This is a genomic window from Lactiplantibacillus sp. 7.2.4 (genome assembly GCF_018991185.1).
GTDB lineage: Bacteria > Bacillota > Bacilli > Lactobacillales > Lactobacillaceae > Lactiplantibacillus > Lactiplantibacillus pentosus.
Genome location: NZ_JAGYGS010000006.1, coordinates 1 through 57,671, shown reverse-complemented (window position 1 = coordinate 57,671; position 57,671 = coordinate 1). Strand labels below are relative to the sequence as shown.

Annotated in this window: 45 protein-coding genes (1 of these 45 running past the window's edge); 2 read left to right on the top strand and 43 right to left on the bottom strand. The window is 47.9% G+C overall.

The window, feature by feature from the left end; genetic code table 11:
* The 4 genes from KGF70_RS03375 to KGF70_RS03360 all read right to left on the bottom strand — a co-directional run.
* Window positions 1-919, bottom strand: the 5' portion of a protein-coding gene (locus KGF70_RS03375) for a beta-ketoacyl-ACP synthase III (protein ID WP_216767923.1). 68 nt of this gene lie to the left of the window's left edge; 919 of the gene's 987 nt are visible here — the first part of the coding sequence; the start codon lies at window positions 917-919; the stop codon falls past the left edge of the window.
* Between the two features lie 71 nt (window positions 920-990).
* Complete coding sequence (gene fabZ / locus KGF70_RS03370) at window positions 991-1,434, bottom strand: 3-hydroxyacyl-ACP dehydratase FabZ (protein WP_003638655.1); 444 nt, start codon at window positions 1,432-1,434, stop codon at window positions 991-993.
* Between the two features lie 553 nt (window positions 1,435-1,987).
* Window positions 1,988-2,350: a DUF1648 domain-containing protein gene (locus KGF70_RS03365; protein ID WP_003638654.1), complete on the bottom strand. Its 363-nt coding sequence runs from the start codon at window positions 2,348-2,350 to the stop codon at window positions 1,988-1,990.
* An 807-nt stretch (window positions 2,351-3,157) separates the two neighbouring features.
* Window positions 3,158-4,201, bottom strand: a complete 1,044-nt coding sequence (locus tag KGF70_RS03360) for an alcohol dehydrogenase catalytic domain-containing protein (RefSeq protein ID WP_088769589.1) — start codon at window positions 4,199-4,201, stop codon at window positions 3,158-3,160.
* 220 nt (window positions 4,202-4,421) lie between these two features.
* Between KGF70_RS03360 and KGF70_RS03355 the strand changes: the two genes are divergently transcribed.
* Window positions 4,422-4,892: a MerR family transcriptional regulator gene (locus KGF70_RS03355; RefSeq protein ID WP_216767924.1), complete on the top strand. Its 471-nt coding sequence runs from the start codon at window positions 4,422-4,424 to the stop codon at window positions 4,890-4,892.
* A gap of 322 nt (window positions 4,893-5,214) precedes the next feature.
* Here KGF70_RS03355 and KGF70_RS03350 read toward each other — a convergent pair whose 3' ends face one another.
* From KGF70_RS03350 to KGF70_RS03210, 30 genes are all read right to left on the bottom strand, one after another.
* Window positions 5,215-5,523 carry a hypothetical protein gene (locus KGF70_RS03350; RefSeq protein ID WP_105923893.1) on the bottom strand — a complete coding sequence of 103 codons (309 nt, stop codon included), beginning with the start codon at window positions 5,521-5,523 and terminating at the stop codon, window positions 5,215-5,217.
* Window positions 5,524-5,913: 390 nt separating this feature from the next.
* On the bottom strand, window positions 5,914-7,044 hold the full coding sequence (locus tag KGF70_RS03345) for an amidohydrolase (RefSeq protein WP_216767925.1): 1,131 nt from the start codon (window positions 7,042-7,044) through the stop codon (window positions 5,914-5,916).
* Between the two features lie 12 nt (window positions 7,045-7,056).
* Window positions 7,057-8,298: a hypothetical protein gene (locus tag KGF70_RS03340; RefSeq protein ID WP_216767926.1), complete on the bottom strand. Its 1,242-nt coding sequence runs from the start codon at window positions 8,296-8,298 to the stop codon at window positions 7,057-7,059.
* Window positions 8,299-8,685: 387 nt separating this feature from the next.
* Window positions 8,686-9,486 carry a tryptophan synthase subunit alpha gene (gene trpA / locus KGF70_RS03335; protein WP_216767927.1) on the bottom strand — a complete coding sequence of 267 codons (801 nt, stop codon included), beginning with the start codon at window positions 9,484-9,486 and terminating at the stop codon, window positions 8,686-8,688.
* A complete protein-coding gene (trpB, locus tag KGF70_RS03330) occupies window positions 9,479-10,678 on the bottom strand; it encodes a tryptophan synthase subunit beta (RefSeq protein ID WP_105961810.1) in 1,200 nt (399 codons plus the stop codon). The genes trpA and trpB overlap by 8 nt, the downstream gene beginning before the upstream one ends.
* Window positions 10,679-10,760: 82 nt before the next feature.
* Window positions 10,761-11,345 carry a phosphoribosylanthranilate isomerase gene (locus KGF70_RS03325; RefSeq protein WP_105920935.1) on the bottom strand — a complete coding sequence of 195 codons (585 nt, stop codon included), beginning with the start codon at window positions 11,343-11,345 and terminating at the stop codon, window positions 10,761-10,763.
* Window positions 11,342-12,124, bottom strand: coding sequence for an indole-3-glycerol phosphate synthase TrpC (trpC, locus tag KGF70_RS03320; RefSeq protein WP_216767928.1), 783 nt, complete (start codon window positions 12,122-12,124; stop codon window positions 11,342-11,344). The genes KGF70_RS03325 and trpC overlap by 4 nt, the downstream gene beginning before the upstream one ends.
* On the bottom strand, window positions 12,121-13,140 hold the full coding sequence (gene trpD / locus KGF70_RS03315; RefSeq protein ID WP_216767929.1) for an anthranilate phosphoribosyltransferase: 1,020 nt from the start codon (window positions 13,138-13,140) through the stop codon (window positions 12,121-12,123). The genes trpC and trpD overlap by 4 nt, the downstream gene beginning before the upstream one ends.
* Window positions 13,141-13,195: 55 nt before the next feature.
* Window positions 13,196-13,771 carry an aminodeoxychorismate/anthranilate synthase component II gene (locus KGF70_RS03310; RefSeq protein WP_120768504.1) on the bottom strand — a complete coding sequence of 192 codons (576 nt, stop codon included), beginning with the start codon at window positions 13,769-13,771 and terminating at the stop codon, window positions 13,196-13,198.
* Entirely contained in the window at window positions 13,755-15,194 is a 1,440-nt protein-coding gene (locus KGF70_RS03305; RefSeq protein ID WP_216767930.1) for an anthranilate synthase component I family protein, read from the bottom strand. The genes KGF70_RS03310 and KGF70_RS03305 overlap by 17 nt, the downstream gene beginning before the upstream one ends.
* A gap of 1,532 nt (window positions 15,195-16,726) precedes the next feature.
* Window positions 16,727-17,182 carry a hypothetical protein gene (locus KGF70_RS17190; protein ID WP_253954722.1) on the bottom strand — a complete coding sequence of 152 codons (456 nt, stop codon included), beginning with the start codon at window positions 17,180-17,182 and terminating at the stop codon, window positions 16,727-16,729.
* Window positions 17,179-18,330, bottom strand: coding sequence for an ABC transporter permease (locus tag KGF70_RS03300; protein WP_253955600.1), 1,152 nt, complete (start codon window positions 18,328-18,330; stop codon window positions 17,179-17,181). The genes KGF70_RS17190 and KGF70_RS03300 overlap by 4 nt, the downstream gene beginning before the upstream one ends.
* Window positions 18,314-19,078 carry an ABC transporter ATP-binding protein gene (locus KGF70_RS03295; RefSeq protein ID WP_216779122.1) on the bottom strand — a complete coding sequence of 255 codons (765 nt, stop codon included), beginning with the start codon at window positions 19,076-19,078 and terminating at the stop codon, window positions 18,314-18,316. The genes KGF70_RS03300 and KGF70_RS03295 overlap by 17 nt, the downstream gene beginning before the upstream one ends.
* A 557-nt stretch (window positions 19,079-19,635) precedes the next feature.
* Window positions 19,636-26,523 carry a KxYKxGKxW signal peptide domain-containing protein gene (locus KGF70_RS03290; protein ID WP_216769511.1) on the bottom strand — a complete coding sequence of 2,296 codons (6,888 nt, stop codon included), beginning with the start codon at window positions 26,521-26,523 and terminating at the stop codon, window positions 19,636-19,638.
* Between the two features lie 736 nt (window positions 26,524-27,259).
* Window positions 27,260-28,579 carry an MFS transporter gene (locus KGF70_RS03285; RefSeq protein ID WP_216779120.1) on the bottom strand — a complete coding sequence of 440 codons (1,320 nt, stop codon included), beginning with the start codon at window positions 28,577-28,579 and terminating at the stop codon, window positions 27,260-27,262.
* Window positions 28,580-29,015: 436 nt separating this feature from the next.
* Complete coding sequence (rplS, locus tag KGF70_RS03280) at window positions 29,016-29,372, bottom strand: 50S ribosomal protein L19 (protein ID WP_003638637.1); 357 nt, start codon at window positions 29,370-29,372, stop codon at window positions 29,016-29,018.
* Between the two features lie 147 nt (window positions 29,373-29,519).
* On the bottom strand, window positions 29,520-30,260 hold the full coding sequence (trmD, locus tag KGF70_RS03275; RefSeq protein ID WP_088769601.1) for a tRNA (guanosine(37)-N1)-methyltransferase TrmD: 741 nt from the start codon (window positions 30,258-30,260) through the stop codon (window positions 29,520-29,522).
* Window positions 30,260-30,784: a ribosome maturation factor RimM gene (gene rimM / locus KGF70_RS03270; RefSeq protein ID WP_105921445.1), complete on the bottom strand. Its 525-nt coding sequence runs from the start codon at window positions 30,782-30,784 to the stop codon at window positions 30,260-30,262. The genes trmD and rimM overlap by 1 nt, the downstream gene beginning before the upstream one ends.
* A gap of 191 nt (window positions 30,785-30,975) precedes the next feature.
* Complete coding sequence (locus KGF70_RS03265; protein WP_003638634.1) at window positions 30,976-31,233, bottom strand: KH domain-containing protein; 258 nt, start codon at window positions 31,231-31,233, stop codon at window positions 30,976-30,978.
* A gap of 17 nt (window positions 31,234-31,250) precedes the next feature.
* The gene (gene rpsP / locus KGF70_RS03260; RefSeq protein WP_003638633.1) at window positions 31,251-31,523 is read right to left on the bottom strand and encodes a 30S ribosomal protein S16; all 273 of its coding nucleotides are present in this window, start codon (window positions 31,521-31,523) and stop codon (window positions 31,251-31,253) included.
* Window positions 31,524-31,619: 96 nt separating this feature from the next.
* Window positions 31,620-33,074, bottom strand: a complete 1,455-nt coding sequence (ffh, locus tag KGF70_RS03255) for a signal recognition particle protein (RefSeq protein WP_101873584.1) — start codon at window positions 33,072-33,074, stop codon at window positions 31,620-31,622.
* Between the two features lie 22 nt (window positions 33,075-33,096).
* Window positions 33,097-33,444 carry a putative DNA-binding protein gene (locus KGF70_RS03250; RefSeq protein WP_003638631.1) on the bottom strand — a complete coding sequence of 116 codons (348 nt, stop codon included), beginning with the start codon at window positions 33,442-33,444 and terminating at the stop codon, window positions 33,097-33,099.
* A gap of 165 nt (window positions 33,445-33,609) precedes the next feature.
* On the bottom strand, window positions 33,610-35,211 hold the full coding sequence (ftsY, locus tag KGF70_RS03245; RefSeq protein ID WP_216768777.1) for a signal recognition particle-docking protein FtsY: 1,602 nt from the start codon (window positions 35,209-35,211) through the stop codon (window positions 33,610-33,612).
* 21 nt (window positions 35,212-35,232) lie between these two features.
* Window positions 35,233-38,790 carry a chromosome segregation protein SMC gene (gene smc / locus KGF70_RS03240; protein WP_216768776.1) on the bottom strand — a complete coding sequence of 1,186 codons (3,558 nt, stop codon included), beginning with the start codon at window positions 38,788-38,790 and terminating at the stop codon, window positions 35,233-35,235.
* Window positions 38,791-39,040: 250 nt separating this feature from the next.
* Window positions 39,041-39,736 carry a ribonuclease III gene (rnc, locus tag KGF70_RS03235; protein WP_050338761.1) on the bottom strand — a complete coding sequence of 232 codons (696 nt, stop codon included), beginning with the start codon at window positions 39,734-39,736 and terminating at the stop codon, window positions 39,041-39,043.
* A 229-nt stretch (window positions 39,737-39,965) separates the two neighbouring features.
* The gene (acpP, locus tag KGF70_RS03230; RefSeq protein ID WP_003638627.1) at window positions 39,966-40,211 is read right to left on the bottom strand and encodes an acyl carrier protein; all 246 of its coding nucleotides are present in this window, start codon (window positions 40,209-40,211) and stop codon (window positions 39,966-39,968) included.
* 38 nt (window positions 40,212-40,249) lie between these two features.
* Window positions 40,250-41,296: a phosphate acyltransferase PlsX gene (gene plsX / locus KGF70_RS03225; RefSeq protein ID WP_216768775.1), complete on the bottom strand. Its 1,047-nt coding sequence runs from the start codon at window positions 41,294-41,296 to the stop codon at window positions 40,250-40,252.
* A gap of 40 nt (window positions 41,297-41,336) precedes the next feature.
* Window positions 41,337-43,376, bottom strand: a complete 2,040-nt coding sequence (gene recG / locus KGF70_RS03220) for an ATP-dependent DNA helicase RecG (RefSeq protein ID WP_216768774.1) — start codon at window positions 43,374-43,376, stop codon at window positions 41,337-41,339.
* Window positions 43,377-43,624: 248 nt separating this feature from the next.
* Window positions 43,625-45,331 (bottom strand): DAK2 domain-containing protein, encoded by a 1,707-nt coding sequence (locus KGF70_RS03215; protein ID WP_050338763.1) that lies wholly within the window; start codon window positions 45,329-45,331, stop codon window positions 43,625-43,627.
* 36 nt (window positions 45,332-45,367) lie between these two features.
* Entirely contained in the window at window positions 45,368-45,730 is a 363-nt protein-coding gene (locus KGF70_RS03210; RefSeq protein WP_003638623.1) for an Asp23/Gls24 family envelope stress response protein, read from the bottom strand.
* Between the two features lie 234 nt (window positions 45,731-45,964).
* Here KGF70_RS03210 and rpmB point away from each other — a divergent pair, with 234 nt between their 5' ends.
* Window positions 45,965-46,150 (top strand): 50S ribosomal protein L28, encoded by a 186-nt coding sequence (rpmB, locus tag KGF70_RS03205; protein WP_003638622.1) that lies wholly within the window; start codon window positions 45,965-45,967, stop codon window positions 46,148-46,150.
* Window positions 46,151-46,417: 267 nt separating this feature from the next.
* On the opposite strand, the gene KGF70_RS03200 is transcribed toward rpmB, so the two are convergent.
* The 9 genes from KGF70_RS03200 to coaBC form a co-directional block, all read right to left on the bottom strand.
* A complete protein-coding gene (locus KGF70_RS03200; RefSeq protein WP_216768773.1) occupies window positions 46,418-47,074 on the bottom strand; it encodes a thiamine diphosphokinase in 657 nt (218 codons plus the stop codon).
* A complete protein-coding gene (gene rpe, locus KGF70_RS03195; RefSeq protein WP_216768772.1) occupies window positions 47,074-47,727 on the bottom strand; it encodes a ribulose-phosphate 3-epimerase in 654 nt (217 codons plus the stop codon). The genes KGF70_RS03200 and rpe overlap by 1 nt, the downstream gene beginning before the upstream one ends.
* Before the next feature lie 46 nt (window positions 47,728-47,773).
* A complete protein-coding gene (rsgA, locus tag KGF70_RS03190; protein WP_120768480.1) occupies window positions 47,774-48,670 on the bottom strand; it encodes a ribosome small subunit-dependent GTPase A in 897 nt (298 codons plus the stop codon).
* Between the two features lie 84 nt (window positions 48,671-48,754).
* A complete protein-coding gene (pknB, locus tag KGF70_RS03185) occupies window positions 48,755-50,788 on the bottom strand; it encodes a Stk1 family PASTA domain-containing Ser/Thr kinase (protein ID WP_216768771.1) in 2,034 nt (677 codons plus the stop codon).
* Window positions 50,785-51,531 (bottom strand): Stp1/IreP family PP2C-type Ser/Thr phosphatase, encoded by a 747-nt coding sequence (locus KGF70_RS03180; RefSeq protein ID WP_216768769.1) that lies wholly within the window; start codon window positions 51,529-51,531, stop codon window positions 50,785-50,787. The genes pknB and KGF70_RS03180 overlap by 4 nt, the downstream gene beginning before the upstream one ends.
* 17 nt (window positions 51,532-51,548) lie before the next feature.
* Window positions 51,549-52,892 carry a 16S rRNA (cytosine(967)-C(5))-methyltransferase RsmB gene (gene rsmB / locus KGF70_RS03175; RefSeq protein WP_216768768.1) on the bottom strand — a complete coding sequence of 448 codons (1,344 nt, stop codon included), beginning with the start codon at window positions 52,890-52,892 and terminating at the stop codon, window positions 51,549-51,551.
* Entirely contained in the window at window positions 52,889-53,842 is a 954-nt protein-coding gene (fmt, locus tag KGF70_RS03170) for a methionyl-tRNA formyltransferase (RefSeq protein ID WP_216768766.1), read from the bottom strand. The genes rsmB and fmt overlap by 4 nt, the downstream gene beginning before the upstream one ends.
* A gap of 23 nt (window positions 53,843-53,865) precedes the next feature.
* Complete coding sequence (priA, locus tag KGF70_RS03165) at window positions 53,866-56,283, bottom strand: primosomal protein N' (protein ID WP_216768764.1); 2,418 nt, start codon at window positions 56,281-56,283, stop codon at window positions 53,866-53,868.
* 30 nt (window positions 56,284-56,313) lie between these two features.
* The gene (coaBC, locus tag KGF70_RS03160; RefSeq protein WP_050338859.1) at window positions 56,314-57,534 is read right to left on the bottom strand and encodes a bifunctional phosphopantothenoylcysteine decarboxylase/phosphopantothenate--cysteine ligase CoaBC; all 1,221 of its coding nucleotides are present in this window, start codon (window positions 57,532-57,534) and stop codon (window positions 56,314-56,316) included.
* Window positions 57,535-57,671: the final 137 nt, after the last annotated feature.

The following is a 57,671-nucleotide window of genomic DNA, read 5'->3' as shown; positions in this document are numbered from 1 at the left end:
CGCGTTGAATTTGGTGTTGTGCCACCAACTCAGCAAATAAAATCGGTTCGCTTGCGGCTGCCGTATTGCCATACTGGGCAATATTAACGGGTAATTGTTCGGTATTTAGATGCAACGTCTTGCCAACACTGGCCACGATGCGCGCATTGGCTTGATGTAGGATAAATGATTGCACCTCATTTGCCTGCAGTTTAGCAGCTGTCAGCGCTTGTTCGATAGATTGCGGCACTTGCTTAGTCGCAAAGTCATACACCCGGCGACCGTTCATTTGAAACGCCCACTGATTGGTTGGCTTGACGGCTGTGTCGGTCGACCAGGGATTCAATCGCGGCTGTTGTCCCGCAGTTAAATAGTGGCCATCCGCACCAAACGTGGCGTAGTGACTGCCCATCCAGCGACCGGTTGGGGCATCCGAATCTGCGGCAATCAACATGCCACCCGCACCATCGCCGAACAAAACGGCGGTACGACGGTCGTGCCAATCTACCAAGTGACTCAATGTCTCACTACCGATAAGCAAGGCATGCTGACTGGGCTGTAAATATTGATGAACCAGCTGCATGCCGTAGACAAAACCGGCACAAGCCACATTAATATCAAAGGCAATCGCATTGGTCGCGCCAATCGCTGCTTGCACTTGAGGTGCCGTCGCCGGTGTCAAAAAATCCGGAGACATGGTCGCCACAATAATTAAATCGATGCTCGTTGCCGCGAGCTGGCTTTGCTGCAACAACTGCTGGGCAACATCCACGGCTAGACTGGTCGTCGTTTCAGTGGTCGCAACATGGCGGGTCTTGATACCGGTCCGTTGCTGAATCCACTCATCCGAAGTTGCCATCAAAGATGTCAGGTCCTGATTGTAAATTTCAGTATGCGGTACAGCTTTGGCGGTTGCTTGAATTGAAAAATTGTTTGTCATGGTTAGTTAGATACAATCGGCATCGATCAAAATCTCCCAAACGCGCTTGCCGAATTGCAGTTACCACCTTTCTATTTTGAATCAGTGGGACTAACGATAAACGTTAAGTCTGTCGTGCAGGCGGCTTTATCGCCCACCATCGCCTGACAGCTGACGGTGCCCATGTTCGAGCGCTGCTTGACCATCTGGACGTGCAACTTCAAGACATCGCCAGGCCGTACAATTTTACGAAACTTGGCGTCTTTGATCGCCCCAAGATAGGCGGTCTTGCCCGCGAACTTCTCAGACTTCAAAATTAAAATTGAGGCTGCTTGGGCCAACGCTTCAATAATCAGCACCCCTGGCATCACCGGGTTACCTGGAAAGTGACCTTGGAAAAAGGATTCATTGATGGTGACATTCTTCGTCACCACAATTGATTCACCCGGATTTAGTTCGTCCACCCGGTCCATGAATAAAATCGGATACCGGTTAGGAATTAATTGCATAATTTCGCTTGCTTCTAACACACTCATTGCTAGTCGCTCCTTTCACGGCGTTTGGGAATGGCATTAAGTTAATCGTCCCCCAAATGATTGTCAATTGATTTCAGCAGTTTAATTCATAGTATGACGTTTTTGAGCAGAAACGAATTCCCGCCACATCAATGGATTGGCCGTTTCAAATTTTTTTGAAATTAACTCGGAAATAGCAAAAATTGCGAGTTAAAAATTGCGTGAATTTTCCAGAAAAATGATCAGGCGACTATAAACTTTATAATTTACCAGCTTTAAGATGCGTTCGTTTAGCCAATGACCATAGACTGACACGTCAGCAAGCCTCACAGTACCGTGAACGCGCCGTTTTTGGTTGGATGTCAAAAAAGCATGCAGAAGAATTCATCGCAATTCTTTCGCATGCTGTTAATACGTTTAAATTAAATTGTCCGTTTCGTACAAGAATAACAACCACATTCTCGCCAGAAGGCCTCAAATCCAATCATAATTAGTTGGCAATATCGAAACACTAAATTCGGATTGACTTAAGCGTCACCCGGCTTACCTACCAACATTATTTAAATGTTCGCATTCACAACAGGCCCACAATGCCACCTACGAGCAAACTTTGAATCTCAGATTGTAACATCACCCAGAGCATCACATTAAAACTAACCAACACGGCGATACACTGGCCCTCAAATCCGGTCAGCGTTGGGACTTGCAACATACCTTGTTTGCGTCGTTTTTGCCGGGCCTTACGAATGCAGAACTCAGCTAAGATCACCGTTAGCAATGGCAGCACGATCAGCCACCACCGTGGGCCGAACGCATCCGCGAGACCAGCACCATTGAAATGGGTCACGACTTGCTGGGGCGCTAAACTAATCATGATGAGACAAATTAAGACCATCACACCAACTATCGATCGGACAATCCAAGTAAATACACGCATGGGGTCCACCTCATTTTTGAACCAGTATATCAAGTGGTGATTTTCACGAATAGTAATATGCATTTCTTCGGATGGTGAATTATCAAAGCAGGATGTAGGCAATGTTGTAACGAAAAATGATTGGCAAGTTAGCTCCTAGTTCAATCCCCTGAATTCAGTGCATAAATACCTATGTTGGACACATTGTGTTAGTTATTCTATTAGCATTAAAGATGATTAAAACGTGACAATTGTCTGGTTTACTGTTCGTCAGCTGGCAATCTCCTTATTCCGACTTCTGGGGCCGACTGACAATTGCTGAAACGTAAGCCGACATCGATTTGAACTCACGCAGAAACCCACTGCGCAATTTCAAATACGAGTCTTATTCTAAGCCGCAAGCAGACCACTTCCAGCTAAGAATAATTTGGCTACTGAGCATTGTCAGCCGGCCCCTACAGTCGGGAAGCCGCTCGAATAGCGGATGAACAGCCACCCATCCTGGTACAATTGACCACTGAATATTAGGTAACTGGTCCTTCAGGCGAACTTTTAATTTGGAACCGATGATGCTTTAGGGGATTTGAATGCTGAGAAGATCACACGAATATCGTTCACTATTCTCAATATCACAAATTTCAACGGACACTGGTCTTGAATTTAGTCGTTGAAATAATCTTCGTTTAGAATTCCAAATTTTGTCATCTCAGCCGATTGTACAAAATCTATAAAACAAGGATAGTTTTACTCAAAAAGCGAGGCAATCAGAAGATGAGCATCTTCTGAATGTCCCGCTGGTTAGTGTAATCACAACACCTAGTTATCCAGTTAGTCGACAACCACCATTGCTTTAATCGTCTGACGATTTTGCATATCTTGGTAAGCTTGGTTGATGTCTGCTAAAGCGTATGTTTGCGTAAAGACGCGCCCTGGATTGATATTGCCATCCAAAACGGCTTTAAGTAGGAACTGCTTGTCATAGGTCGTAACGGAAGCCGAACCACCTGCAACCGCGATATTTTGGGCAAACGTCGAACCGAGTGGCCGGTTGTTATAATGCGGAACACCGACATAACCAACGCGTCCGCCATTGTGCAATACGCCTAGGGCTTGATCAATGGCTGCTTCGGTACCCACACATTCTAAGGCAGCGTCAGCGCCACCGCCCAGGATTTCACGGACTTTGGCAATGCCTTCTTCACCTCGTTCAGCGACGACCGCCGTTGCACCAGATTGAAGGGCCATTTGTTGCCGATCTTCATGCCGACTCATCAGGACGATTTGAGAAGCACCCCGCATTTTGGCAGCGATAACGGCACATTGACCGACCGCGCCATCACCAATAACGACCACTTTATCGCCTGGTTGAACATTCGCACAACGAGCTGCATGATAGCCAGTTGGCATGACATCCGCTAAAGTCAATAACGACTTCAACATGCCTTCCGTGTAATCACTTGGTTGCCCCGGAATCTTGATCAGTGCCCAGTTACCGTATGTAAAACGAATATATTCGGATTGGAATCCATTCGACCAGTTGGAAACACCGGGATGGCGATCACAAGTGCCATCAAAGCCGGCCCGACAAGCGGCACAGTCGCCACAGCCGTGCGTAAATGGTGTAATAACGAAGTCTCCGGGTTTGACCGTGGTAATTGCATCGCCAATGGCTTCAACGATACCAATCGCTTCATGCCCATCATTAATTGAATGCGCATCCTTATTATCACCATGAGCGTAAGCCCACAAGTCTGAACCACAAACACAGGTCCGAACGATACGCACGATCACATCGTCATCCGCCTGCAGTGTTGGTTTGTCAACTTCCTGAACATCAACCAGTCCCGCTTTTTCAAAAATTGTTGCTTTCATCCTAATCACCTTGAACTACCAAAGTTCGTTAGTAGTTCTTCCTTCCATTAAGATAATGATACTGTCCAATTCGCCTATATTGTAACAGGTTTCATTAACCAAATACTAATAAATACACATTCACCTGCATTCTTGACAAATATTCCGACAGCTCATATATTTAATTCTAGACTTGATAGTTAACTATCAGTCAAGAATTTTTATGAAAATAGGTGTTTCGATGACTTTAACGATTCATGATGTGGCGCAGCGAACCGGATTGACCACTTATACGTTGCGGTATTATGCCAAGGAAGGCTTATTGGACTTTGTCACTCGGAGTTCCAACAAGCTGGGGACCCGATTATTCAAGGAATCCGATTTAGAATTTATTTATCTCATTAAGTGTCTCAAAAATGCCGGCCTGAGCATCAAAGAAATCAAAACCTTTGTCGATTGGACGATGGCTGGTGATTCGACCATCGCAGAACGGCGTGACATGTTTCAAAAACGGCGGACCGCTCTGCAACAACAAATGGCTGACTTACAAGCGACCTTAGACGTTGTTAATTATAAATATTGGTACTACCAAGTTGCCGAAAATGCTGGCACTTGTGCGGTGCATGATGGCATGCCGGATGCGGAGATTCCAGAAAAATTCCGGCAGGTCAAGCACCGGTTGTCGGCGTTGGATGGCATCAAGAATGCGTAAAATTGCAGCGTAAAATCAAAACTGGTTCTATTAACAAATCCACTATAGCAAGAACTTGTGCATAGCAATCAAATTTAAAACAAATGAACGCCACCTGTTGCAACGGACGCTGCAGTCAGGTGGCGTTCATTTGGTATCGACAATTATCTGAAATAATAACGAGCACAGCTTTCAAACCTGGACGACAACTATTAGGATGGCATCCATTGGCTGTGATTGACCTTCGCCTCTTTAAATACAAAGTAGCTCCTATCGCCAGCCGCAAGACAGCGTACCAGTGTCAAAACACACGGATGCATTTCATCACACATCATCAATTCGATTACACGCCTGACACCAAATCTATATTGTCACAACTGTTCTCCCACAATTCCTTGGCGGTGTAGACATCCTTGTCAAACAAAATCACGGTTCCATCCGGCTGGATTCGGGCGTTAGAACCGAGCCATTCCCAGGTCGGCGGCAACCACAAGTTTTTACGCTTCCCCTTGCCCTTCTTCGGTGACCAAGCTAAGAGATAATCATTGATAAAATGCGTGCGCATGTAACGATACTGACCATTATCAAATTCGATTTGAATCATATTGGCCCCCATCCAAACTTTGACGGCCTTTGGCAAAGCAGTTGTCATGGTTGCTCACCTTATCCTTTTATTGGTGCATCTGTGTTATCAGCATATAAGTAAACGCTTTCTTATTTAATCTTATCACTAAGCCCAGATAAAGCAATCAGCGTTATCCAAGCGTATGGACAAGGCTGTGCTTGATAGTCATCAGAAGTGGCAGGAAATACCATTCTTTAGCAAAGTCAACCAGGCGTGATATGTTTGAAATTAAAATAAGGTGACTAACTCAAAGCGAGTTGATCACCTTATTGCACACCATCTGAATCATTGCAGAACGAGCTTAACCGAATTCGGGCAAATGGCTTGGGCCTCGTCAGCTATTCGTGGTTACACGCCATGGTTTGAAAAGTCTGGTATAGCCATTCACTATTTTACCGAGAACGATCAACAATCTTGTCACTGCGCCCACTTCAAGAGTGCCAGTGCTGCCAACTCATGGAAACGTGCCCCATATGCTAACCCAGCATCATCACATTGATAATTCGACTGATGTAAGACCCCGGTGCCTCCCGAACCTAGAAAGCCATAACAGCCTGGAACACGCTCCTGGTATAAGGCAAAGTCATCATCCGCGTTGCATAATTGCGCCGGAACCAACCTAAAATCATTTTCAAAGGCGGTCTTCAAAAGTCTCGTAATAGTCTCATCATTCGTCACACAACTTGGGCCACGATCCCATTCGATGGTTGCTGCTTGCTGATTCATTTTAGCCGTCGCGTTGACGATCTCGTAAAAGCGCTGTTTGGCCAGTGCCCGATTTGACGCGTTAAAGGTGCGAATGGTGCCTTTGAGACTCGCTGTATTGGGAATCACATTGTACGTGGTCCCGGCCTGAATCGCACCAATCGTTAGAACCAGGGCCGCATCGGGCGCAATATTGCGGCTCCGAATCGTCTGTAAATTGCCGATGAGTTCACCCAAAGTCACAATCGGGTCATGACTGGCCTCTGGCATGGCCGCGTGTGCGCCCTGGCCTTGAATCGTTACATCAAAGTTGTCATTACTAGCCATTAACGGTCCGGATTTCATCGCCACCGTCCCGACTGGCAAATTCGGCATATTATGAAAGCCCGCAATGGCCTGCACACCCGTTAAAACACCGTTATCAATCATGATGCGTGCACCCCGATGCCCTTCCTCAGCTGGTTGAAAAATTAAGCGCACGGTTCCAGTAAGATCAGCCTCGCGTGCTTTCAACAGCCGTGCCGCGCCTAATAAGGATGCGGTATGAAAGTCATGACCGCAAGCATGCATTCGTCCGGGAATCTTTGAAGCATAGGGTAAATCATTAGTTTCCTCAACTGGCAAAGCGTCAATATCTGCGCGTAAGGCAATTATTGGTGCGCCGTGGCCAATCTCAGCGACGACCCCCGTCTCACCTGGATAATCCAGCAACCGGACCCCTAAGCCACTTAAGGTCTGCGCGATGAGTTTGGTCGTTGCGACTTCGTGTAAAGCTAATTCAGGATGCGCGTGTAATTGATGCCGTAACGTGGTCATCCATGCACTTAAAGTTGTGGTCAACATTGATAACATCCCCTATAAAATTTTTAAGAAAATTGACGCGATAACGACTGAAGCGACTGAAACCGTTGCAAAGCCACCGACTAGCATTTTCGGTAGCATTTGATCCAGTAAGTATTGCTTTTCATCCGGGGTCGTCCCCATGATTTCTGTGACTTCATGGGTCACAATATAGTCTGCGGGAAACCCAAACAATGCCGTCAGGGCGCTGGCGAACGCCATTTCACGACTGAACCCCAGCGGTCGAGCCAATAAGCTAGACGCGATGAACATCCCTAACACACCCAATACGATCAAGGTCACAATTGGCACTAAGATGCCGCTCAACATACTGATCTTGACAATGTTTAGATTGGCAAAAATGTAGGCGAGTAACCCGTACATCAGCCAATGAAACACACCCGCTTTTTCTAAGACGGCATTTTCTAAAAAACCGAGTTGATGCGCAATGACGCCAAAAATCAAACAAACGATATATTGGTTCACAACACCGTGCATCAGTTGAGCGGTCCCTTCAGCTAACCCCGTAACGGCCGCGACCTTGAAGAGCATGAAGGCCGAAGTATCATAAGCAGCTGGTAGATGCCAAGCACGAATTTTGAATTTCGGCAACCGAACGCTGGCATCCGCTGTCGGCACATCTCCGGCTGGGACCTGCGCCGCTGTATTGACGGTGGCACGTGCCGTTTCAGCATCATCCGTGACCACGGTGGCGACCGCCTGCCTGTTTTTTAATAGCCGCCGACTCTCACGTTTGAGCATCCAGGCCCTCAATGGATAACCGAGCATACTGTGCATCACAAACATTGCGACCGGAAATGCAACTAAAGCGGTGATATGTTGGGCTTTTAAGCCAGCTGTCATCAAAAATGCCGCGACCAGGCCACCGGTCAGTGGCGGGACACTCGCAACAATCGTATGCCAATTGAAGAATAAGCGTCCGATTCCCATCGTGAGGATAATAGTCCCGACAACGCCGCTGAGTGCAATCACCACGGCACGCCATTGCTTAAGTAAAAGTTTCAAGTCCATCAACGTCCCCATATGCACTAACAGCACGGCTTGGGTAATTTGAATAAAGGCTGTGCCAAACGAAGCGGCGGGCACAATATTCTTCGGAACAATCGTCCAAAAGCCAATTAAAAATAAAAGTGCCGTAATAAAAACGGATGGCACGTAGGCTCGACTCCGGGTTGAGACCCATTCGCCCACCATCATGAAGCCCATGACGACCATCAAAGAAAGAATAGCTGCCATTATCATCACTCCCATTAATTTGATTTGCGATTCGCTTTTCTAATCGTATTATCATAATCTAATAGAAAACTAATTAGAATACGAGGCGCTGACGTCAATTCAATGCAAACCCACGTTTACATCGCTTTGGACAGCTGATTCCTAGTTATTAAGTGGAAATTCGCTAAGAATCTAAAGGTCACACTCGTCAAAAATCCGGTACCAATCTGACAAAAAACGGTATCCTCACCTTATCAGGTTCAGATACCGTCACAAAGGCATCATTTTAACTTTGAAGAACTAATCATCCGGCAATCCCAGAATTGTCACGGTTGCAATAAAATCTTACCCGCAACTTGGCCAGTTTCCAGTGAACAGTTGAGTTGTTGCCGTAATAGCTTGCTTGGCTTACCCCTTTTCACCATCGGGCACCGGCACCGCATCCAACGCCGCGCGCATCTGGCGTGTATAGTCGGTCAAAACCGTCGTCGCCGGTTGGTTGTTCGCGATTAAATGTACTACCGCGCTGCCGACGATCACACCATCCGCAAATTTGGCCATTGCGTGCGCCTGTGCCGGGTCATGGATGCCAAACCCAATCGCAACGGGTAAGGTCGTCGCTTGCCGAATCTTCGTGACTAATGTCGTCAGGTCGGTCGTAATGTGGTTGCGGGTCCCAGTCACTCCCAGCGAGGAGACGACGTAGATGAAGCCGCGGGCCTGTGCTGCAATGGCTGCAATCCGAGTATCGTCGCTCGTCGGCGCAATCAACGGAATCAGTGCCACGTCATATTGATCAAGCGTTGGCCGGAGTTCACCAGATTCCTCTAGGGGTAAGTCTGGGATAATCAAACCGGCAACATCCAATTCCTGGCAACGCTTGGCAAACGCCGTATAACCGAACTGATAAACGATGTTGGCATAGGTCAGAAACACCAGTGGTACTGCCGTTTGCTCCCGAATCGCAGCGACTAATTCGAAGACTCGCTGCGGCGTGATTTGTTGGTCAAAGGCGCGTAAATCTGCGGCTTGAATCTCCGGACCATCCGCAACCGGGTCCGAAAATGGAATGCCAATTTCAACTAAGTCACAACCCGACTCCGCTAGCGCAACCACCTGGTCGACAGTCGCGTCAAAAGTTGGATCCCCCGCCACAACGAATGCAATGAACGCCTTATGATTTTGAAAAACGCGGTCTAAATTAGTCATTGATTTCTACCCCCCGGTACTTTGCAATTGCGGCCACATCTTTATCGCCACGACCAGACAAGGTACAAATAATCGTTTGGTCCGGTCGCATGGTTGGTGCGAGCTGTTGAACATAAGCAACGGCATGGGCACTTTCAATCGCGCAAATAATGCCTTCGACTTTAGCAATCATTTCAAATGCTTGAACAGCTTGGTCATCCGTCACGCCGACGTATTGGGCCCGCCCCGTTTCAGCTAAGTAAGCGTGTTCTGGCCCGACACCCGGATAATCCAGCCCAGCTGAGATGGAATAGACTGGCGCAATCTGCCCCGCTTCATCTTGTAAGAAACACGACTTCATACCGTGAAAAATCCCAGTTCGTCCGCGTTCAATCGTCGCAGCCGTCAATGGCGTTTCGATGCCTTTGCCAGCGGCTTCACAGCCAATCAACTGAACGGAAGGGTCCTCCAAAAAGGCAGCAAAGCTCCCAATAGCGTTACTCCCACCACCGACGCAAGCGACAACGGCATCCGGTAAACGGCCGGTTTCTGCCAACAACTGTTTTTTAGCTTCAATACTGATGACACTTTGAAATTCATGGACCATCATTGGAAACGGATGTGGCCCAGTCGCCGAGCCCATGATGTAGGCGGTATCGTCACAGCGCCGCGTCCACTCCTGCAACGCCGCGTTGATGGCATCTTTGAGCACCATCGAGCCCGTCGTGACTGGATGAACCTTGGCACCTAACAACTGCATGCGATACACGTTCAGCGCTTGCCGGTCCGTGTCTTCCTTACCCATGAAGATCTCACATTCCATCCCAAACAAGGCAGCGATCGTCGCCGTTGCCACGCCGTGCTGACCAGCGCCCGTTTCGGCAATCAACCGTTTTTTACCCATTTTCTTAGCGAGGAGCGCCTGCCCTAAGACATTATTGATCTTATGCGCACCGGTGTGGTTCAAATCCTCACGTTTAAAATAAATCTGAGCACCACCCAATTGGTCAGAGAGCCGCTGTGCATGGTATAGCAAGGATGGGCGGTTGGCATAGTTATTTAGCAGATCGGTTAGTTCGGCTTGAAATTGGGCATCTTGATGATAGTGTTGGAAAGCTTGATCTAATCGATGCAATTCAGTCATCAGGGTCTCTGGTACGTATTGGCCGCCAAAGTCGCCGTAACGACCTGGTCGCGTTGTATTTTTAATCATATTGAATCCTCCGTTTAAGTGGGTCGTGTGATTTCATATCGAATTCGTCACGATCTTTTATTCTTCGTCTACTGATTATGTGTTAGTTAAGTTGGTGTGCGCGGGCAACAATGGCCACAATCTTCTGGACATCCTTTTGACCATTTGTTTCGACCCCGCTGGATACATCGACCATCGCTGGGTGAACTTGTTGAATGGCAGTCGTCACATTTTCTGGCGTCAAACCTCCCGCTAAGATAAATGGCCGTTTGAGCCGTGGCAAGTCCGTCCAATCCAGGACTTGACCACTCCCGGGGTGCAAATTGTCCAATAACGGATAATCCGCTTGGCATCTGATTGCATCAGCGGGAGTCACCGCTTGAATCACGGGAATGTGAGCTGCTCGTAGTTGGGGCACACGTGGATCATCCAGGGCACCATGCAGCTGAACCACTTGAATGATGTGGGCTTGCACCAACCCTAGAATTTCCGCCAGCGAGTTAGTTGTGAAAACGCCGACGCGCTGAATCTGTGGATTAAGTTGTGCCGCCATTTGCCTCGCCAGGTCTGGTGTGATCTGCCGCCGACGTCCAGGCGCAAAGATGAATCCAATCGCATCTGGCCGTGCTTGATTGACCATCGCCACATCCGCGAGCCGCATCAGGCCGCAAATTTTAATTTGGGTCACGCGACCACCCCCGCACGTAATTGTGCCACCGCTGCCGCTTTATCCGGCGCACGCATCAGCGTCTCACCCACTAAAATGGCATCGAAGCCGGCCGTGGCTAGCTGATGGACTTGGCTCGGCGTTTGAATGCCGGATTCCGCTACGGCTAAACACGTCGCTGGAATTTGTTGTCGTAGTTGCTGGCTAGTGGCAATGTCCACGCTGAAATCCTGCAAATTACGATTATTGATGCCAATGATGTCCGCACCGGCTGCGACGGCTTGCTTAATTTCTGCCGCTGTATGCGCTTCGACTAATGCGTCTAACTGCAACGCGTGTGCCAGGTCTAGTAATCGTTTCAATTGGTCCGGGTCTAAAGCGGCAACGATTAGTAATACTGCACTTGCCCCTGCCACACGGGCCGCTGCTACCTGACTTACATCAACGATGAAATCTTTGCGTAACGTGGGTACGGTGACCGTAGCTGCGATGGCTTCTAGATAGGCCAGCCGCCCCTGAAAATAATCCGGCTCGGTCAACACCGAAATCGCATCGATTTTCGCATTTTGGTAATCCTGGGCGATTTGCAGGTAATCAAAATCGGGTGCAATCAGTCCTTTAGACGGCGAGGCCCGTTTAACCTCACCAATGATGGCTAATCCGGGTTGCGCCAGTGCTCGTTTAAACGAAGGCGCTGGAGCTGTCATCTGGCGAGCGCGCTGCTCAATGGCCATCCGCTCAGCTAACGGTACGGCCTGTACGCGCCGCTGACTGCCGGCAACAAGTTGCGTTAAAATCATGATGCCATCACCGCCTGACTCTTCTGAATCAATTGCGTGAGTTCCGCGGCGGCCTGACCTGAATCGATGGTTTGTGTGGCAAGTGCCAAGGCATCGGCTAAAGTTAGCTGCGGCTTCGCAATGTGAAGTGCAGCAGCGGCATTCATGAGGACGACGTCGCGCGGTGCACCGGGTTCACCCGCTAAAATCGACCGCGTGATCGCAGCGTTTTCCTGAGCCGTCCCACCAATCAAATCGGCATGCGCACAGCGTTTCAAACCGAATTGCTCTGGTGTCATGGTGGTCGTCGTTAAGTGGCCGTCATTAATGTCAATGATATCCGTTGACGCCGCGGCTGAGATTTCATCCAAACCATCACGACTATGCACGACCATCGCGTGTTTGACACCCAATTTGATTAAAACTTGTGGCAGCGGGGCCATCAAATCTTGACGATAGACACCTAAGAGTTGCATTTCCGCATGCGCCGGATTGGCCAGTGGACCTAGGACGTTAAAAATGGTTGGAATCTTGATTTGTTGCCGTGCCGGGGCCACAAAACGCATCGCCTGATGGTATTCACGAGCGTACATAAAGGCAAAATTAGTCTGATTCAAGAGGGCTAAGCTTTGGGCAGGCGTTAAATCAATTTTGACCCCTAACGCTTCTAAGACATCGGCAGCGCCGCTCTTCGATGAAGCGGCCCGGTTACCGTGCTTGGTGACGGGTACCCCGGCGGCCGCTACCACGAGCGCGGTCGTCGTTGAGATGTTGAACGAATTAGACCGATCACCACCAGTCCCGACAATCTCTAAGGTCGGTCGCCCCGCTTTGAATGATAATGCCTGCGCCCGCATCGCAGTTGCCGCGCCGGCAATTTCATCAATGGTTGCGTGTTTGATGGCTAGTGCCGTTAAAAAGCTGCCAATCTGGGCGTCGGTCGCGTGCCCCTGCATAATTTCGGTCATCACCTGTTGGGTCGTTGCAAAGTCGAGATTATTTTGGTTAGTTAGTTGTGCAATTGCGTTTTCAATCATAATCATGCCTCCATAGTTGCATGTGTCATTTTACTGAGTTATCAAAAGCTGTTCATTAAGCGGTCAGTGCCAAAAAGTTACGAATCAGTTGTTCACCAATTGGCGCCGGTGTCATGATGGATTCCGGATGAAACTGTACGCCATACAGATGACGGCCGGCATCCTCAATTGCCATGATCTCCTGGTCGTCATTGGTCCCAATCACCCTGAAATTGCCGGGTAACTGGGACGAATCTGCCACCAGCGAATGGTAACGCGCCGCCATGAACTGCATCGGGCAATCTTGAAAAAGTGGTGAGGCTTGGACCTGCATCAGCGTCGCCTGACCATGTACCAACTGATGAGCAGCGCGGAGTCGGCCACCAAAAGCTGTCACCAACACCTCCAAGCCCATGCAAACACCCAAAATCGGCACTTTTCCAGCCAATCGTTGAACCACCTGGGGGCTGACGCCCGTATGCGCTGGTGTCCCGGGTCCGGGCGACAAAATAATGTGAGTGGGTTGTAAGGCTTCAATCGCTTCGACCGTGAGTTCATCATTTTTGATCACCCGTACGTCCGGCGTTAAGCGGCCAATCAATTGATACAGGTTATAAGTAAAACTGTCATAGTTATCAATGAGTAATTTCATGAACTTCTCGTCCTTTCGCGGATTGTACTGCATTCATCACGGCGCGTTGTTTGTTCTGGCACTCCTTAAATTCTTGAGCACCAATACTATCGGCGACGATTCCAGCACCCGCTGGCACGACTAGCCGCTCGTGTGAGCGATAAGCCAACCGAATGCCAATTGCCATATCCATGTTGCCATTACAATCCAAGTAGCCAAAGCAGCCGCCGTAAACCCCGCGTGGTTGGCGTTCATAATGATTGATCAGTGTCATCGCTTCTACTTTTGGTGCACCGGATAACGTCCCCGCTGGAAATGTTGCGGCTAAGACTTGCAGTGCCGTTGTGGTCGGTGCCACCTCCGCAGCGACTCGTGATCCTAGATGCATCACTTGCGAATACCGAATCAGGCGGCGGAGGTTGGTCACCCGCACACTTTTGAACTGCGCCACTTGGCCCAAGTCGTTGCGGCCGAGGTCCACCAGCATATTGTGCTCCGCGATTTCCTTGGGATTCGTCTGCAATTCACGTGCTAATTCGGTGTCTTCCGTGGGTGTCTTCCCTCGCCGGCGCGTCCCGGCTAACGGATAGGTTGCAATCTGGTTGCCCTGTTTGGTGACGAGGGTTTCGGGCGACGCAGCAGCTAGTTCAAAATCAGCCTGTTTAAAATAGCACTGATACGGGGCCTGCGTTGCTTGCAACTGTGCGTGAACCGCTAATAGCGACCCACTCATGGTTCCAATCCGTGGATTAGCGTAAATCATTTGAAAAATGTCGCCGGCTCGAATGTGGCGCCGAATCCGTTCCACTCGACTTGCATACGTTGGCGCATCAGCTTGCATGGTAAGTGATGCTTGTACCTGAAATGGTGGCATGACTAACGGCGTTTCTAACTGCTGGATTATTGATTCCAACTTGGCTGTCAGCTGATTTTCAGCCCTCGCGTATGCTGTGGGTAAATCGGCCGTCGGAATTAGCTGCGTCAATCCCAATTCATGGTGTTGGTGATCATAAACCAACACACTAGTCACTAGGAACAGTCCGAAGTCATCCAAGTCGGCGCTGGCCGCGGGCGTCAGCTCTAACTTGGGGATGAATTGCTGGACATATTCATAACCGAAGTACCCCATCAGGCCACCCGTAAATGGCGGTAACCCGTGAATACGGGGTGTCCGATATTGCGTCAGGATCGCCTGCAACGCGTCATTCGGATGGGTGCGGTCGTGCGATGCTAACGTCCGACTAGTTAAGCTTTGCTGTGGATTGAAACTAAAATAGCTATAGCGATGATGCCGGTCGATCGTCAGTGCAAAACCATTGCCCATCCGTTGAACGAGCTTGGCAACGGCTAGCGGGTCAAAGTCTGGTAAGGTTTGCTGGACCATAACTGGCACGTATGAATAGTGCGTTTGATAAGGCATTAATGTTTGTAATGTTGGTTTCATGTTGAACCACTCCTCATATACGAAGGTAATCGACTGACTACAGTTGAGCCATCGATTGTATTATCTGAAATTGAGTTGTGGTGAATTGCCATCGCTGTTGCATGTACCTGCCTCCAATCAAAAAATCCGCCCATGACTAATGACAGTCAAGGACGGATTTTTCCGCGGTACCACCTTGGTTGGACACCAAACTACCCCATTCAGGTTAGACTTGTGCCCCAGCTTAGCGAAATGCAAACACATTCCCGGGAATTGACGGCTCCCTATCGTCGCGAGGTACTAAAACAAAATTGTTCGTTGGTCGCGCCCTCAGTGGTCCATTTAATAACTTGCGTTCGATCGCACTCTCAGCAACGGCGACTCTCTTTACGGGCATCATTATCTTGATCTCCACTTCATCGGTTTCATGGACGAATATTAAGTTGTTATTAACATTAAAACTTAGTGAGTGATTTGTCAATAGTTTTATTTGAATTTAATGTCATATGCGTTGTGCTAGTTATTTTTAAGCATTAATGATGATTAAATCATGCCATTTGGTGAATTCCTGTTCGTCAGCCGATGCGCGCCCTAGTCCGACTTCCGGGGCCGGCTGACAACGCTGGAACAGGGCGGACATCGATTTGAACTCACGCAGAAAACCACTGCGCAATTTCAAATACGAGTCTTCTTCTAGCCCGGGAAGACCACCCGGACAAGAAGAATTTCGCCCTTGAGCATTGTCAGCCAGCCCCTACAGTCGGGAAGCCGCTCGAATGGCGGACGAACGGCCACCTATCTAGGTACAATTGACCACTGAATATTAGGTGGCTGGTCCTTCAGGCAAACTTTTTTGAATCAGTACTTATGTTGATTTATGGTATTCAAATGCTGAGAAGATTGCCTGAAGATTATGTCTAATTCAATGGCAGCCAAACTTACAATCAGACGATTATATGGCCGTTTGCACAGATTTTAAGGCTTTAACATCTAATCGCCGAGAGCAGGCTCTGCCAATATTCCGCGATGCTGATGGTTCACTGCCTGACAATTTGAACAAAGCGGCTTAATATTACCGGTAACCAGGAACTAACGACTAGTTTATTTAAAGTTGGGCAGATCCATGTCTGCCTTTCGAATATCATCTCCGGCTGGAAGGCGTTTCTGACAATGCTCAGCGATGAAATTCCACTTAGCAAGCGTTTTTGGCTTGGTTAGTGGAAGACCAGTATTTAAGACGTGGTTTGTCGGCTTAAATCTGTGTCCATCGCGTTCCAGCGTTGTCAGAAATGCCTGTAAGCCGGACTAGGACGCAGCTACCACTGAAAGTTTAACGCTAACTCGCACTGTTTCCAGCGGCTTTCAGCTGGCAGCACTTGCGCTTAGAAACTGGCATGCTTTAATCATGATTCATGACAAATCAACTGGCACAATACGCGTACTAGTTACTATTTTCAATTGATGATGATTAAAATGTACCAGTTTTTAAGTGGTTTTTCACTAACCAAGCACAACCCAACATCCAATTAATCAGATGAGTTGTGCCGATTCCTTTAATCCAACCGTCGCCAAAAAGTCCGGTGATTGTACCAAACTAGTGCGCCGGATGCTAATGCAAGGACTAGTAACACGATTACATTAATCCATGTAGCACTAGCTGCAAATGAATAAATCAGGACACTATAACTCACAATGACAATCATACCAATGACACTGCAAACCAATAAGTTGAGTAACAAGCCAAAGTTGCCGCCACCCCGATTGAAAAGCTGCGTCACATTCGTCCAGTTCGTCATGCGTAATTGGTAATCCCGTTTGAAATAGTGTTGCGCAGCTAAATACGTGCCCCAAGCGATACCCAATATCAGTGCCACGTCCAAAACTAAGAATGCGTGAACAGCGATTCCGATGACGAGCGCGATCGTTGCGTTGATTGCGACTTGGAACCAATAGCCGAGATAAAACTTTTGCCGTAAATACCGGGCTAATGGGATGGGCAGTGCGCTCACAAAGCAAAGTTCATTTTATCCAATGAAATCAGATTACCAACCAAAGATGTTTGATTGACATTGATAATGGCCCCCGCCATCCCAGCGACGAACCAGACACCGACCCAGTTAAGGGACAACTGACTCCAGTTAGCTCTCGACCCCGAAAACAGAACACTCCCCACGAGAATCATCGGTAACAGGATTGAGTTGGTAAACAATTGTAACGCCAAACTCGGCTCTTTTAGGAGCTGCCATTGATAGGAACGTAAGATTTTATTAAGGTTATGCTGCCGCGGATGCCGACGCTGCCGGTTGGCTGTTAACACGGTGTTCACTTGGGTCAACTGTTCGACCAAATGCAGCAAGACGAAGCGCCAAGTCAAGGTAAGCACTACCAGTAAAGCGACAATTAAGCCGACCCACGTCAATACGCTCTCAATCGTCAATGGCGTCATAAAGGCTTTGTAAACGGGCAAGAATGGTGTCAGCACTGTACGATCCATCCGCGTGCCTGAATCTGCCGCAGAACCCCGATTCATCAGTAAAATACCGACAAATACTAACAGCGCGTTTAGGCCTAACATAATATTCATCACCATTTTTTGATGGGTGCGAAATACCTTAAACTTGGTCAAGCCAAAAACAATCAGGGCACACCCACATAGAATCAGGCCTAAAATCAGGGCATACATCAAGATTGCCAGTACGATTCCCAGTCCCACGAAGTATCCTGCCTGCGTCATCGTCATCACAAAAATCAACGGTAACGGAATCGTAAACGGCACCGTGTTGAAGATCACAACTAAAATTTTACTCAGAAAGATTTCCTGGTTACGAAACGGCAATGGCAAGTATTCAGCGAGGTCATTACCGGCAAAAAAGACGTTATAAATCCCGGCAATGCTCTGCGAAATTCCTAACAAAATAAATAATGCGACATAAAACGTAAACATGCCGGGGAGCTTACTGAAATCAATGGCGACCATCGTCAGCCCATAGACGCCCAGAAACATTAACGCGTTCAAGTAGAACTGCCGCATTAGTTTCTTACTCAGGGCCGAGCCTGACATTCCTTTTTTGCGTAACCGTTCCGTCAGTTGCGGATTCACTAATCTGAGATTAACAGCCAATAACACGCGTAACTGCTGGTTATTCATCTGGCTCACCCTCAATCGCATCCACTAAGACCCCATTCGTCGGGCGTCCTGCCATTTGGAGATAAATGGTCTCCAACGATTGTTGCGGATGTTGCGCTAACAACGCTTCGACCGTGCCGGTATAAATGAGTTGGCCCTGCTTCAAGATTGCTAACTGGTCGCATAACTGCTGAGCGGTATCCAAATTATGCGTCGAAAAAATCACCGTTTTACCCTTGGCCGCGTGTGCCTTCATCAGATTTTTCAAATCAAATGCCGCTTGCGGATCTAATCCCTGCATTGGCTCATCCAGAATCCAGATGTCGGGATCCGGAAGCAACGCGCCAATTACGATTGCTTTTTGCCGCATCCCGTGTGAATAGCTGGCCATCGGTTCTTCAGCATGTTCAGCCATATCGAATAAGGCCATCAATCGTTGCCGGCGCTGTTGGACCTCTGCCTCAGATTTTTGATAAGCTGCAGCAATCAAATCCCAGTACTCCGTCGCTGACAATTGTAGGAAAATATCAGGCGTATCCGGCACGTAGGAAATCTTGGCTTTGACCGCCAACCGCTGCTGTGCAAGGTCTAAGCCATCAACCGTGATCGTGCCACTCGTGGGTTGGATAATACTTACTAGGTTTTTGATCGTCGTTGATTTACCAGCACCATTATGGCCTAAAAGTCCAAAAATTTGGCCTGGTGCAATGTTCAGGTTGAGCTGATTTAAAGCCGTTTTATCCCCATACCGCTTCGTTAAATCGTGAATTTCAATCATCTGGTTCGTCCCCCTCCAGGTATCAGTTAAGCTTTATTATACTATACTGAGTGCCTTTATAACTTCGCGGGTCACGCAATTAGGATTTACATCATTTGCTCGGTCTAAGTGATGAATTGTTTTCTCAACAAACTAATGCTTAGCTTTGGATTGGCCGCGGTATTAAGACCTTTGGGTGACAGTGTCCTCGGTGTTTTTTCGCAACGCCCTGTTTTGGATGTATTAACGTTTTCCACGACGAATGCGCAAAACACGCTAAATATCGGCGGAAGTTTCCCCACTCGAGCTATTCTCTTCCCACAAAAAAAGATAAGGCAGCAAAAAATAGGGCGGCAAACCAAATTGTGGTTTACTCCCCTATTCATATTGATTTAATTGCAGCCTGACCTGATAACTGCAGTGTCATTCAGCTGTTTTAATGGTCGCTGAAAATTGAGGCTGACACCAACACGTTACAGTTCATGCCCTGTCGACCATCCGACATCTTTTCAAACGAAGGCAACGGCTCACTTTTCCAAGTCTCAACAAGGCGCGTTGCTCAAGTCACACCAACTCAACTAGTTGCGCCGATTTTTGAGTAACGCCCCTAACCCGACCAACAAAGTAGCTGCCGTCAAGCCCAGAATCTCGGCCGCCACACTAGCTTGCCGGTCATCACCAGTCTGCGGTAAAGTCGCTTGCTTGTGAGTTTGAGCTTGCTGCCGAACTGGCGCTTGCGTTGTCGATGACTTGATTGACGCCGTCGACTGTACGGATTTGGCCATTGCAGCTGGACGCTTGTTTTCAGCCGTATGACGCACGCGCGTTGATTGCTTTCTTTGCAGCGTAACGACCTGGCGTTTAGCTTGAACTGACTGATTAACTCGGTCAGCTTGCTTGGTCGCACTAGTTACTCGCTTAGTTTGAGCCGTTTGATTGACCTTCTGCTGTGTACCCGTCTGCGGGGTTTTCTTCGCCGGTGTGATTTTATCCGGCGTCGTCACCGTAACAGTCTTATTAGGCGTTTTAGGCGTCTCACCAGGGTTGGGTTCATCCGCCACGTAACGAATCGTTTGGACATCGTCACCACTTGTTGGGGTCACCGTAACTGCTGGAATTCCGGCCACCGTGGCTCGATAGCCAGTAATGCTTAACGCGGGCACGCTAGCAAACGTGCTGCCAGCGTCACTTGATGACCAGGCCCCCGCCGTCACGTCACCAGTTACTTTGTCGATCACATCAGCGCGGCTAAACGTCAGCGTCCTGACCGTATCGGCATGTAGTTGTTTGCCGGTACCATCTTGATAACGCACCGTTTGCGTAATCGTCTTAGTAGTCGTTGTTGCATCCGTCCCGTGTACTAAACGAACGAGATAGTGTGTCGCAACCCCGTCATGATTAAAAATCAATCCGGAAGTTGGAAAGTCGTCACTCGTTAATTCATAGCCCCGGCTCACGTAGCTGGCAATCGTCGCAGCGGTTCTATAAGCGGATGCGGTTTGATAGTCACCGGTTAAGGTCTCCGTTGCTAAGGTTTTACCAGTCGTGGCATCCACGTACGTAATTACCGCTTGTTCCGTATTCAGCGTATACGTGACGACCACATCAGTATTCTGGTCAGCAGACGTGACTGCCTCATTGCCCGCCACACGCTGTTGATCAGCGGTATAGCCCGTTATTTGCGGCGTTGCTACCGGCGTATAACGGCCAGTGGATGCCGTACCATTCAGCCAAGTGGTGTAAACAAGGGTGCCATCAACTTCATCAATCGTCGCCTTCCGATCAAAAATTAGCGTTTGGACCTGATCAGAGCCAGCAGAACGGCCATCACTAAACTGATAGTGAATAGTTTGGCTGACAGACTTGGTCAAATCTTGTACAGCCGTGCCTCTCGGATAGGTCGGCCCAGCTGGATTATCAGGATCGATCGGTTGACCCGGCGTCCCCGGTTCATCTGGTGTGACCGTAATCAACTGATGACCCAGTTTGACCATATACGTCTGCTTGACGCCATCCTGATTAAAAATCAATCCCGAAGTTGGAAAGTCGTCGCTCACCAGTTCATAACCTGCTTGGACATAGGTCGCAATTTGGTCCGCTGTCCGGTAATCAGATTTCGATTGGTAAGCGCCGGTCACTTGTTTAGTGGCCAACGTTTTGCCTGTCTTCCCGTCAACATAGCTGACAAATGCGGTTTCCTGGTTTGGTGCGTACGTCACAGTGAGCGTCGTATTCTGATCATCACTGGTAACCGCATTATTTCCAGCAATTCGTGACTGATCAGGGGTATAACCTGTAATCGTTGGTGACGTCATTGCTTGATAGACACCGCGTGCCCCATCACCCGAGGTCCAATCCGTATAAATAATAACTAAATGATCGACTTCATCGACCGTCGCAGTGCGCGTAAACGTCACCGTTTGGACATTATCGGCCGCAGCCTGACGCCCATTTTGATATTGATAGTTGATCGTTTGAAGCACGTCTTTCGTCAAATCAGTCTTTGCAGTCCCTGCTGGATAGCTTGGCCCAGCCGGATTATCAGGATCAATCGGCTGTCCCGGCGTCCCTGGTTGATCTGGTGTGACCGTAATCAACTGATGACCAAGTTTGACCGTATAAGCTTGGGTGACGCCATCCTGATCAAAGATCTGACCGGAAGTTGGATAATCATCGCTCAGCAATTCATAGCCCTGGTTCACGTAGCTCACAATCGTCGCAGCGGTCCGATAAGCAGATGCCGTGTGATAGTCACCAGATAAGCGCTGAATCGATAACGTTTTCCCGGTCGTCTCATCAATATAGGTCACGGTAGCTTGTTCTTGGTTGGCCGTATACGTCACGACGACGTTAGTATCCGAATCCTTACTGGTGACGACATCGGTACCCGCCACACGCGACTGATCAACGGTATAACCGGTCATTACCGGCGAAGTTACCGGAGCATAGGTCCCAGTTGTGTCACTGCCGTTAGTCCAGTCGGTGTAAACGACTGTGTTAGCGACCTCATCGACCGTCGCAGTGCGAGTAAACATCACCGTTTGCACATTATCAGCCGCAGCCTGACTGCCGTCCTGATAGCGATAATTGATTGTCTGGCGAACGGCTTTGGTTAAGTCATCAATCGCCGTCCCAACTGGATAAGCCGGCCCGTCTGGATTATCAGGATCAATCGGTTCACCTGGGGTTCCAGGATCATCCGGTGTCACGGTAACCAACTTGTGCGTCAGGGTGACCGTGTAAGTTTGAGGCTTCCCGTCGTTTGCAAAAATGTTTCCGGATACTGGATAGTCATCCGTTACTAAAGCATAACCCGCTTTGCCGTATTTGGCGATTGTTGCGGCAGTGCTGTAGTCAGATGTCGTTTGATAACCACCAGTTAAGGAATCAATCGATAATGTTTTCCCGGTCGTTGCATCAATATAGGTCACGGTTGCTTGTTCTTGATTGGCCGTATACGTCACCGTGATCTGCGTATTCAGGTCAGTGTTGGCGACGCCATCGTTACCGGCCACACTTAACTTATCAGCCGTATAACCCGTCATTATTGGTGACGTCACGGCTGTGTAAGTCCCGGTCCTCGCATTGCCAGTATTCCAATCCGTATAAACGACAGTATTAGCGACTTCATCGACCGTCCCACTTCGCTTAAACGTCACCGTTTGCACATTATCAGCCGCAGCCTGACTGCCGTTCTGATAGCGATAGTTGATCGTCTGGCGAATCGATTTAGTCAAGTCAGCAGTCGTTGTCCCTACTGGATAAGTCGGACCATTTGGATTATCAGGATCGATCGGTTCACCTAGGTATCCAGGATCGTCCGGCGTCACGGTAACCAACTTGTGCGTCAAAGTGACCGTATAAGTTTGAACAACGCCATCCTCATCAAATATTTGGCCAGAGGTTGGAAAATTATCACTAGCTAATTGATAGCCCAGATCAAGGTATTTGGCAATGGTGTCAGCGGTCTGGTAATCAGATAAGGTCTGATAATCCCCAGTCAAAGTTTTTGGTTCCAAGGTCTCTCCAGTGGTCCCATCGACATATGTCACGGTCGCCGTTTCCTGATTAAGCTGGTATGTCACCACAATCGTTGTGTTATCGCTAGCTCCTGTTACTGAATCTTGACCGGCAACACTGAGCTTATCGGCAGTATACCCCGTAATCACTGGCGAAACGACCGTTTGATAAGCACCAGTGATTGCGCCACTGGTTAACCAATCCGTATAAACTACCGCTTGATTGACTTCATCAACAGTGGCGGTGCGGCTAAACGTCAGTGTTTGCACATTATCAGCCACAGCCTGACTGCCATTTTGGTAGCGATATTCAATCGTTTGGCGGACAGCTTCAGTCAGATCATCGGTCGCTGTCCCGACTGGATATTTTGGCCCATTCGGATTATCAGGTTCAATTGGTTCCCCAGGATATCCAGGGTCATCCGGCGTCACCGTAACAAACTTATGAACCAAAGTGACTTGAAAGCTTTTGACAGTTCCATCCTCATCGAAGGACACACCGTTGTTCGGATAGTTATCACTAACCAACGCATAGCCATTATTCTCATAGTTCGCAATCGTGTCAGCTGTTCGATAGTCAGAAGTTGTGCCGTAAGCACCTTCCAAGGGAGCAGCCGTTAGTGTGGCCCCCGTCGTCCCATCGACATACGTCACAGTCGCGGTTTCCGTATTCGCTAAATAAACGTAGACCACGGTGCCGCCCTCATCGCTTAACGTCCCATTCGCAGCGATGCCTGTATTATCGGATTTTAAGGTGTAGCCAGTTTTAGACTGTCCAACAGTCGTATAATTCAAGTAATTAGCAGTAGTCACATCCGTCCCGTGGGTCGCACGACCCGTGTCCGTTGCTACGACATGCGTCTGTCCATCAGCATCGATGTACTCGTAACGATAGGCAACGTTCACATCACCAAGCGTTAAAGTACCGGGCGTCACGCCAATTTGATAGTTTAGATTGACCGCACTGGCATGATCGACAGTCGCGGTAATGGTTTTGGTGCCCACCGTACTCATTCCGTCTGTTAGACGATAGCTCAGTGACTCGCCATTAACGGTCCCAGAAACGGTCGCCGTCAAATTTTTAGTCGTGCCATCAACCCAATAAACCTGACTCGGAATGGTAATCGTGGCCTTAACGGTATTGATCGTCAACGTGCCATTCACATACGTGATTTGATAATTTTGTGTTGCATCGGCAGTTGTACCGGTCATGGCATACGATCCCGCATTGGTTTCAGTTGCAGTTCCACTGCCATCTGCGGTAACGGCAGTAAAGGTCAACGCATCATAATTGGTCCCACTGGTGACACTCGCCGCCGTCCCATGCGCCTGCCCATCGTAATCAACACTCGTATTGTTCACGGTTACAATTAGGGCTGCCGGCTTAATCACGAGTGTGCCATCAATCTTGGTAACGGTATAATTTTTGGCTAACAGTGCCGCTTGGTCGGCATCAGCCAATCCCGCCGTCATGGTGTAAGAGCCGGCATTGATTTCAGTTGGCGTTGTAAAATCAAATTGATCATACGCCGTTCCACTAGTGACACTGACGCTGGTCCCATGGGTCTTACCATCGTATGTCACGGTGGCATCAGCAGCCGTCAGTGCTAGTGGCGCGGCCGTCACTTTATTACTGGTTTTGGTGAACACTGACGATGCGTCGAGAACGTAATTGGACCCCAGTGCCGCTTGAATGGCAGCTCGCCCGGCTGCATTTAAGGTCATCGTGTATGACCCAACATCGGCACCCGTTAAATTGGGTTCAGTGCCTTGGTAAGTGTCCGTGAAATCTGCTGCAGTCAAAATGGTCTGATTAGCCTGGCCAGCGATATCGTCACTTGCCGCGGTAATGACGCCATTCTTGATTTGGAGAATTATTTTACTTGAGCCATCCCTGACCGTTACTTGTGGCAACATTGTCAGTGAACCAGAATATTCCTGAGAAGTTGCCGCCATCAACAAAATATTTCCAACACCTTCGTTTGTAATGGTTGCTGGCGAAATTTTGACGGTAAAGGTATAGGCTGAAGCATCCGCTGAAAATGTTGGCACATAGTCATCTAAGTGGACATCGTCCGCAATGTCATAGTAAGTCGCATATTGCCGAATAACGTCAGCCATCGCTGATTTTCCAGCAGCACTCAATGTAAAGGCGTAAGTTCCGACTTGATCAAGCTCTGCCAAATCGGTATCGCCATTATAATTCGTGACCTGGCCGTTGACATCCTTATAAGCAATATCAAAATAATCTTTAACATTGCCTACATCCATAAATAATAAATATAATAGATTGACTTTTTGACCGTTCGTATCCGTTAAATAATTACCAGCTGCATCTTGAATATAGTAAGCGATATCATTATCCGGGTTAGCTTTATCCGGGTTAGCTATTGGTCCACTAATATGATCACCCAAATAATTCAGGGCCGCGTTATTCACATGATAGGTCATCGTGACAGTGCCCTTGGTCGCCAGTGAGACCGTCGCCTGGGTTTCATCCACGCTGGCTACCGCCGATACAGCCTGAATGGCTGATTTAGTCGTCAGTGATGTGCTGGTGGTTGTCGGCGTTAAACTTAGCGCGGCCATTGTTGCATTCGTCCGCAAACGCGTCATTGGCGTCGTGCTAGAATCTACTGAGGCATTGACTGCAACATCTGATTCTGAGGCGGTATCGCTTGCCTGTTCACTAGAGCCGCTGTCCTTCGAACTATCCGTTGTCATGTCAATCGTGGAATTACCTGCAGACGGGTTCTCTTGATTACTCGTATTTGAATCGTCCTTAGTACCTTGCGTCGTTGCCGGGGTCGTCGCACCCGAGAACACACTAGTCCCCGTTAATTTAGCCGTAGTAGCCTGATTAGTGGTCGCAACACTGGCTGAATCAGCTTTTGAAGCCACCGTCGATTGCGTGTCACTTGTTTCAGATTGGGAAGCGGCCGTGTCACTCGAAACCGCTGCGGTTGTATCCGCTTTAGTATTATCGCTGGATGCATTTACCGTACTAGTCTCATCCGTTGCAGTTGTCGCCATTTCATCCCCGGTTTTAGTCGCAGTCCTCGACGAATTAGTGGTGGCATCTGTCTTAGCCCCGGTGCTTCCTGAATCAATTTTAGTCGCTTCATCAGACTTTGCCGTCGACGTTGTCTCCGCCACAGTGCTTGCCGTGGCAGCAGTATCCGCTTTCTCAGTCGTCGACGAAGCCCCTGACTTTAAAACCACGGTCTGGCTCTTGACCGTGGTCGCACTCGCACTGACATTGCTGCTACTTTCGGCGTCATCCGCAGCCGTACTAGTTGCCGCTTTGACTTGTTCCACCTGACTAAACGTTAAACCAAGTCCAACTGAAAACACCGTGATGCCGGCAGTTACCCAACGCCGGCCAGACTTGTAAAGTTTAAAATGCGTCTTACTTGTTAAACCCATTTGATTGAATCGATTTTTCATGATACGGCCTCCAAAGTTCGAACATATGAGGATAATAAGTGAGCTAAATTAATCAATCGATATTCGCACTGATTGCGAACGTTTTGATGTGATTTAATCCCCAGTTTTAATTATAAAATAGCTACTCAATTGACCCCTTCAATCATTAGTATATGTTCAAACAGGTGGAAATAACAAGGGTAAATATTAACTTATGTGGCAATATTGTTGACCAATGGTATCGATTAACGTTATAACGCTGTTACTTTATCTACCAAACTCAGGTCTAGCCTCATTCTTCGGATGCTTCGTTCATTCAACATCGTTACCAGATAAACTGTTATTTTTCGATTTGAACCGCACCAATCACTTCTTGTATTCTGAGATTAATTCGTCGATTATCACAATTTGTACGGCCACAGAAGATGACGACTTCTCGCTAGTTGGATTCTAAAATCGGGACGAAAAATAGATCACCACAAAAAAGTGCTGATCGATTTTAGATATGAGGCACAACCAACTATTGGCGTCCTTTCCATAAGAACAGAAGTGTCTGAGGCTGGCCGAGTAAGCGGACCAGTCTCGCAGCAGTCCAATCCAAAAATTATGGCTTTTGCCTTAAATTACGGCTTGCTGATAGCATCTCGTTTCTGTTGGAATCTTTATCTGCAAGCCGGATCACAGGTGCTTCGCTGACATGGCAGTCAGTATAAAGTATAGCTTGAGTACGGCCGGACATGACAATCCCACATGAACACTAAATACGCATCTGTCTACCTTTAAACATGAATAAGACTGAAGCCACTGTCAGAACAATTAACAATAACAAAACACCTAGATTACCTCCTGTTGTTCCTTGAAATGTACTAAATAAACTGGCCACGATGGTTGTACTCATCGCACCAACAAACTGCTGGAGCGTATTCAAGATACCATTTCCATCTGTTTGTTCAGATTTTGTTAGTTGCGATAAAGCCACTGCCATCAGATTGCTCGCCGCAAAACCAACACCCATCATCAATACAACATCAAACATTAATAGCGCCATAAAACTGGCCCGAGAAAAATAAACAGTTGTCAAAAGAATCCCAATAAACGTTAGCATTAGCCCTAACAAGATTGGGCGATAAGGGCCAAATCGATCCATGATAATGCCGGACAAAGGGGCCAAAACTGCAACCAGAATTGCACCGGGAAACATAAAAAGGCCTGATAGTGCGGCAGAAACATGTAATCTAAGTTGTAAATAATTCGGGAGAATGAAGGATAAGCCCAAAACAGTTGCTTGAATCGCTAACACACCAAATAGTCCAGTAACAAATTGACTGTTTTTAAAAATAGTCAAATTGAGAATTGGTTTGTTTCTGTTGAAACGATAAAAAAATCCAAAACTGATCAAGCTGATGAGGCCCAAAAACCAGGATAAGTTTTCTATAGCTAGCAATAATGTAGATAGGCCAATTGCCAAGCAGAGAAAACTAATAAAGTTAAATGGTTCCCCTCTCTTGTGACTTTCATATCCGATGCCATCCACACCTAAAAATAGAGATAGGACTAAAAATGGAAGCAAAAATAAAAAAATACGACGCCAGTCAAATAACGAAAGCATCAAGCCACCATATGTTGGACCAATTGCGGGCGCTAAAGAAGTGGTCATCGTTGCAATCCCCATCATTAAGCCCCGTTTACTTTTTGGTGCGTAATTCAAAATGATATCAAACATTAGTGGCAGAGCTATCCCCGTTCCGACTCCTTGAATGATCCTTCCAAGCACAAGAACTAATAAACTTGGAGAAAGAAAATCCAGGAGTACGCCTAAAGCAAATAATAAATTGGCAGTGATAAATAGGCTTTGAATTGAAAAATTACGAACTAAAAAAGTTGAAATTGGAATAACGATTGCTAGTGCTAACAAGTAGCTAGTCGTTACCCATTGAATTGTTGCACTAGTGGTGTTGAACTCAGCCATTAGAGTTGGAAAAGTAACATTCATGGATGTTTCAATCAAGACTCCTGCAAAGCTCATAATCGCTGTCGCAATGATTGCTGGTACGACTCGCCATCTTTTATGATTCATAATCGACTGCCTCCAAATTATTCAATGCAAATTTTTCTTTGCAAATTCATCATAACTTGGATATTTTGAAAATAGAAGTAGGCACTTTTTTGTTCGATAGTTTCCAAAAAGTAGCAACTAACCAAAAAGTGCGTCCTTTACGAGGCTGCTAATTTAAGTGGCTGCCCGCTACAATATTAACCAGCAATCTGTTTTTGGCCTTTTTAAGATTAACGGCCAAGAAACGTTTTGGCGTGAGACGCATTACGTTAGCAGGCTTTCCATGAAACTTGATTTTAACGCCCAGGTCTTAACAAACTTAACACCACTGGCAAACAAGACGCGTCATCGCATCCCACACAAAAGCGTAAAAAAACAGGCCACTACAAAAATGTGATGACCTGTCCTCACCATTAGCCCAGCCTAAGCTGCAACCAATGATTGTTGACGTTGTGATTTAGCCACGACGACGTTCTGGGATACGAGCAGCCTTACCATGTAAGTTACGCAAGTAGTATAACTTGGCACGACGTACGCGACCTTGACGAACGACATCAATTGCGGCAACCCGTGGTGTGTGTAATGGGAATGTCCGTTCCACACCAACACCGTTACTGATCTTACGAACAGTATAGGTTTCGCTGATACCGGAACCATGGCGCTTGATAACAACACCTTCGAATAATTGGATCCGTTCGCGAGTACCTTCGACAACTCGTGCATGAACACGAACTGTATCACCGGCACGGAAATCAGGGATATCCGTACGAAGTTGTTCGCTGGTGATCTTTTCGATTAATTGATTTTGACGCATAATGTATTTCTTCCTTTCGCCGACATTCGTGACAACCTGGTCAGCGGAACATCGTTAATGGGCACAATAGCCAATAAATAGAATACCACATCCGCGACCGGACGTGCAAGTTTTTCTTAACTTTTTCATCGAACTGGTGCGCATACGCTATGCTTGTTCCGCGTCCGCTTTGATTTCAGCTAGCATCTGCCGCGCCTTGCCAGACAACGACAAACCCGCTAACATATCGGGCCGCCGTTCATAGGTGCGTTTAAGCGCCTGTTCTAAGCGCCAGTCATCGATTTTACCGTGATCCCCACTCAGTAAGATGTCAGGGACTTTCATACCCCGGAAATCAGCTGGGCGTGTGTATTGGGGATATTCCAACAAGCCACTCGAGAACGAATCCCCTGGTGCGGAGTCCTCATTCCCCAACACACCGGGCAACAAGCGAACAGTGGCGTCAATCATCACCATCGCACCAAGTTCGCCACCAGTTAGGACATAATCGCCTAATGAGACTTCATCCGTCACTAATGACCGAATCCGTTCATCATAGCCTTCATAATGGCCACAGATGAAGGTCAGGTGTTCTTCTTTAGCGAAGTCTTCGGCGACGTGTTGGTTAAACTGAACCCCAGCTGGATCAAGCAAAATCACGCGTCCGGGTTGCGGATGCTTCTCCTGAACACTCGCCAATGCATCAAAAATCGGTTGTGGCTGTAGCAACATGCCAGCACCACCGCCGTATGGATAGTCATCGACATGGTTATGTTTATCGGTCGTAAAATCACGGAAATTCGTCACATCCACGTTAATGACCTGCTTTTCGATGGCGTTGCCAATCATCGATTCGTGCAGCGGCCCAGCAAACATCTCTGGAAACAGGCTTAAAATATCGATTTGCATTAATCAATCAGCCCTTCCATTAATTCAACCGTCACGACCCCGGCATCCAAATCAACCTTTTTGATGACCTGCGGAATTTTTGGCAACAACACATCCGCTTGTCCGTGTGCTCGTTTAACGACCCAGACATCATTGGCGCCTGGTGACAAGATTTCCTTAATCGTTCCCAATGGCTCGTCATCAGTCGTCACGACGTCTAAGCCGACGATCTGATGATAGTAATACTCACCGGCTGGTAATTGATGCAAGGCTTCAGCGGGCACTTTGATCGTCCATCCCTTATAACCTTCAACATCATTAATATTGTCCAAGCCCTTAAAGGTCAGAAAATATAGGCCCTTTTGTTCGCGTGCTTTTGCGACTGTGACGGTAATTCCACCAGTCGTTGCATCTGGCGACTTAAACAGGACCAGCTGCTGTCCGACTTTAAATCGTTCTTCAGGAAAATCAGTCACAACGACGACCTTCACTTCACCACGAATGCCGTGGGTATTAACTAGGGTTCCAACACGATAGTAATCCATGCGTTACCTGCCTCCTCATTTCATCTCAATGACTAAGTAAATTATTCTAACATATCTGATGCCAATCAAGCACCCACTCTGACCATCCGGTAACGAACACCATTTTGACCGTCCAAATCGTTGACGGCCAGCTTACATGGTGTCACTCCGAGGATAATAAAAAACTCTTAAACAAAACATCACTGCTTCGCTCAAGAGTTTTTTTGTTGTCCGTCTTCGATCGTAAGCCGGACACGTTTTGGTCCTGAAACTCGGACACTATACACAATCGTCCGAATTGCGGAAGCAACCCGTCCCTGCCGGCCAATGACCCGACCAATATCTTCGGCGTTAACCGTCAAGTTGTATTCAAGGTACCGTGTGGTTTCCTTGAAATCGACTTGAATATCGTCCGGGTATTGAACTAACGGGGTAACAACTGTGATGATTAAAGCTTTAATATCTGCCATGATCTATTACCGCTTTATTATTTAGTGAACTTAGCTTCGTGGTACTTCTTCATGATACCGGCCTTGGATAAGATATTCTTAACCGTATCTGAAGGTTGGGCACCATTGTTCAACCAACCGAGGATATCTTCCTCTTCAAGCTTAACTTGGGCTGGTTCAGTAAGTGGGTTGTATGTGCCGACTTGGGCGATAAAACGACCATCACGTGGTGAACGTGAATCTGCGACAACAATCCGGTAAAATGGATTTTTCTTTGAACCCATCCGCTTTAGACGAATCTTGACTGACATTTAAACACCTCCCGAATTCTTTAACAGGTAATAATATACCAGTAAATCAATAGCTTGTAAAGGACTTTTTCTTGACAGGCTAAAAATTCTTACTGATTAGCGTTTGCGACGGCGCATGGCCTTGGCTAAACGCTTTTGTTTTTTCTTCTTCGTCTGACGAACCATGCGCTTCATCGCCATTTGCTGCATCTTACCGCCGATGCCGCCACCGCCATTTGCGCCGCCCATGAGGCCTTCCATACCGGAGAAGTTCCCCTTGGACATTTGATTCATCATTTTCTTGGTCTGATTAAATTGTTTGATCATCCGGTTGACTTCATGAATCGGACGTCCAGAACCGGCCGCGATTCGCCGCCGACGAGACGGATTCAGTAGGTCTGGATCAGCCTTTTCAGCTTTGGTCATTGAATAGACGATCGCACGAATATGTGCAATATCCTTGGGATCCATGTTCAGGTTCTTCATGGCCGGGTTGTTGGCCATGCCGGGAATCATTTTCATGATGTCTTCCATGTTCCCCATCTTGTCGACTTGGTCCAATTGGTCAATGAAATCGTTGAAGTCAAAGGTATTCTCCTGAATCTTCAGGTTCATTTCTTCGGCTTGTTTTTCATCGTATTGCTGTTGCGCTTTTTCGATCAGCGTCAGCATATCACCCATACCAAGGATTCGGTCTGCCATCCGGTCTGGGTGGAAGACGTCCAAGTCGGTCATTTTTTCACCTTGACCAACGAACTTGATGGGTTTACCAGTCACGGCGCGAATTGATAAGGCCGCCCCACCACGGGTGTCACCATCTAACTTGGTCAAAACGACCCCGGTGACGTCGAGCTTGTCGTTAAACCCTTCGGCAGTATTAACGGCGTTTTGCCCAGTCATCGCATCGATAACTAACAAAATTTCATCTGGATGAACTAAATCTTTGATGTTGGCCAATTCATTCATCAGCTGTTCATCGATTTGTAGCCGCCCAGCCGTATCGATGAAGACGTAATCGTTATGATTTTCTTGGGCTTGCGCCATCCCTTGACGAACGATCTCCACGGGATCGACATCGGTTCCTAATTGGAAAACTGGCACATCGATCTGCTGACCAACCTGTTGCAATTGTTCAATCGCAGCGGGCCGGTAAACGTCAGCCGCAATCATTAACGGCCGTGCGTTTTGTTCGTTCTTCAACTTCAGGGCTAATTTACCGACCGTCGTCGTTTTCCCGGCCCCTTGAAGCCCAGCCATCATGATAACGGTTGGAATTTTAGGTGATTTATTCAGTGGAACTGCTTTTTCACCCATCGTTTTCGTTAATTCTTCATCAACGATCTTCACAATTTGTTGTGCTGGATTTAACCCTTCCAGCACCTTTGCGCCGAGCGCGCGTTCGCGAACCGTTTTAACAAAATCCTTAACCACCGTAAAGTTAACGTCGGCTTCCAGTAAGGCTAACCGAATTTCACGCATCGTGGCTCGTAAATCGCTTTCCGAGATCTTCCCTTTGCGCCGTAAATTGGTCATTGCTTTTTGTAAACGTTCCGTTAGGCCTTCAAATGCCATTGGTGTCACCTAACCTTTATTATTATTCTGAGTCAGCTTCTAAGTTGACTAGTTGTTGAATCATCTTAATTAACTGGGTATCCCCATGATAATGTTGCTTAATATAGTCAGAGATCGCGTCGACTTCATGATTACGTTCCACGAAGTCCTTGTAGAGGTGCAGCTTAGCTTCGTAACCTTCTAAGATCTTTTCCGTCCGTTTGATATTGTCATACACGGCCTGCCGTGAAACGGAGAATTCCGCTGCAATCTCGCCTAAGGAATAGTCGTCAGCGTAGTACAGTTGAATATATTCTTTTTGCTTGTTCGTTAACAAGGGCTCGTAGAACTCAAATAACGAATTGATTCGATAATTTTTTTCAATTTCCATGCGGGACTCCTCACGCTCATAATCACAGACTACACACTAAATAAGAGTACCGATTTTATCGGCATTCGTCAACTATCAGTCGCGATTTCAGTTAAAAATAAATGGCAATCGTTCCCGACCGGAACAATTACCATTTATGGTCAGCTAGATACGCTTCAACAGCGATTAGCCAGTAATAATATCCTTGAACAAGCCATAAACAAAGTCGTTGGCATTAAACGGTCGTAAATCAGTGACCTTTTCGCCTAATCCCACGTACTTGACAGCGAGATGTAGCTCATTGCGAATTGCCAACACGATCCCACCACGAGCCGTCCCATCGAGTTTCGTCAGGACGATTCCGCTGACATCCGTAGATTGTTTAAACAACTTGGCTTGATTGAGGGCATTTTGCCCGGTGGTTGCGTCTAAGACCAGTAACACCTCATGGGGCGCGTCCGGGATTTCACGGGTGATGACCCGTTTGATTTTTTCCAACTCATTCATCAAGTTGACTTTGTTTTGCAACCGACCGGCAGTATCGACGAATAGCACGTCGTAATCTTCGGCCTTAGCCTTTTTGACGGCATCGAAGCAGACCGAGGCTGGATCACTCTTCTCGGCCTTAGCGACGACGTCAACCCCATCGCGTTGCCCCCAGACTTGTAACTGCTGGATGGCCCCAGCTCTAAAGGTGTCGCAAGCCGCCAACAAGACTTTCTTGCCCTGTTGCTTATACATATTGGCCATTTTACCGATGGTGGTCGTCTTACCGGCCCCGTTGACCCCAACGAATAAAATCACGGTTGGGCCACTGGCAGCCATGTGAATCGAATTATCTTCGCCTTCACCGGCTTCACCGTACATATCAACCAGCTTTTCAACGATGACGCTTGAAATTTCTTTCTTGCTCTTCGCATTCTTGAGTTTGACCTCATCGCGTAGTTCATCACTGATACGCATCGCCGTTTCGTAACCTACATCGGATTCGATCAAGGTATCTTCCAAGTCGTCAAAGAACGCTTCATCAACGTGCCGGAAGTTTGCTAAAAACGCATTGATGCGGTCCCCGAACGTCTTCCGTGACTTCTTCAAGCCGCGGTCATACCGTTCTGCTTCGGTCGGTTCGTCGTTGGCTTCAGCTTCTGTCGTCGCTGGCGTTTCAGATTCTGCCGACGTATCTTTGTTTTCAGCTGCTGGCGTGGTTTCGGCCGTAGACTGGTGGCCAGTCACGGTCTCTTCCGATTGGGTCGCTGCTTGAGAGGCGACGGACTCAACTGGTGCCGACTGACTGGCTACCGAAGTGTCGTTGGAAACCGGTACTTCACTGGTTTTGGCCGTTTCTGCTTGAGCGGCTGATTCACGTAAGGCCGCTAAAGACTGGGCCACCATCTCACTGGCCGTTAGTGGCGCAGCTGAAACGGTCGCATCCGTCGCTTCTTCATTGTCGGCGGCCGACTGCTCAGTTGGTTCAACATCGACTTGAGATTGTGCGTCTGTTTGTGCCTCAACTGTTGCTTCACGGACATCCGCTTCACTTGCAGCGACTGTTGCGTGCTGATTTTCAGCACTAGTACTGTCAGCGGCACTCGAATTGGCGCTACTTTCAGAGGTCGTCGTCTCGTTGACCGCCGTCATTGATTGTTGGGACGTCGTATTGCTAGCCGCAGAAGTAGGTGCCGACGCTTGACTCGCCGTTGCAGAAGCGGCACTAGCGGTCGAATTGGCCTGTGAGTCATCGGATTCAGGTAAGCTGAACGCCTTTTTTAACCGACTAAATAATCCCATCTGTAACACTTCCCTTTTATTTTAATTTTGATTATCTTTCAAGTCTGATAATGAGACCGAAACCATTTTAGAGACCCCAGATTCTTCCATCGTGACCCCATATAGCACGTCAGCGTGCATCATCGTCCCTTTACGGTGCGTGATAATCACGAATTGCGTACCCGTTTGGAAATCATTCAAGTACTGGCTGAAACGGTCGACATTGGCATCATCCAACGCTGCTTCGGCTTCATCCAAAATACTAAATGGCACGGGCCGAACTGCTAAAATGGCAAACAGTAACGTAATCGCCGTCAATGCCCGTTCACCACCAGAGAGCAGACTCAGTCGCTGGAACTTTTTACCAGGTGGCTGGGCCATGATGTCGACCCCACTGGTCAATAAGTGGTCCGAATCCGTTAAAATCAATTCAGCCTTCCCGCCGCCAAACATTTGCTCAAAAATCGTACTGAATTCGCTGGCGACTTGGTCAAAAGCGGTTTTGAAGCGAGTCGCCACCGTCGTATCCAAGTCAGTCATCGTTTGCAGCAGGTGTTCCTTAGCTTCCTTCAAGTCATTGGCTTGATTGTTCAAGAAGTCAAAGCGTTCCTTAACCCGCTCAAACTCGTCAATGGCACCAAGGTTGACCGTTCCAATTTCATCCAGCCCCCGTTTGAGTAGTTTCAACTGCTCGCTAATGGCTGGTAATTCAAGCGGACTGACGTCTTCTTTGGCCGCCGCAACTGTCAGTTGATACTTCTCGGCTAAATCTGCCGTCGCATGGTCGACTTCACCGGTCAGCTTCGTCTGACTAAGTTCTAAACGCCGATAGTCATCCGTCGCCGCGGCTGCTAATTGCTGCAGCCGCACTTGCTTAGTCGACAACGCTTCAACATCGTCATTGAGGGTTGCTAATTGATTTTCACAAGTAGCTTGTGCTTTTTGGACCTCCGTTTGTTGCGCTTTAGCCTTCTTTAAGACCGCATCACGCTCAGCCACGGACATCTGCTGACTGGCTAAGGTCGTTTGGATCGCAGCTAGGTCTTGTTCCGTTTGCTGCTTAGTCTGTTGTGCTTGAGCCAAATTAGTTTGACATTGCGTTAACTGTTGCTGTGTCTGCTTGACGTGCTCTTGCGCCGTAATCAGCGCTTCACGTTGCGCCTGCAGTTTAGCTGCCTGAGTCTGTTGATAGCTTTCATAGTCCGTTTGTTGTTGCTGAACGGTCGCCATCTTAGCTTGATAATCCGCTAGCTTAGCGGCGTTCTCCGCTTGGGCCTGTTGATTGCGCGCCACCAACTCATCGTAGCTGTCATCGGCTTGTGCTTGCTGCTGTTCATAGGCCAAGGCTTTGACTTGCCGACTCAGCTGAGTCTGTTCGCTCTGTGCAGCCTGTAATTGTGCCTGCACTTGGCTGAGTTGGTCCTTGAGCTGGCTGAGTTGTTGACGTGAAGTTTCAACCTGAGCTGTCAGATCCTGGTTGGCTTTCTTCAAGTCGGCCAACCCTTGTTCGTAGGTCACGAGTTCGGACTGCATTTGTTGAACATTAGCTGCAATCTTTTCAGCGGATTGCTGTTGTTGTAACAGACCGTTATCATCGTGACGCGTCGCCCCACCGGTAATCGCACCACTTGCCGCAATCGTTTCACCATCGACCGTGACCAGTTTGCACCGGAAACGGCGTGTTCGTGAAATTGCCATAGCATGATCCAACGTATCCACAATGGCAGTTGTGCCTAATAAATAGCGCTTGATTGCCATCAGTCGCGGTTCACAATCGACTAGTTCGCTGGCAACGCCTAAAACACCGGGCTGTTGTAACAGTTCGTGTTCCGTATTAACTGGCAATTGCCGTGCCGTGATTCGTTCAATCGGCAAAAACGTCGCCCGACCAGCGTGATTTTGCTTCAAGAAATTAACGACCGCTTTAGCCGTTTGTTGCGTGTCACAGACCACGTTTTGCAACTGGCCACCTAACGCCACTTCGACCGCTTTCGTGTACTGTGCTGGCACGGTCAGTAATTCTGAGACCGCACCGGCGACCCCGCTGAATTGCTGCCGGTGTTGTAAGACCATCCGCACACCCGCATAAAAATTCGTGTAGCGTTCCTGGACGGCTTGCAGGGCTTCTAACCGCGACTTTTCACGTTGCATCATCCCTGCCGCATCCAACCAGCGTTGTTGCTGAGTATCGATTTCTTCAGCGTTGTGCTTAACTTGCGCCTGTTGGGCCGTTAGTTTTGACTGTTGCTGATTGACTTGATTTTCCAGATCACGTTGGTCGCGATTATGCACGTCGACGGTTGTCTGGACCCGTTTCAAGTTCGCTTGTGCTTGAGCCAATCGTTCGGCTAATGCGCTACTCTGCGTTCCTGATTGTTGATGTTGCTTAGTTAGGTTTTTGGCTTCATTATTCAGTTCGGCCTGGATTTGCTTTTCATCAATATAAGCATTGCGTAGCTTCTCTAGCTCATCCGCCAATTGTTGGCGTCCAGCAGCGCTAGTGGCCGTTGTCAGCTCAGCAACCGTCGCCTTTAAGGTTTTAACTTGGTTTTGTTGCTCAGCCAAGGTTTGCTGCAACTGGTTCTGTTGCTCAGTTAACTCAGCAATCTGCTGCTCAGTCGTCGTCAGCGTCGCATTCAAACGTTCCTGTTCAGATTGTTGATTTTGCCGCCGTTCTGCGTCGACTCCTTGCTGACCCTGTGTATTCTCAATGGTCTTGGTCAAATCGAGATTCTGAGCGGCTAACTCATCCTTATGCTTCAAGGCAGCCGTTTGTTGCGTTTTAAGCTCGGCCAATTTGGTCGCACCCGCATCCACATCTCGCTGGTACTTGGCAACCAGTGCCTTCGCATTAGTCAGTTTTTCGTTGACGCCTTGTAACTGGTCACGAGCAATCGTCAACTTTTTGACCAGCCGTGAGCGGTCTAGATAATCATATTTTTGCTTTTGATCCTGATAGTCGCGTGCCAAGCTGGCTTGTTCTTCTAGCGGGCCTTTTTGCTGATTTAATTCAGCGATAATATCATTCACGCGGTCTAAATAATCAGTCGTTTCGGCCAGCTTATTTTCCGTCGTGAGTTTATCTTTTTTATATTTCAATACCCCCGCGACATCTTCAATAATGCTACGGCGGTCTTCTGGTTTAGCATTAAACACGGCTTCGACTCGGCCTTGTGAAATCACTGAAAATGAATCTTTGCCCAGTCCAGTATCAATCATCAAATTAGTAATATCTTTTAAACGACAGGATTGATTATTAATTAAATAATCGCTATCCCCATTACGGAAGAGTTTCCGCGTGATACTGACCTCAGCATAGTCGAGGGGGAGAAAATGATCACTATTATCAAAAGTAATCGTGACTTTCGCCATATTTAACGGTTTGCGATTCGCCGAGCCGGCAAAAATCACATCGGTCATCTTGGTGCCACGCAGACTTTTGACCGCCTGCTCACCAAGCACCCAGCGAATAGCTTCAATAATGTTACTCTTACCACTACCGTTTGGGCCGACAATTCCCGTCATTCCGGCTTGAAAATCAATTTTGGTTTTATCAGCGAACGATTTGAATCCACTGATTTCTAATGATTTAAGTTGCATTCGACACAAACTTCCTGTAATTATTAGTCGTCTTGGGTTGGTTGACTATTTAATGGCACTGATCACCGCACACGTCCATTGACTTAAACGAGCAGGCAACGGACGGCTCCGGGTTGCTTGACCGGTTGCTAGTTAGTCGCCCACGCACTGTCATAATCGCATCGCGAGTCACACGCAGACTAGGACCAGTACGTCTTCAACTGATGACAACCTGCAATTTTTGACCACTAAACGTCCACCCAATCGTTGATTATTGTTGTTGTAACTGTGAATAGGCTTGCCGGGCAGCACTCTGCTCAGCTTCCTTCTTGGAATGGCCGCGACCTTCACCGATTTTTTGACCATCGGCAACGACGGCAACCTCATAAGAACGTTCGTTAGCTGGGCCTTCCTGTTCGATCAGCTGATATTCGATGGCCACATCACCGTCACGTTGGAGGTATTCCTGTAACGTGGTCTTATAATCGAACACGCCGTCAAAACGTCCTTCATCCAGCTTTGGAAAAATCACTTGGTGAACGAACTTCAAGACGGGTTCGCGACCTTGGTCTAGGTAGAGCGCACCGACAAAGGATTCAAAAATATCACATAACAGTGAATCACGTTCCCATGCGCGGGCCTTTTGTTCACCCTTACCTAGACGAATATATTGTGGAAAGTCACATTCACGAGCAAAGCTTGCGAAACTTTCTTCGCAGACCATTGCTGCCCGTAAACGAGTCAACTTGCCTTGGGGCATGTCTTTATAACGTTTGTATAAATATTCGGATACCACTAATTCCAAGACGGCATCCCCCAAAAATTCGACCCGTTCGTAATATTTTAATTGCTGATCCTGATGCTCGTTGACGTATGACGCCTGAGTAAAGGCCTCCGCTAGTAACGCAGGATCATTGAAGACGATGCCAAAGCGTTCTTTGAGCATCGCAGCTAATTCAGTTATCATTTGAAACTTCCTTTCAGATTTTGTTTGAATGCCAGTCAATCCCAGTTGTGCTGGGGGCATCAAAAATACGCTTGTCCATGGAGACACACCGGTCAAGCCATTGCGTATCATAACATTATACTATGATTTAGGGGTTAATAACAACGTTAGCGCCTAGGTGAGACGTGATTCAGGCCAATTAAAAACAGGTACGCTGCACATCGCATACCTGTTTTTAAGGCGGATCGTCTTATTTAGCTTGATGAGCAGCCACGTAATCGACCACTTCACCGACCGTTGATAGCTTTTCAGCATCTTCATCTGAAATCTCACTACCAAAGGTATCTTCTAATTCGAGTACAAACTCGACAAAATCAATGGAATCAGCATCCAAATCGGTTTGCAAGTTCATGCTGTTGGTAATCGTTGCCTTATCAACTTCGAACCGATCAGCAATGATATCCGCAATTTTATCGAAAATTTCTTCTTTCGTCATGTAAAAATCCCTCACTAACTTGAATTCACTAAAGTATTCTAATCGTTTTCAGCAGGATTGTCTACACTTGCTTGCTGATTAGCCTGTTGATTTGCAAAATATTCCGCGACACCCGGTACGATATCGGTGCTGACCATCTGCCGAATTTGCCGGATCGTATTAACGATCGTCGGCGCTTTACTAGAACCATGCGTCTTGACAACTGGCGCTTTCAAGCCCAGTAGCACGGCACCACCATATTGCGAGTAGTCCATTTGTGAGCGAATCTCGTTGAACCCGTTCTTGAGGAGTAAGCCACCCAGTTTACCACTAATCCCGGTATTGTAGACCGCATCCTTCACGAGGCCCAGCATTGAGCGCGCGGTCCCTTCGATACTTTTCAATACCGCGTTACCCGTAAACCCGTCAGTGACGACAACATCCGCCACCCCGTTCAATAAATCGCGAGATTCAACGTTACCGATAAAGTTGACCCCTTCCGTTTGCGAAAGCAGTTCAAAGGCCGCCTTGTGTACTTTATTCCCCTTGTCGTCCTCAGTCCCATTGTTTAACAGCGCGACCCGAGGATGTTTGGCCTGCATCATCCGCTCAGCGTAGTACGTCCCTAAGACACCGTATTGTTGAAGGTTCAAAGGCTTACTGTCCGCATTGGCACCGATATCCATCATGACAAAGTTAGACTGATTGGCGTTACGGACGACCGGCAAAACGGTCACGAGTCCCGGCCGGTCAATCCCTTTGATTCGTCCGACGATAAATAAGCCAGCCGCGAGCACCGCTCCCGAATTACCGGCGGAGAAGAAGGTGTCCGCTTGCCCATCTTTGACTGCTTGGGCTGCCATCACGATTGACGAATGCTTTTTACGGCGAACCGCTCGAACTGGTTCATCTTCCATCGTAATCACTTCATCAGCGTTGATAATCTGAATCCGGTCCCGGTTTTTCAGTTGGGCGTTGATCACATCTCGTTGCCCATAGAGTAAAAAGACCGTGTCCTCAAATAAGTCCCGAGCCTGTTCAACCCCTTCAATCACTGCGTTAGGCGCGTAATCGCCACCCATAGCATCAATCGCAATTTTAATCATTGTGTCACCATTCCTCTCATCACGGTACGCGATTTGTTTGTTAATCAAGTGTTCCTACTGCTGCTAGCTTGGCGCTCAAATACGTCGCTAGCGCATGGTTCTCAGGTTCATCCTGCCAATTTGGTCGCTGAACGATGGCGTGGGCATCCTGCTGTGCCACCTGTAAGACGGTCAAATCCGCAATCGGGTCGCCGACTTTGAAGGCCGGCATCCCGGATTGTTTGACCCCCAATACGTCACCGGCGCCCCGCAGTTCCAAGTCCTTTTGCGCAAGCACAAAACCATTAGTCGTCTTGGTCATGATTTGCATCCGTTCGATTCCCTGCTGATTTTTCGGGTCCGCTACTAAAATACAGTAAGACGCCTTGGTTCCTCGTCCGACCCGACCACGCAATTGGTGAAGCTGGGCCAAACCAAACCGGTCGGCATCATAAATCATCATGATCGTCGCATTTTTGACATCCACACCAACTTCGATGACCGTCGTCGAAACGAGCAATTGAATCTCGTTAGCTTTAAACGCCGCCATCACCGCTTCTTTTTCTTCCGGTTTCATGCGACCGTGTAACAATCCGACCTTGACCTGCGAGCCAAAATACTCTTGCAAGTTTGCGGATAAAGCTTCGGCGTTCTTCACGTCTAACGTTTCCGATTCTTCAATCAGCGGGGTGACCACGTAAGCTTGCGAGCCATTGTCAATTTGCTGGTGAACGAAATTCAACGCGGAATTGGCCTGGTTACTGCGAACCCACGTCGTTTGAATCGGTTGCCGGCCAGCAGGTAGCTCGTCGATTTCTGAAACGTCCATTTCGCCGTACGCAGTGATCGCCAGGGTCCGCGGAATCGGGGTCGCCGTCATCGCAAGCGTATCAGGCTGACCACCTTTTTGACGAAAGGCCGCCCGTTGATTGACCCCAAACCGGTGTTGCTCATCAGTAATGACCAGTCCAAGGTTGGCATACTCGACGCCATCTTGAATCAGCGCATGCGTTCCAATCAACAGGTTGATCTCGCCAGCGGCCAGCGCTGCCAAGAGTGTCTTTCTGGCAGCCGGTTTGGTTGCACCCGTCAACAAAGCGACGTTAACGTCCGTGTCGGCGAAAACTTTTGCTAAATTATTGGCATGTTGTTCTGCCAAGATTTCGGTCGGTGCCATCAGTGCTGCTTGATATCCCGCCGTAATTGCCGCGTACATGACGATGGCCGCCACGATCGTCTTCCCGGAACCAACGTCACCTTGTAACAGCCGGTTCATATGTTTCGGCGACTTTAGGTCTAAACAAATTTCGTTGACGACTCGTTTTTGGGCACGCGTCAATTCAAACGGTAGCGTCTTAATGAACGCTTTTAGTCGTGAATTGTCATAGGCAATCGCAATGCCATCCGTCGTCGCGTCAGACTGCTTCAACGCCTGCATCTGCATTTGAAACAGCAAAAATTCTTCGTAGGTCGCTGAACGTCGGGCCGCAGTCGAATCCGCTTGGCTGGCTGGAAAATGCATGTCATGAATCATCTGCCGCCGGGGTAACAAGCGATATTTTGCACGCAATGGCTCCGGTACGATATCCGTAATGACCGGCGCATAGCTGTCATACGCCTGTTTGATTAATTTTTGAATGGTGCCCTGCTTCACTGACTTACTAGCAGGATAAATTGAGCCAAACGCCGAATCCGCATTATTGGGATTGATAATTTTCATCCCAGTCAAACTACTGCGCGTCGCATCCCACTTGCCATAAACCGCTAAGTCTTGCCCCGTTTCAATCTGTTTCATCAGATAAGGTTGATTAAAAAAGGTGACCATGTAGACATCGTGGTCAATCAGCAGGCGAAAATTCAAACGATTCTTTTTGCGACCAAACCGCGCCAAGACCGGTTCAGACGCCACCGTGCCTTTGAGCGTGACTTTCTCTTGATCTGCAATTTCATTGACGTCTTTGACTTGGAGATCTTCATATCGAAACGGATAATAAGTCAACAAGTCCGCAATCGTATTAATGCCGAGGGCTGCCAAGGCCTTTTGACGGGTCGGACCGACACCGCTTAACGTCGCGACTGCATCACTCAATTGTTGGGCCACGCTTGACCACCTGCCTTTCTATCAAACTCAAAATCTACCGTCATTGCAGAGACCGCTACATACATTGGTCATATTTACGTGACTGCCGCGAATTGCGGCTTACACATAGACACGACCAAGCGCGTATCTCGAATAACAGTCAATCATCATTATTATACCAAAAATTCAGTTTTACGCTTACCGCAACGGCTGACTGAACAAAAACAGGCCCCAGCATCGCTGCCAAGCCCTATTTTTGCGAAATCTTATTATTCAACTGATACGAGGAATGGATAAACCGGCTGATCACCCTCATGAATTTCAATTTCTAATTCATCATCCAAGTCTTGGACTTTGGCCGCCAATTTATCGGCATCCGCCTTAGTTGCATCTTGGCCATAAATGATCGTGACGAGCTCGCTATCCTCATCCAACATGGCTTTAACCATGTCTAATGCCGCCGTATCGCGATCAGGGTTCGTAATGACGATTTTGCCATCAACTAAGCCCATGTAATCATCTTTCTTGATTGCCAAACCATCGATGGTCGTGTCACGCACCGCATGAGTCACTTGACCGCTGACTACCGTGCTCAAAGTCTCTTCCATCGCCGCTTGGTTATCATCAAGACTGGCTTCCGCATTGAAGGCCAACATCGCAGTCATCCCTTGTGAAATGGTTTGACTGTGAATGATCTTAACCGGGACGTCAGCAACTTCTGCCGCCTGTTCAGCAGCTAAGAAAATATTTTTATTGTTTGGCAAAACTAATGCCTGCTTGGCACCACTGTCGTTGACAGCCTTGACGATATCCGCCGTACTTGGGTTCATCGTCTGACCACCAGCGATAATGTCAGTGACCCCGAGGCCTTTGAACAGCTTGCCAATCCCGTCACCGGATGAAACTGAAATAATGGCATAACCGTGCATATCAACTTGTGGTTGCGATGGCATGGCTGGTTCTGCAGTTGCTTGGGCTTCACTTTCTTTATCATGTTCCATGATAGTTTCTTGTTGAAGCCGCATGTTGTCCACTTTAACCTTGATGAGGGCACCAAAACGTTGGCCCCAAGTCATAACATCACCAGGATGTTCCGTGTGGACGTGGACCTTAACGATTTCATCGTCGTTAATGACTAACAATGAGTCACCGAGTTGGGCTAAGTAATTGTAAAAGGTATCGTAGTCAAACTTATGATCAACTAACTTACCATCACCAATTCGAACCATGATTTCAGTACAGTAACCGTACTTAATATCGTTCGGATCTAATTGGCCCTGGACACTCTGATGATGAGCAGCATCGATCATTGAATCCATTTCAGCATCGTCTGGCACGTAGTCTTGCGATTCATCGACTTTACCACTCAGCGAGTCACTGAAGGCTTCTAAGACAAAGGTCAACCCTTGACCACCAGAATCAACGACACCGACCTGTTTTAAGACAGGCAAAAGGTCTGGCGTTGATTTTAATGCCGCCTCAGCAGCAGTAACCACAGCATCCATCACTTCACAAATATCATCGGTCGTTTTAACAGCCTCTTTACCAGCACCAGCGGCTTTGCGAATTACTGTTAGGATTGTGCCTTCAGTGGGCTTCATAACAGCCTTATAGGCGGTCTGAGCCCCTGCAGCGAGTGCATCCGACAAATCAGTCGCCGTTAAGACGTCTTTATCAGCAACCGCCTTTGAAAAGCCGCGAAAAATTTGCGATAAAATAACCCCAGAGTTGCCGCGAGCACCCATTAAGAGTCCCTTGGCTAACGCTGACGCTAAATCGCCGACTTTGGTGCTAGTTTCTTCACGTTCATACTTGGCACCGCTGGCCATTGATAGGCTCATATTAGTCCCGGTATCACCATCTGGTACCGGAAAGACGTTCAAAGAATTAATAAATTCAGCACGTTGGCTCAGCTTTTGTGACGCCGCTTGCACCATTTTGCCAAATTCAAGATTAGTAATCGTGGTGATTTTCAATTTCAAAATTCCTCCTTGGCTTCCACCAACTTCAATTTAGTCGTTCATTACCCGGACACCTTGGACAATGACGTTGACCGAATTGGCCGTAACGCCAAGCATGTTTTGTAAGTTATATTTGACCTTGGCTTGGACATTGCGTGAGACTTCTGAAATTTTGGTCCCATAACTGACGATAATGTTGACATCGATTGCCACCCCATTATCCTCTTGGCGAACAACCACACCGCGCGCATAGTTTTCGCGGCGTAAAATTTCATTAACGTTATCACGGATCTGGTTGCGACTTGCCATACCGACAACACCGTAGTTATCCGTTGCAGCGCCCCCAACGACCGTCGCGATAACATCATTATCAATATCAATGGTTCCAAATTGGGTTTTGATTTTGACAGCCATGAAAATAGCCTCCTTGTTTTAACGCGTTCATTTACGATAGTTTATCATAGCACAACCACTCTTGAAAGAAAAATTAAGCGACTGCTTATCGGAAGCCCGGAAACTGGGAATTTAGCAGTAAAGTAAAATTACTTGATAGAAATGTATTGCAACCTTCATTAATCTATGATAAATTATTCTAGTGAATGATAAAGACGACCTTTTATCAATGATTACCGAAGGAGGCAGATCAACATGGCAAAAGACTACGTTACAGGCAAGCGGACGCACTTTGGTAACACGCGTTCCCACGCTTTAAACCACAGCCGCCGCAGCTGGAAAGCTAACTTGCAAAAAGTTCGCATTTTAGTTGATGGTAAACCAAAGAAGGTTTGGGTTTCAGCTCGGACTTTGAAATCAGGTAAAGTTACGCGCGTTTAGCGCAGCAAATCGCCACCACAATTTTTTTGTGACTGGCGTTTTTTGTTACCTAAAATCAGGTTTTCACGATCATTTTTTTATAAAGTTTATAATTTCAGTTTCTCAAAAAGGACCAGGTTAGTCGTTGTTGTACAACGGTCAACTCGGTCCTTTTTTCATGCTAATTTGATTATTTTTTCAGTAACACTACTTAAGTTTTCTGAAAGGCTTGATCAATTCAATTAAGAAAACGTCAGGATAGCCCAGCTCAAGACTTCCAAGCAGTGCCTAATCGCTCACCTGGTCATCTTTACTTTGAATCACCGCTAAAACACCCGCATCAAAGCTGAAATGGCCAGTATCACCACTAAACTCGTTGCTGGCCCATGAGATTGGGTAGTCATTATGGGCCGCTTTCAGCTGGTATTTTTCATCCGACAACGTCAGGTGCATCGGCATCATCGGCACGAACGCCAGATATTTTTTATCCGCTTCCTTTTGGATCTCATACTCACCCGGCAAAAAGAATTGCACGCTATTCTGCTTATCAATCAATTTGATTTGGGGTGCCCACTGCCGAAAGACGGGGTCTAAAACCAGCCACAAATTGGCTAAAAGATGGTCTAAACGGCCACCCGTAGCCCCATAAATGTGCACGGCGGTCGGGTTTAACTGTTCAAAGATCGACTTAACTGCTAACTGGGTATCGGTGTGATCCTGGTCGGGTTTGACGATAATCGTCCCTGCCAGTGCCTGCTTGACCGTCTGTAATTCGGCTTCATCGATCGAATCAAAATCACCAACGACCATCACTGGCTGAATGCCACGTTTGACCAGTCGTAGTGCGCCCCGGTCCGCGCCGACCCAGTCCCCAGGAATCGCCGTCAAATCGACCGGATAATTGGCAGTCGGCCCACCCACTAATAAATTAATGATGGTCGTCATTAATTGGTCGCCACCTTCAAATCTTGAATCCGTTGCGCCGGATCCGTGCTATTGTAAACGTATGAACCGGCCACAGCGACCGTTGCACCCGCATCATAGCAAGCTTTGACCGTCTGATCGTTGATGCCACCATCGACTTCGATATCGAATTGATAGCCCTGTTGTTGCTTGATTTCGTTAAGCGCCGCAATCTTAGCAACCATCCGGTCCAGAAAATGTTGGCCACCAAAGCCAGGGTTGACGGTCATAATCAAAACCTGGTCAACTAATGGCAGTAAGTCAGTAATCATATTAAGTGGTGTGCCAGGATTAACAACCACTTCGGCTTTGACGCCCGCATCCTTGATCAATTGTAAGGCATGGTAAATGTGGCGCGTACTTTCAACGTGCACGCCAATCAAGTCCGCACCGGCTTTGGCAAACTGACCGACAAACCGTTCTGGTTCCATAATCATCAAATGACAATCTAACATCAATGACGTGACGGGCCGTAAGTCCGCAACCGTCCCCATGCCAAAAGACAAGTTCGGCACGAATTGGCCATCCATAACGTCGATATGCAAGGCATCCGCACCAGCATTCTCGGCCATCTTAACATCATGTTGTAGGTTTGCAAAATCTGCACTCAAAATTGAAGGGGCAACTTTAATCATTAATCTCACTCACTTTTTTTATTTTTTCTTGTTATAAACAACTTTTTTATTTTTTCTTGTTATAAACAACTTTTTTATTTTTGATAGTTTCGTAAAACTGCAAATAATTCTCATAACGACTGGCTAAAATCTCACCGGCATCCAATGCTTGTTTGACGGCACATTGGGGCTCGTTGATGTGCACACAGCCCCGATATTTACAATCCGCACTCAGGCGGACAAACTCTGGGAAGTAATGCGTCAATTCGTTGGCCGCAATATCAAAGACTTCATACGATGAAAATCCTGGCGTATCAGCAACTAGGCCACCTGCAATCGGAATCAAACTAACTTTACGCGTCGTGTGTTTCCCACGGTTGAGTGCCTGAGAAATTTCACCGGTCGCTAAATCTAAGCCCGGCTGTAAGTGATTCAGTAAGGTCGACTTACCGGCACCCGTCTGGCCCATCACGACCGCGACATGGTCCGTCAACGCCGCCTTAACCGCTGCTAACGCCGATTCTGAGAACGCTGTGCGTTCGCAAATCACTTGATAGCCAATTTTGCGATAGGCTTCCGCTAACGTTAGTCGGTCTTGATAGACGGCATCCGTCAACAAGTCCGTTTTTGCGAAATACAATAACGGTTCAATGCCAGCGACGGCCAGCGCTACCAACTGCCGATCAAGCAAATTGGTTGAAAATTCCTGTTCCGTCGTGGCCGTCACCACGATGCCTAAATCAACATTCGCTACCGGCGGCCGCACCAATTGGGTTTGCCGCTCACGAATTTTTAACACGTAACCTTCCTGAGGCGTTGGGGCATCAAACTCCACCACGTCACCCACGAGGGGTGTAATCTTACGTTTCCGGAAATTGCCCCGCGCCCGGGTCCGATACATTTGGCCATCCGCATACACGTCATAAAACCCGCTTAGCGATTGCCGAATTTGTCCAATTTTCAAATTAGCACCACCTTATTTTATATTTGGTACGGTCCACTTTTCTATATTGTACCAAAAAAGTCATGCGTTGCGCATGACTTTGACTTATTTTGTTGCATTTTCACTGGTAATATTGTTCTTTTCCATAATGGTGACCCCGTTGCGGACAATCCGGTAACGCCCCTTCGTGTCACCGGTCAGCTGAAATGGTAAACTGATTTTGGTCGACCGCATGATGGCAATATCGCGATAGACCGTCTCAATCATGTGGGTGTCATCATACAGATAGATTTTCACATCATTTGCCGCAGAACTACTCGTGGACAACGCCTTGTACGGAATCGTCACTTTGACATAAAAATTCTTCGGTGGCGTTGTATGATCATCAGATCCGCGTGACATGGTCACCGTCACTGTCGACCCAGTGCGGACGTTGCCGCCGCCATCTGGATCCTGATCAAATGAATAGCCAGATTTCTGCTCACTTGAATAACCCTGTTTGAAATTGATATTCAAGTCATTCGACCGCGCATAGTCCAAAATGTCACTGCGGCTCTCGCCCGTTAAATCTTTCAATTCGACATACCGGCTACCGGCACTGACCGTAAACGTCACGGTCGTGTCTGTCGGCATCACCCGACTACCCGCAACGACATCTTGACTGATGATTTGGCCAGCGGAGACTGATGACGTACTGTAGGTCTCCTTGACCTTAAACCCCGCCGAAGTCAACGTTTGGCGGACGTCATGATAATTATCATTGACATAATTACCAAAGCTCATCGGCTTCGCGCCGTTACTGACGACCAGGTTGATGCGTGAATGTGACTGCACCTTGGATGCCTTGGCTGGTGTCGACTTAATGACCTGATTTTTACGGACTTGATTACTCTTGGCATGTTGCACCTTACCAACAGTCAAGTTATGCTTTTTCAATACCTTGGTCGCCGCGGCTTGACTCATGCCCGCCACATTCGGCACCTTAGTCGTCTGTGGCCGACTCAGTTCAAGACCAACAATCACGGCAATAACCAGTAGCAGAACGACGGTACCCCAGAAAATGATGCGGCGCCGTAACGGATGACGTTTAGACCATGACCGCGTTGGTAGTGGTGCATCATCATCGTCATCATGAGTGGCTTGGTGAGCATCAGTATCATGAGGTGCTGATTTAGCTTGTTGCGCAATTTTGTGTGCGACAACCTGTGTCTTACCATCCTGATTGGCGGCAATCGCTGCTTGGATATCCGCACTCGGCATGATTTTCGTCTCGTCATTGCCAATATCTTGCGGCACAAAGCGCTTCTCTCCTGCCCGATCTGCCGACAAAACCGTCAATAAGTCGGCGGCCATATCTTCTACCGTGGCATACCGTTCACGGGGATCCTTCGTCGTTGCTTGAAGTACAACGTTTTCTAGCGCTTGCGGAATATCAGCATCGAATTCTCGGACCGATGGCATCGCGTTCTGAAAGTGCTTGAGCGCGATTGAGACCGCCGTCTCCCCTTTGAAAGGTACCGAGCCGGTCAACATTTCGTATAAAATAATTCCTAGTGAATAAATATCTGACTGCTTAGTTGCCATACTACCCCGCGCCTGTTCCGGCGACAAGTAATGTACGGACCCCAGAATCGTATTGGTTTGGGTCATCGTATGTTCAGACAAAGCGACGGCAATCCCAAAGTCCGTAATTTTGGCATTTCCCTGCTCATCAATCAAGATATTTTGTGGTTTTAAGTCCCGATGAATAATATTATGCGCGTGGGCCGTTGCCACGGCACTCAATATTTGCTCCATAATGTCGATAACTTGCTGCAATGGCAGTGGAAAGTTCTCTTTAATATAGTTCTTGAGATCCATTCCTTTAACGTATTCCATTACAAGGTACTGCATGCCATTCTCTTCACCGACATCGTACAAACTCACAATGTGGGGATGTACTAATTCAGTCGTTGCTAGCGCTTCACGTTGAAATCGTTTGATCGTTTTCGGATCATCCCGTAAGTCTAGCCGGAGCAATTTGACCGCAACATCACGGTCTAATATTAAGTCATGTGCCAAGTAAACATTGGCCATCCCACCTTCACCTAAGGACCGGACGATACGATACCGTCCGCTAAGGGTATAGTTGGGTGTCATTTACTGGCCACCTCACCATCAAGTGCCATAATCAGGGCGGTAATATTATCCTTACCGCCAGCTGCGTTCGCTAACTTAATCAAAGTCTCACACTTCTGCGTCGCAGTTTGCTGCGTTGCTAACACTGTGGCGAGTTGGTCGTCAGTCACCATATTAGTTAAACCATCTGAACATAGCAATAATTGATCGCCGGCCTGCATCTGGTACAGATTAGTATCAATATCCGCGTCTGGCGAAATCCCGAGTGTCCGCGTAATAATATTCTTTTGTGGATGTTCGCGCGCTTGTTCGGCGGAAATTTCACCACGTTTGACAAGTTCGTTGACTAACGAATGGTCTTCCGTGAGCTGGTGTAATTTGCCGTCACGAAAGAGGTACCCGCGACTATCACCGATATTAGCCATCAAGAATTTCTGATCAAACAGGAGTGCTGCAACCATCGTCGTGCCCATCCCATTTAAGTCCGAAAACTCGCGCGCTTTTTCGATAATGTGTTGATTTTCGTCCTGAACCTCGCTGGCGAGCCATTTGACAGCATCGTTGGGTTCTTGAAACGTCGTATTTTCAAACCGAAAACCCATGTGCGACACGGCCATCTCAGAAGCCACGTCGCCCCCTTGATGACCGCCAATACCATCCGCTACGATTGCAAAGTTGATTCCTGCTTTGTTTTGGAAGAAGCCGACATAGTCCTCGTTTTCATCACGCTTTTGGCCAGTATCCGACCGGTATGCAAAATCCATTGTTTACCACTCCACCATTATTTTTTTCGTAAACAAGCAATGAAAAAGCCGTCAGATAAATAGTCGTCTGGATAAATCGATAACGTTTTATCCGTCCGGTCAGCTTTTAAATCTTGCTCGGTTGGCGTTGTTTGCAACTCAAATTCGGGATGGTCAGCTAAGAATTTCGCAATCACATCCTGATTTTCCTGTTGCAAAATCGTGCACGTACTATACGTCATGATACCACCTTTTTTCAAGGTTGGGGCGACCGCCGCCAAAATCGCAAGCTGAATCTTTTGCAAGTTCAGACTGTCTTGTAACTGTTTTTCGTAGCGAATTTCTGGTTTACGCCGCATTAATCCTAACCCTGAACATGGTGCATCAACTAAAATGCGGTCAAAGCTTTCGTCATCGAATTGGGTTTGAACCTTACGAGCGTCCAGTTCAGTTGCGGCCACACGGTCAGCAACGTGCATCCGTGCCGCATTTTGGCCAATCAGGCGCACTTTATTGGCGTGAATATCCAGTGCGACCACTTCGCCACCAGCATCCGCATCCAATTCAGCTGCAATCTGCGTCGTTTTCCCACCAGGCGCAGCACAGGCATCTAAGACTTGGTCACCAGGCTGCACATTCAAGGCTGGTACCACCAGTTGGGCACTCTCATCTTGAACCGTAAACATGCCATAACGCATTGCTTCGGTATTGATGGCCTGTCCATCCGTGACCACTAACCCGAGTGGCGAAATCTTGCTTGGTTCCACTGTTAACCCGTCGTTGGTTAAAGCGGTCGTCACGTCTGAAACCGTTGATAAGGCCGTATTGACCCGCAACGACTGCTTGGCCGGTTGGTTCAACGAAGCAATAATCGCTTCCATCTTAGTCGCGCCCAACTGCTGCCGCAATTCTTGAATCAGCCAAACTGGCATACTATAAGTGACACTCAACCGCTCATCGGGGTCTTCAATCGTGTCGAATGCAGGCAGCCCACTCCGATCCATTTGATGCAAAACGCCGGTCACAAAACGCCGAATCCCAGGATGACCCTTCACTTTGGCAATTTCAATCGTTTCATTGAAAACGGCCCGTTGTGGAATTTTGTCCAAGTATTGCCATTGGTACAAGGCGCTCAATAACAATTCGCGTATCCACGGATCGAGTTGATGCGGATGGCGAACAAAGGGTTTTAACCAAAACTCTAAGGTCAACCGATGTTGAATGACGCCGTAAACCATGTTGGTCAATAAATTGATATCACGTCGATCCATGCGGTGTTCATTGATCAATTGATTCAATTGTAAGTTTGAATAAGCCCCATTTTTGATTTTTGCTAATGCCGCTACCGCTAACCAGCGGGGGGTGTTGTCAACTGTGCTCATTTACGAATAACCTGCTCTCCGGTAGCAAATTTATCTGCTGCCCCATTTAAAAAGTCTGTGATCGTCATCTTCGGTTTGCCAGCAGGTTGCAACTGATTAATTGCCAGTGCGGTATGGTCAGCCGCCGCAATAACCAGTTCATGCTTGGTCTTTCGTACTACCTGACCAGGTTCCTGGGTCACAGGACCTTCGTCTAAGGGCGTCACGTCCCAAAACTTCGTCCGTTTGCCATCCATCATGGCATAGGCGATTGGCGCAGGCCGCATCCCCCGAACTTGGTAATCGATTTCAGCAGCCGTCTTGGTAAAGAAATCCAAGACCTCCTGTTCTGGTTGGATATTAGGTGCAAACGTCACCTGGTCCTCATCCTGTGGCACGGCTTGAATCTCGCCTGCGATGAGTTTTGGCAAAGTTTCCAATAACAGATCACGGCCAACTAGGCTCAGCTTATCAAACATCGTGCCAGTATCATCACTCGCTTCGATTGGAATCGCACGTTGGGCCAGCATGTCACCGGCGTCCATTTTTTTAACCATATAAATAATGGTAATGCCCGTCTCTGATTCGCCGTTAATGATGGCATATTGCACCGGCGCACCACCACGATACTTCGGTAATAACGAGCCGTGAGCATTGACCGCGCCAATCTTGGCAGCTTTTAATAGTTTCGTTGGTAAAAATTGTCCAAAAGCGGCCGTCACGATTAAATCCGGCTGCAAGTCAATAATTTGCTGCATTTCAGGACTGCCGCCGATTTTTTCAGGTTGAAAGACCGGAATATCATGCGCAACAGCCACTTCTTTGACTGGTGAGGCGGTTAAAACGTGTTTACGACCCACGCGTCGGTCTGGTTGGGTGACCACACCCAAAACTTGATAATCTGCTTTAATTAAACTTTCGAGAATTGGTGCCGCAAATGCGGGTGTTCCCATAAAAACGATCGATGTCATTACACTTATTCCTCCTCGAATCGTTACATAAAATGCAGCGGTTCTACATCAATTCCAATCTGCAAGCCTTGACGCTGCTGCGCTTGGGTCTCATGTAACAGCGTTGTCAACGTTTTAGCGAGATTGGGTTCCTGTTTGTATTTAATCACAATTTGGTAATAATAGCGCCGGTTCACACGCGCAATTGGTTTGGGCGTCGGACCTAATAAAATCGTTGATGGCGCCAAGCGTGGCCGTAGCCACTGTAATAATTGGTACATCCGTTTGGCCGCGACTGCTTCCTCCAAATCACTCGCTGTGATCTGGACGGTAAAGTAGTACGGTGGATAGCCGCCGCGATGCCGCATCTGCATTTCATACTTGAAAAAGCCTTCATAGTCATGATGTTGTGCAAAGCGAATCGCATAGTGGTCTGGGTTAAACGTCTGAATATAGACGTGCCCGGTCTTTTCCGCCCGACCTGCCCGGCCACTCACTTGGGTTAAAAGTTGGAAGGTCCGTTCACTCGCGCGAAAATCAGGCAGTCCCAAGGCCGTATCGGCATTCAAGACGCCAACCAGTGTGACGTTTGGAAAATCAAGGCCCTTGGCAATCATCTGGGTTCCAATCAAGATATCCGCTTCACCACTGCCAAACTTGGCTAGTAGCTTCTCGTGGGCACCCTTCTTACGCGTCGTATCATTATCCATTCGAATGATCGTTGCGTCTGGAAGCAAGTCCTGTAATTCTTCTTCGACTTTTTCCGTTCCCGTCCCGTAATAACGAATCTGACGGCTATGACAGTTGGGACACGTCCGCGGAATCGCTTCTTCATGGCCACAATAATGGCATTTCATGGTGTGGGTATCCATGTGTAACGTCAGTGAAATATCACAATTAGGGCATTTCAAGACAAATCCACAATCTCGGCAGAGCACAAACGAGGAGTACCCGCGCCGATTTAACATCAACACACTCTGTTCATGACGTTCAAGCCGATCCTGCAGTGCGACGAGTAACGGGGCCGAAAAATTACTCTCGGCATGTTGCTGCATCTCCTTTTTCATATCAATGATGGAAACTTTAGGCAACGGCCGTCGATTGACCCGGTCTGCTAGCAACAATCGCTGGTAGACCCCTTTTTCAGCCCGTGCACGCGTTTCTAATGAAGGGGTTGCGGACCCGAGAACGACAGGGCAATGATGATACTGACTCCGCCATAAGGCCACTTGGCGCGCATGATACCGCGGTGCATCATCTTGTTTGTAAGTACTTTCGTGTTCCTCATCCATGACGATCAACCCGATATTTTTCAGCGGTGCAAATACCGCTGAACGAGCGCCGACTACGACTTGGGCTTCACCGCGTTGAATCCGACGCCACTCATCATATTTTTCACCACTGGAAAGGCCACTGTGAAGGACGGCCACGGCTTTCCCGAACCGCCCCTTCACGCGTTGGACCATCTGTGGCGTCAATGAGATTTCGGGCACGAGCATCAATGCGGTCTTTCCCTGAGCCAGGGCGGCCGCCATCGATTGCAAATAGACTTCGGTCTTCCCGCTCCCCGTCACACCTTCTAGTAAGAAGGTCGTCGTCGCAGTCTGATCAACGGCTGCAGTAATCTGATCGACCGCAACCTGCTGCTCATCGTTCAACTTCAAAGCCTTAGTTGCCTTAATATCATGACTGGCATAGGGATCGCGATAAACTTCGACCGCGATTTTTTCGAGCCACCCCTTCTGCGCAGCGGTCCGAATGGCACTCTCATTGACCTTAAACCGCGTACAAAAGGCTTTTTGCACCATCGTTTCACCATTTAGCGTAATTAGGCCTTGTAAGATGGCCATTTGTTGCTTAGCGCCCGCCCGAACATTGGCCTTTTCGGCTTCAAGTTCTGGAATCGACAATCTTGCTTTCAGTGCCGTTTGGGTCTTACGCCGCGCTTGATTTTTCACTTGGTAATAAACATCGACCTGACCAGCTGCTTGCAGTCGCAAGAGCTGACTGACGATGGCCGGTGTCGTGGCGACCGTATCAAACGGGACCATTGATTGACCACCAAACAAGGTCTCGCGAATTTCGTCAGGCGTCGTCGCTGTTGTTCGCAGTTGTTTCTCATATTTAGCCCGCATGACGGCTGGTAACATGGTTTGAGCACAGGTGATTTGAAATGAAAAGGTACTCTCAGCGAGCCACTTGGTCATCGCTAAGCCTTCTGTGTTCAACACCGGTGCCAAATCGACCACCGCATCGATTGGTTTAAGTTCACCCTCAAAATTAGTGACATCATCACAAGCCAACACAAAGCCTTGGACCCGCCGTTTTCCACGACCAAACGGGACGACGACGCGCATGCCAGGCTGCACCTGGGATTGCCACGCAGCTGGAATCTGATAACTATACGGTCGATTTGTCTGCATAGTGGGCACATCGACTAAAACTTGGGCAATTTGTGCCACACAACTCTTCCTCTCTTTTAAATGCTTTGACTAATTCAGTGCACCGTCCGCAATTGCCGTTTCTAAAATGATTTTGGCAATCGCCGTCTTAGATGCTAACTCCGTAGTCACTGGTTGCTGATGCGGCCGCAATAACGTCACTTGATTGGTATCACCATTAAAGCCAACGCCTGGTTGCGAAACGTCATTAGCCACTAACAAGTCCAACTTTTTATGAGTTAATTTACGATTGGCGTTTGCCAGCAAATCCTGCGTTTCGGCGGCAAAACCAACCACATACTGATGCTTCTTTTCGGCTGCCAACGTTTTGAGAATATCAGGCGTTTCCGTTAATTGAAGCATCAAATCGCCATGACCAGCGGGTTTCTTAATTTTCTGCGTCGCCAGCTCTGTCGGTCGATAGTCCGAAACGGCCGCAGCCATGACTAAAATATCTGCGTCATCAAAAGCGGTACGAACAGCAGTTAATAGCGACGATGCCGAGTCAACCGGAACGATGGTCACGCCCGTGGGTACTGGCAGATGGGTCGTTGCACTGATCAAGGTGACGGTCGCACCCATTTCACGCGCAACTTGTGCCAACGCATAACCCATCTTGCCTGATGAACGGTTAGTAATAAACCGGACGGGGTCTAACGCTTCACGCGTCCCACCAGCCGTCACAACGACGTGGCGTCCCGCCAACGGTAAATCAGGTGTAAGCTGAATCAATTGGTCCGTCAGCCACGCCAGAATTGCCTCAGGCTCAGGTAAGCGCCCCTGACCGGCGTAGCCTTCCGCTAACATCCCAGTTGCTGGTGTCAGCACATGCAGTCCGTCAGCGGTAAGCTGTTCCAAATTGCGTTGTGTCGCTGGATTCGCATACATGTGAGAATTCATCGCTGGGACCACAAACTTCGGCGCAGTTGTCGCCAAGACCGTCGTTGTGGCAGCATCGTCCGCCAATCCATTCGCGACTTTGGCAATTAAATTGGCGGTGGCTGGAACGAGCACCATTACTTCCGTCCAATCTGCTAAGGCAACGTGGACAACGTGCTGCGGATCAGTCGTCGTAAATTCATCCAGAACGACTGGTTGCTGGGTCAACGTCTGAAAAGTCAGTGGCGTTACAAACTCAGCGGCGTGAGCAGTCATTGCCACTCGCACTACCGCACCCTGTTTCATTAAACTCCGAATCAACACTAGTGCCTTGTAACTCGCAATCCCACCACTAACCACTACGGTTACATGGCGCTTTGTCCATACACTCACTTTTTCACGTCCTTCAAAAATCAACGCTGCAACCTGCAACGTCATTTTGTCACTTTAATGTTTCAATTGTATCAAGAATCCACGGTCACGTGAAGCTGAACGTCCGTTTGGGTGCAAAATAAAAAAAGCACCAAGCC

Excerpts from the sequence above, each read along its gene's own strand:
- fabZ (WP_003638655.1), bottom strand. The coding sequence starts at position 1,434 with ATGAGTGTGTTAGAAGCAAGCGAAATTATGCAATTAATTCCTAACCGG.
- KGF70_RS03365 (WP_003638654.1), bottom strand. The coding sequence starts at position 2,350 with ATGCGTGTATTTACTTGGATTGTCCGATCGATAGTTGGTGTGATGGTC.
- KGF70_RS03360 (WP_088769589.1), bottom strand. The coding sequence starts at position 4,201 with ATGAAAGCAACAATTTTTGAAAAAGCGGGACTGGTTGATGTTCAGGAA.
- KGF70_RS03355 (WP_216767924.1), top strand. The coding sequence starts at position 4,422 with ATGACTTTAACGATTCATGATGTGGCGCAGCGAACCGGATTGACCACT.
- KGF70_RS03350 (WP_105923893.1), bottom strand. The coding sequence starts at position 5,523 with ATGACAACTGCTTTGCCAAAGGCCGTCAAAGTTTGGATGGGGGCCAAT.
- KGF70_RS03345 (WP_216767925.1), bottom strand. The coding sequence starts at position 7,044 with ATGTTGACCACAACTTTAAGTGCATGGATGACCACGTTACGGCATCAA.
- KGF70_RS03340 (WP_216767926.1), bottom strand. The coding sequence starts at position 8,298 with ATGGCAGCTATTCTTTCTTTGATGGTCGTCATGGGCTTCATGATGGTG.
- trpA (WP_216767927.1), bottom strand. The coding sequence starts at position 9,486 with ATGACTAATTTAGACCGCGTTTTTCAAAATCATAAGGCGTTCATTGCA.
- trpB (WP_105961810.1), bottom strand. The coding sequence starts at position 10,678 with ATGATTAAAAATACAACGCGACCAGGTCGTTACGGCGACTTTGGCGGC.
- trpC (WP_216767928.1), bottom strand. The coding sequence starts at position 12,124 with ATGATTTTAACGCAACTTGTTGCCGGCAGTCAGCGGCGCGTACAGGCC.
- trpD (WP_216767929.1), bottom strand. The coding sequence starts at position 13,140 with ATGATTGAAAACGCAATTGCACAACTAACTAACCAAAATAATCTCGAC.
- KGF70_RS03310 (WP_120768504.1), bottom strand. The coding sequence starts at position 13,771 with ATGAAATTACTCATTGATAACTATGACAGTTTTACTTATAACCTGTAT.
- KGF70_RS03305 (WP_216767930.1), bottom strand. The coding sequence starts at position 15,194 with ATGAAACCAACATTACAAACATTAATGCCTTATCAAACGCACTATTCA.
- KGF70_RS03295 (WP_216779122.1), bottom strand. The coding sequence starts at position 19,078 with ATGATTGAAATTCACGATTTAACGAAGCGGTATGGGGATAAAACGGCT.
- KGF70_RS03290 (WP_216769511.1), bottom strand. The coding sequence starts at position 26,523 with ATGAAAAATCGATTCAATCAAATGGGTTTAACAAGTAAGACGCATTTT.
- KGF70_RS03285 (WP_216779120.1), bottom strand. The coding sequence starts at position 28,579 with ATGAATCATAAAAGATGGCGAGTCGTACCAGCAATCATTGCGACAGCG.
- rplS (WP_003638637.1), bottom strand. The coding sequence starts at position 29,372 with ATGCGTCAAAATCAATTAATCGAAAAGATCACCAGCGAACAACTTCGT.
- trmD (WP_088769601.1), bottom strand. The coding sequence starts at position 30,260 with ATGCAAATCGATATTTTAAGCCTGTTTCCAGAGATGTTTGCTGGGCCG.
- rimM (WP_105921445.1), bottom strand. The coding sequence starts at position 30,784 with ATGGATTACTATCGTGTTGGAACCCTAGTTAATACCCACGGCATTCGT.
- KGF70_RS03265 (WP_003638634.1), bottom strand. The coding sequence starts at position 31,233 with ATGGCAGATATTAAAGCTTTAATCATCACAGTTGTTACCCCGTTAGTT.
- rpsP (WP_003638633.1), bottom strand. The coding sequence starts at position 31,523 with ATGTCAGTCAAGATTCGTCTAAAGCGGATGGGTTCAAAGAAAAATCCA.
- ffh (WP_101873584.1), bottom strand. The coding sequence starts at position 33,074 with ATGGCATTTGAAGGCCTAACGGAACGTTTACAAAAAGCAATGACCAAT.
- KGF70_RS03250 (WP_003638631.1), bottom strand. The coding sequence starts at position 33,444 with ATGGAAATTGAAAAAAATTATCGAATCAATTCGTTATTTGAGTTCTAC.
- ftsY (WP_216768777.1), bottom strand. The coding sequence starts at position 35,211 with ATGGGATTATTTAGTCGGTTAAAAAAGGCGTTCAGCTTACCTGAATCC.
- smc (WP_216768776.1), bottom strand. The coding sequence starts at position 38,790 with ATGCAACTTAAATCATTAGAAATCAGTGGATTCAAATCGTTCGCTGAT.
- rnc (WP_050338761.1), bottom strand. The coding sequence starts at position 39,736 with ATGATAACTGAATTAGCTGCGATGCTCAAAGAACGCTTTGGCATCGTC.
- acpP (WP_003638627.1), bottom strand. The coding sequence starts at position 40,211 with ATGACGAAAGAAGAAATTTTCGATAAAATTGCGGATATCATTGCTGAT.
- plsX (WP_216768775.1), bottom strand. The coding sequence starts at position 41,296 with ATGATTAAAATTGCGATTGATGCTATGGGTGGCGATTACGCGCCTAAC.
- KGF70_RS03210 (WP_003638623.1), bottom strand. The coding sequence starts at position 45,730 with ATGGCTGTCAAAATCAAAACCCAATTTGGAACCATTGATATTGATAAT.
- rpmB (WP_003638622.1), top strand. The coding sequence starts at position 45,965 with ATGGCAAAAGACTACGTTACAGGCAAGCGGACGCACTTTGGTAACACG.
- KGF70_RS03200 (WP_216768773.1), bottom strand. The coding sequence starts at position 47,074 with ATGACGACCATCATTAATTTATTAGTGGGTGGGCCGACTGCCAATTAT.
- rpe (WP_216768772.1), bottom strand. The coding sequence starts at position 47,727 with ATGATTAAAGTTGCCCCTTCAATTTTGAGTGCAGATTTTGCAAACCTA.
- pknB (WP_216768771.1), bottom strand. The coding sequence starts at position 50,788 with ATGACACCCAACTATACCCTTAGCGGACGGTATCGTATCGTCCGGTCC.
- KGF70_RS03180 (WP_216768769.1), bottom strand. The coding sequence starts at position 51,531 with ATGGATTTTGCATACCGGTCGGATACTGGCCAAAAGCGTGATGAAAAC.
- rsmB (WP_216768768.1), bottom strand. The coding sequence starts at position 52,892 with ATGAGCACAGTTGACAACACCCCCCGCTGGTTAGCGGTAGCGGCATTA.
- fmt (WP_216768766.1), bottom strand. The coding sequence starts at position 53,842 with ATGACATCGATCGTTTTTATGGGAACACCCGCATTTGCGGCACCAATT.